This window comes from Chondromyces apiculatus DSM 436, from assembly GCF_000601485.1.
Classification (GTDB): Bacteria; Myxococcota_A; Polyangia; order Polyangiales; family Polyangiaceae; genus Chondromyces; species Chondromyces apiculatus.
The window spans coordinates 57,381-114,315 of sequence record NZ_ASRX01000033.1 but is presented as its reverse complement, the minus strand read 5'-3'; the positions used below and the strand labels follow the sequence as shown (position 1 = coordinate 114,315).

The following is a 56,935-nucleotide window of genomic DNA, read 5'->3' as shown; positions in this document are numbered from 1 at the left end:
CCGCGGCAGGCCGTGGGGAGGCTGCGCGTGGTGGGGTGTCCGCGGCAGGCCGTGGGAAGGCTGCGCGTGGTGGCGCCGCTTGTTCGCCCACCATGCCGCGCTTTCGCAGGGGGCGCATTGGGAGCTCCGGTCAATGTGTTGTGAGATCCGGCCATGCCTTCGGGTGGCTGCCGGTCGGGGCGCGCGGTGCTGGGACGCTGACAGGGTGGCTCTACCGTCGACGCGGGAGAGGCGTGGGGCGCCTCTCGGGCCGTTCGGTGGCCGAGGCGCTGCGCCTGCGGGGGCTACTTCTTCTTGAGCGTGATGCAGGGTTTGCCGCCCTGCTGGCTGCCGTCTTCGTTGAACTGGGCACAGACCTTGGAGCCCGACGGGAAGCTGTCATCGACCTTCCAGTTGAAGTAGGCGCGACCGGGCACGCACTTCTTCAGGCTCTTCGACTCCTTCCACAGCACCTTCCCCTCGGGGCTGGTGATGGTCACCTTGCCGCTGAAATGGCAGATCATCCCAGGGTCGAACTTGTGGCGCACGACCATCGCGCTGAAGACCTTGGTGGTCCCCGGTGACCCATCCACGAAGATGCACACCTGACCCAGGGGGGCGAGGGTACACCCAGAGACCGTGTGCTTGTCGGGAGGCGTGGGCCCTCCGCCACGATCGGCGCCCTGAGCTGGGGCGGGGGCCGCGGGGTCAACCGTGGCAGCTTCCACCGTGTTCACGGCACCCTGGGCCGGGACAGTCAGGCAGAGCGCGGCGACAGACGCGACGGCGACGACGCTGGGAACCCATACACGAGGTTGAAAACTCCGGAAGATCATGGCGGCCTCCTTCCTCCATGGCCTCAGTCGCACCGTGCAGTTGCATTCCCCGTGCCCATTGCGATCCCACGGTGGCGAGCGCGGGGTTCGCTCATTTCGTGAAAGCATCGATGGAGAGGGGGGGACGCGCCGGGGGATTGACGGGATGGCGCCGTGCATTCCTCGCACGTCCACGCCGCGGTGTTCGCGGGAGGTGGACAAGGTGGTCTGCCGCGGGGTGGTTCAGCTCAAGGTTCAAGGCAGCAAGTTGCACGAGGTGTGCAACGCATCCAGGCCGGGACGCGTTCCTGAGTGCAGCGGACGACTCGGGGCGTCAGTTCCACGCCCGCGCGACGAAGCCTTTGACGGGCTGGTTCTCGCGGGTACCAGCGAGGAGCAACCTGCCGTCGGCGGTGACCGCAGGACAACCACGGCGCGCGAGCCTCCGACGTCGGTCTCGCCAGCCACGACGATCCGGCCATCTGGTTGAATAGCCAGCGCGACGCCCTGCTGGCTGCCTTCTCTCTCCAGGATGACGTGGCCGGCCGTGCCGAACGATGGATCCATTTCACCCGTGCTCGTGAGCTTCAGCAACACGAGGTCTCGATCACTGAAAGCCTCCACCCAACCCGTGATGAAGATGGAGCCCGCTGGGTCGATCGCGAGGGCCTCGCCACTGGAGTTCGAAGGTCCGAGGGGTGGCAAGATCCAGCCGGCTCCAGCGCCGAACCCGCTCTCCAGATGACCAGCGTCGGCATTGATCTGCGCGGCGAAAAGCTGATCCTCTCGCGTGCCCGTGACGACGACGTGCTGGGTCTGCGTGAGCTCCGCGGCCAGCACTTGCTCCTCACCCCCGAGGTCGACCAGAATCTTCCCTTCATCGCCAGCGACGTCTCTGGGGGTTCCATCATCCTTCATACGATAGATGGCGATATCGTCGGGAGTGCTCAAGGCATGAGAACTCCTGCATCCTGAGCAACCGTCCACACGCTGATCCCCCCAGCACCAAAGGACGCATCGAGGGAGCCTGGTACGCCGGTCACCAGGGCAGGAGCGGAATCGGTCCGTACCAGCGTGCCCGACGAAGCGATGAGGTCGAGTGTGAACGTGGTACCAGCGACCAGCGTACCCAGAGCCCCCACTTGCGAGCTGACCTGCGTCGCTACCCGCCGGAATGGTGATGGGCGCCGTCACGAAACCGGGCGGCGCGCCGTGCACGGTCACCTCGACGGCTTCGTTGATTCTATTGCACGGCAGCCTTGATCGCTTGCGGGACCTGCATAACGGCTCGGCCGCTCGGCTTCTGAAATGGAAAGAAGTGCGGTTCAGAGCTGGGTGCGGTCGTCGGTGCGGGGGTCGGGGGCGAGGGTACCGCTGTGGAGGGTGACGGTGATGGCGCGGAGGCGCCAGGCGATGGTGGCGTCGTAGAGGGGTCGGGAGCCGCGCGGGGGGTGTGGTTTGTGTGGCTGCCGGGAGGCGGGGAGCCGTAGGGTGGAGGGGTTGGCGAGGGCAGGCTCGGAGAGGCATCGTGGACGTCGACGGGGATGGCCGGCTCGATGCGCTGAGCCACGGGGCCTTCGAGGGGACCGAGTCTCCCTGCCACAGCGAGATCTCGCACAGGGTGCATGGGCCGCTGCTGCTGGTGCACGGGCTCCCGGGTGGGAGGTTCTCCTGGGACGATGCGGCGACGCACGCGGCGGCGAAGGTCGAATGCCCGGAGCGGCCCACGCGGATCATCGAGGACGACAGGTTGGCGGGCTCCGTCGACGCGCCCGACCGGAGGGTCGCGTGCGCGCGCCTGTGGGGGATGAGCACGGCGGAGATCAAGCAGCAGATTGCGCGTGATGGCCCGCTCGTCGTTCACAAGGAATGTGAGCCGGGGTGGTGTCCGTGCACCAATGGCCACTGCAGTGACGGGGGGTATCTCGCGACGTTTGCGAGCGCCGAGCCGCCGCTGATCCTGAGATAGCGCGCGGGAGTGGCGTCAGCGCAGCGACAAGGAGCGTCAGCGCAGCGACAAGGAGCGTCAGCGCAGCGACAAGGAGCGTCAGCGCAGCGACAAGGGGCGGCGGCGCGGGGGGAGGAAGTCGGGCATGTGGAGGTGGGGGCCGGCGGTGACGGTGAGGTCGTGGGCGTGGAAGCGCTCGCCGTCGAGGATGTAGGGGAGGCCGTGGGGGGCGCGGAGGCGGGCGGTGGTGACCAGGGTGTCGATGGTCCCCTGCCCTCCCAGCGGGAGGCCGCGGAGGACGCGGGTGACGCGGGGAGCGAGCTGCCGTGAGGGCAAGGGGGTGGCGACGAGGTGGGGGCGGTCGTGGTCCTCGGCCGCGCGGTGGGTGACGCGGAGGGAGAGGCCGAGGTCGGGGACGACGGAGACGACGATGAGCGACCAGGCGCCGGGGGCGAGGGTGCGGCCGTCGATGTCGAGGGTGCAGGGGAGCGGGTCGAGGACGCCACGGGCGTAGGGGTCGTCGAGGAAGGAGCCGGCGAAGATGCGGGTGGCGATCTTGAGGGCGGCGAGGTGACCGGGGTCGCCAGAGGCGTAGTAGTGGTCGAAGAAGCGGGCGACGAGGCCAGTGCCGAAGATGAAGCCGATGCGGGTCTCGACGGCAGTGGGGGTGAGGGCGCGGAGGTGAAGGGTGGGGCGCTGGATGAGCGCGGGCGGAGGGAGCGAGGGGTGGTAGCGGGCGAGGAGGCGGGCAAGGAGGCGCGCAGGGTCGCCAGAGATGCCCCAGTTGCGGGCGACGGTGGAGACGGTGCCGCCAGGGAGGAGGGCGATGGGGGGGAGCGCGGGGGAGAAGGGCGCGGGAGGCGCTGAGGGCGCTGAGGGCGCTGGGGGCCCTGGGGGCGCTGAGGACGCGGCGGCAGAGGCGTGAGGAGAAGGGCTCGCCTGCGAGGCAGAGGGCGGCGTGGCCGCAGGCGCTGAGGGCGCAGGGTGGGCGGTGGCGAGGGCGGTGGCGAGGGCGGTGATGCCGGCCATGTGGCTGCCGTCGCCGCCAGAGATGACGACGAGGTCGGTGCCGCGGGTGACGATGGTGCGGGCGACGTGGTGGAGGTCGGCGAGGGTCGTGGTGGTGTGGAGGGTGGCGCGGGAGGCGCAGACGGCGGCGATGCGGGCGAGGAGGGAGGGCCTCGCGCGGTAGGCGCGGGCGTTCCGGTTGACGATCACGTCGATGCGCATGAAGGGTGGGCGCATCTTGCCGGAGAAACGGCGGCCGGGAAGAGAATCAGGGGGCGGCGGAGGGGGGCTCGGGGTCGAGGAGGCGCTGGAGGTCGGGGGGGATGGGCATGGGCTTGAACATGCTGACGCTGGCGCCGCCGGTGTTGCCGGTGGGGTAGGTGCCGAGCCAGGAGGCGGGGGCGGCCAGGGCGAGGCGGATGAGCTGGCCGAAGATCTCGGTCGGGGAGCGGCGGCGGATGCCCCAGGCGAGCATGAGCCAGTGGGCCTGGACGTGGGGCCAGGCGCCCCGCTGGCCGAGGATGTGGGCGCGTTCGAGGTGGGGCCAGGCGGCGTCGAGGTCGCCGGCGGCCATGGCGGCGCGGGCGTGCGCGAGGGCCTGGTCGACATGCTGCTGGAGGGCGGCGTCCACGGGGGGACTGTAGCGCAGGCGAGGGGCGGGAGGGGCTGGCTGGCGAGGAGAGGAATGCGGGGCGGACAGGGTGATGCGGGAGGGGCGCGTAACGGTGGGTAGCAGGTGGGGGGCGGAGCAGGGTAGCCTGGGGGCGGTCGATGGTGAGGCGACGGCGGGCAAGCGTGAGAGGGCGGAAGGTCCGGCTGGTGGTCCGGATGCTGTCTGCGCTGGTGCTCGCGGTGTTCGTCGGGCAGTCGACGCTGGCGTTCGCGTTTCCGTGCCTGGGCGGGGGCTGCGGGGAGCCCTGCAGGGAGGAGCCTTGCGGGGATGAGGGCGACGCGCACGGGGATGAGGGCGACGCGCACGGGGATGAGGGCGACGCGCACGGGGACGAGGCGGGTGCACGCGGGGGGGATGACGGGCACGAGCACGGGGACGAGGGGCACGAGCGCTGTCCGTGTCCCATCGACTGCGGGGCGTCGTGTGCGGGGAGTGCGTTGCGCGCGGTGGCGCCGGCTGCGCTCGGGATGGTGATCGCGAGCCCTCTCGCGGGGGCGATGGTGTGGTGGTGCGAGGATCAGGGGCCGCCGGTCCTGGATCCGGGTGAGATCCTGCACGTGCCACGCGCGGTGGGGTGATCGCTCGGCGCGCCGTGCTCTGCGGTGAGCGCTGCGGGTCGCTGTGCGGTGCGGGTCGGGTCGGGCGCGCGCGAGGTCGCGTGGGCCAGGGTCCGGGTGCGCGTGCAGGGGCTGGCAGGGATCCGCAGGGGTGCTGAAGGCGGGATGCTGACGGGTACCGTGGTGCTCGTGGGCTGAGCGCAAGAGGCAGAGGCGCGGTCGAGGGGCTCGTGCGCGATGCAGGCGTGGGCCGGGGATCGCATGCGCGAGGGGTGCGCGGTCAAGGCGCGCGGCTCGGGTGCGTGCGCGCGGCTCGGGTGCGTGCGCGCGGCTCGGGTGCTTGGTGTTCGAGATCGTCTGGAAAGGAGCTGGAAAATGATGCGTTGGTTCAAGGTGTCGGTGGTTGCGGTGGTCGTGTTCGGTGCGGTGGGGTGCTCGAAGGCGCCCGGTGGGGAGGGGCAGAAGGAGGCGGCGACCGAGACGCGGTCCGGGGTGGCAAAGGAGGGGGCGGGAGAGGGGTCAGGGCACGCGGGGAAGGACGTGAAGCCCGGGTCGCACGAGGACTGGTGCGGGGAGCACGGGGTGCCGGAGTCGCAGTGCAGTCGGTGCAATCCGGAGCTGATTCCGGCGTTCAAGGCGACCGGGGACTGGTGCGAGGAGCACGCGCTGCCGGAGTCGCAATGCCTGAAGTGCAATCCGACGTTGAAGATCGTGCGGCCGCCGAAGGGGGCCTGAGGGCCTGAGGGCCTGAGATCCGGGGAGACCGGGAGGCGACGGGTGGAGCCGAGGCGGGCGCGGGCAGGGATGCGGATGGAAGCAATGCGGACGCGGGCAGGGATGCAGGTGGGAGCAATGCGGACGCGAGCAGGGGTGCGGCGCATGGGCGGGGGGCGCGCGCGGTGGTGCATGGCGTGGGCGCTCGCGGTGCTGGTGGTGGGGATGGCCTGCGGGTGCGCTCGGAGAGGTGGTGAGGAGCGGCAGGTTGCGGACAGGGAGGCGGTGGGGAGGGTCGGGGGAGAGGCAGCCGGAGAAGGCGCGCGGGAAGGTGAAGGGAAGGCTCGCGAGGGAGGCGAGACAGCAGGAGAGAAGGGGGCGGCAGAGGGGATGTGCAAGGAGCACGGGGTGCTGGAGGTGCTGTGCACGAAGTGCCATCCGAAGCTCGCGGCGGTGTTCCAGGCGAAGGGGGACTGGTGCGGAGAGCACGGGTTGCCGGAGTCGATCTGTCCGATCTGCCATCCGGAGCGAGGGGGGAAGCCGGCGGTGGAGGTGGGGGCGGATGGGGCGCCGGCGGATGGGTTGAAGGTGCGGCTGAAGAAGAAAGGGACGGCGGCGCAGGCAGGGATCGAGACGGTGAAGGCGGTGGTGCGGGAGGGCGCCGGGGGGGTGGTGACGACCGCGCGGGTGCTCTACGACGGGACGCGGCTCGCGCAGGTGAATGCGCGGTCGGCAGGGGTGGTGCGGGGGCTGAAGGCGGAGGTGGGGACGCGGGTGAAGAAGGGGGAGACGCTGGCGGTGATCGACAGCGCGGAGGTGGGGGCGGACCGGGCGAGGCTCGGGGCGCTGCGGTCGCGGGTGGAGGTGGCGGAGCAGCATTACCAGCGGGAGAAGGCGCTGCTGGAGGAAGGGGTGGGGTCGCAGAAGAGCGTGCTGGCAGCGCGGCAGGAGGTGGACGCGGCGCGGGGGGAGCACGCGGCGATCGCGGCAGCACTGTCGGTGCTGGGAGGGAGCGGAGGCGGGGCCGGGGGGTACACGCTGACGAGTCCAATCGCGGGGGTGGTGACGGAGAGGAATGCGACGATCGGGCGGATGGTGAACACGGAGCAGGTGCTCTTCGAGGTGGTGGATACGTCGTGGATGTGGGCGGAGCTGGAGGTGCCGGAGGGGGAGCTCTCGGTGGTGGCCGCAGGGCAAGGGGTGACGCTGACACTGGATGGGCTGCCAGGGCGGACGCTGAAGGGGGAGATCACGTACATCGCGCCGGCGGTGGATCCGCACACGCGGACGGCGCGGGTGCGGGTGCCGCTGGCGAATGAGGACGGGGCGCTGCGGGCGAACCTGTACGGGCAAGGGAGGATCGCGGCGGGGGTGCGGGAGGCGGTGATGGTGCCGGAGGCGGCGATCCAGCGGGCGAAGGGGGTGCTCGTGGCGTTCGTGAAGGTGTCGGAGGAGGAGTTCGAGACGCGGCGGGTGGAGATCGGGGTGCGGGAGGGAGGGCTGACGGAGGTGACGCGGGGGCTCCGGGCAGGGGAAGCGGTGGTGACGCAGGGGAGCTTTCTGCTGAAGACCGAGACCCTGAAGGAGAGCATCGGGGCGGGGTGCTGCGAGGTCGACTGATGTTGAACAGGATCATCGAGGTCTCGCTGCGGCACCGGCTGGTGGTGGTGCTGGTGTCGCTCGGGGTGGTGGTGGCGGGGGTGATTGCATTCCGGCGGATGCCGCTCGATGCATTCCCGGACACGACGCCGGTGCAGGTGCAGGTGAATACGGTGGCGCCAGCGCTGTCGCCGGTGGAGATCGAGCGGCAGATCACGGCGCCGCTGGAGCAAGGCATCGGGGGGCTGCCGGGGCTGACGGAGGTGCGGTCGCTGTCGCGGTTCGGGCTCTCGCAGGTGACGCTGCTGTTCGAGGACGGGACGGACGTGTACCTGGCGCGGCAGGTGGTGGCGGAGCGGCTGGGGACGGTGGCATTGCCCGGAGGAATCGGGCGGCCGGAGCTCGGGCCGGTGGCGACGGGGCTGGGGGAGGTCTTCCACTACACGGTGGAGGCAGAGGGGCGGGAGGAAGGCGGGGGCAGCGGAGCGCATGGGGGGAAGAGCCTCGCGGAGCTGCGGACGGTGCAGGACTGGATCATCAAGCCGCAGCTCCGGTCGGTGCGGGGCGTGGCGGAGGTGAATGCGTGGGGCGGGGATGAGCGGCAGGTCCAGGTGGTGGTGGACCCGGTGGCCCTGCATGCGCGGGAGCTGACGCTGGCAGCGCTGATCGAAGCGCTGGAGCGAAACAACGCGAACGTGGGCGGGGGGACGCTGGAGCAAGGCGGGGAGGCGAGCCTGATCCAGGGGGTGGGGATGGTGACGCGGGCGGCGGAGATCGAGGAGATCGTGGTGCGCGCGTTCGAGGGGGTGCCGGTGCGGGTGCGGGACGTGGCGCGGGTGCGGGAGGGGCGGGAGATCCGGCGGGCAGGGGTGACGGCGGATGGGCGGGGGGAGATCGTGCTGGGGCTCGGCTTCATGATGATGGGGGAGAACAGCCACGAGGTGACGGCGCGGCTGCGGGGGAGACTGGAGGAGATCAAGAAGACGCTGCCGGAAGGGGTGGTGGTGCGGGCGGCGTATGACCGGACGGAGCTGGTGGAACGGGTGCTCAAGACCGTGCGCACGAACCTGCTGGAGGGGGCGGCGCTGGTGGTGGCGGTGCTGTTCGTGTTCCTGGGGAACCTGCGGGCGGGGCTCATCGTGGCGACGGCGATCCCGCTGTCGATGCTGTTCGCGTTCGATCTGATGGTGCGGGCGGGGATCACCGGGAGCCTGATGAGCCTCGGGGCGATCGACTTCGGGCTGGTGGTGGATAGCTCGGTGATCATGGTCGAGAACGCGGAGCGGAGGCTCGCGGAAGACGGGGGGCGGCGGAGCGCGGTGGAGGTGGTGCGGGAGGCGGCGATCGAGGTGCGCAAACCGACGATGTTCGGGGAGCTGATCATCATGGTCGTGTACCTGCCGGTGCTGTTCCTGGAGGGGATCGAGGGGAAGATGTTCCGGCCGATGGCGCTGACGGTGATCTTCGCGCTGGCAGGGTCGATGGTGCTGTCGGTGACGCTGATGCCGGTGCTGGCGAGCCTGGTGCTGGGGCGCCGGAAAGCGGGGAGGAAGGCGACGGAGGGAGAGGGAGCGGGAGGGGATGCAGAGGGGGACAACCGGCTGGTGCGGTGGCTGAAGCGGGGCTACCGGCCGGTGCTGGGGATGGCGCTGCGGTGGCGGTGGGGGGTGCTGGGCGGGGCAGTGGTGCTGCTGGGAGGGGCGGGGGTGCTGGCGACGCGGCTGGGGTCGGAGTTCGTGCCGCGGCTGCAGGAGGGGGCGATCGTGATCAACACGGTGCGGCTCGCGGGGGTGTCGGTGGAGGAGTCGGTGCGGTACGGGACGCAGGTGGAGCGGGTGCTGCTCGCGGCGTTCCCCGACGAGATCGCGCGGGTGTGGACGAGGACGGGGACGCCGGAGGTGGCGACGGATCCGATGGGGATCGAGGTGTCGGACGTGTTCGTCACGCTGAAGCCGCAGGAGGAATGGCAGCGCGCGGAGACGCAGGAGGCGCTGGTGGAGGCGATGCAGGAGGCGCTGTCGGCCTTGCCAGGGATGCGGATGGCGTTCCTGCAGCCCATCGAGATGCGGGTGAACGAGATGGTGGCGGGGATCCGGGGCGACGTGGGGGTGAAGCTGTTCGGGGACGATCTGGAGGTGCTGAAGGAGAAGGCGCGGGAGATCGGGCGGGTGCTGGAAGGGGTGGAGGGGGCGGCCGACGTGGCGGTGGAGCAGGTGACGGGGCAGCCGGTGCTGCAGATCGAGGTGGACCGGGCGGCGATCGGGCGGCACGGGATCGCGGCGCGCGACGTGCTCGACGTGGTGGAGGCGCTGGGGACGCGGGAGGTGGGGGTGCTGCAGGAGGGGGAGCGGCGCTTTCCGATCACGGTGCGGATCGAGGATCGCTACCGGAAGGACGCGGAGAGCGTGGGGCGGATCCTGGTGACGGCGCCGGGCGGAGACCGGATCCCGCTGGCGCGGCTGGCGAAGATCACCCAGGTGGAGGGGCCGACGACGATCCAGCGGGAGTGGGGGAAGCGGCGAATCGTGGTGCAAGCAAACGTGAGGGGGCGGGACGTGGGGGGGTTCGTGCAGGAGGCGATGGGGGCCATCGCGCGGGTGGAGCTGCCGGTGGGCTACTACGTGCGGTACGGGGGGCAGTTCGAGCACCTGGAGGCGGCACAGGCGCGGCTTGCGGTGGTGGTGCCAGTGGCGCTGGGGCTGATCTTCGCGCTGCTGTACTTCACATACGGGCGGGTGCTGGACGCGCTGCGGGTGTTCTCGGGGGTGCCATTCGCGGCCGTGGGCGGGGTGGTGGCGCTGTGGGCGCGGGGGATCCCCTTCAGCGTGGCGGCCGGGGTGGGGTTCGTGGCGCTCTCAGGGGTGAGCGTGCTGGGGGACATGGTGCTGGTGTCGACGATCCGGCAGCTCCTGGCTCGGGGGGCGCCCATGCGAGAGGCGATCGAGGAGGCGGCGACGCAGCGGCTGCGGCCAGTGCTGATGACGGCGCTGGTGGCCGGGGTGGGGTTCCTGCCGATGGCGATGAACACCGGGATCGGGGCGGAGGTGCAGCGGCCGCTGGCGACGGTGGTGATCGGGGGGGTGGTGTCGTCGACGCTGCTGACGCTGCTGGTGCTGCCGGTGCTCTACGAGGTGACGCGACGGAGGGAAGAGAGGGCGGGCGCAGAGGGCGGCGCGGGACGCAGGCGTCAGCCGGGCTCGTAGCGGTCGGAGCCGCTGGGGGGGAGCCGCAGGAGCCAGATGTTGCGGAACTGGACGGGGTCGCCGTGGTCCTGGAGGCGGAGGGGGCCCGGGGTGAAGACGTGGGGGTCGAGGGCGCCCGCGGTGGGGGTGCGGAGGACGGCGTTGTTGTGAATGACGACGCCGTTGTGGAGGAGCGTCAGGCGGGCGGGTTCGAAGAGGTCGCCAGGGTGGGGGCGAGCGGCGCGGAAGACGATGTCGTACGATTGCCAGGTGAGCGGGGGGAGCGTGGCATTGGTAAGGGGGGCGATCTGGTCGTAGACGGCGCCGCAATCGCCGGTGCCTGGAATGGCGATGCCATGGGAGTCGAGGATCTGGATCTCGTAGCGGCCCTGGATGTAGACGCCGCTGTTGGCCCTGGCCTGTCCTCGGGCGTGAGGGAGGTGAGGGCAGCGGAACTCGAGGTGGATGAGGGCGTCGTCGGCGTGGACGCGGGAGAGGAGGTCGCCCGCGCCGCTGACGACCTCGAAGGCACCGTCGTGGACCTTCCAGCGGGCAGGGGTGCCGTCGAGGGAGGTGAAGGCGCGGAGGTCGTGGCCGTCGAAGAGGATCTCGGCGGCTGGGGGCGCGGTGCGGTCAACAGGGGAGGTCATGGAGGCGGGAGAGATCGCACGGGGGCGCGGCGAGGGCGAGCTGGCTGCAAGGGCGGGCGCGGGGGTGAGAAAGGCTCGCGCGGTCAGCGGCGGGCGCGGATGCAGAGGAAGACAGGGGAGAGGGAGAGTTCGGCGTGGAGGCGCGGGTCGACGGCCTTCATCTCGGGCAAGGGGAGCGGTTCGAGGGTCCGGTCGAGGATCCAGCCGGCGTCGGCGAGGGCGTTGAGGATCTCGGCGAGGGGGCGACGGTAGGATTCGATGAAGGGGCGGGGCTCGCCGAAGCCGCTCCAGTGGAGGCCGAAGCGGCGGCGCTCGTGGTAGGGGGCGTCGCCGCGGATGGCGTCGTGGAGCCAGTCGCCCATGGGGTGGGCCATGGAGAAGGTGAGGGTTCCGCCAGGGCGGGTGACGCGGTGGAGTTCGCGGAAGGCAGGCGTGAGGTGCTCGACGTAGTCGAGGGCGAGGGCGCAGATGGTCTTGTCAAAGCGGGCGTCGTCGAGCCAGTCGAAAGGGGCGGAGAGGTCGCCGAGGGTGAAGTCGGCCGGGAGGCCCTGGCAGCGCTCGCGGGCGAGGGAGACCATCTCGGGCGTGACATCGAAGCCGTGCACGGTGGCGCCGCGGCGGGCGATGATCTCGCTGGTGATGCCAGGGCCGCAGGCGGCGTCGAGGACGTGGAGGCCCTGGACATCGCCGAGGAGGGACAGGGTGGCCGGACGCTCGTAGAGGCCGTTGTGAGGCTTGGTGGGGGCGATGGCGGCGTAGCGCGCGGCGAAGGCGGCGTAAGAGCGGCGGGCGATGGGTTCAGCGGGGTCTCTGTCGTCGGTCATGAGGTTCCTTGTGCCGGTGGAGACCCTCAACGGGCGCTGAGGGACCCGCCTTGCACGCCGCCTGTGCCCCCTGCCCCGCCTGCATTCCCCTGCCCTCCCCCACCTGCCTGGCCCCCGCCTCCCGTACCGCCTGCGCCTCCCTGGCCTGCGCCTCCCCCACCGCCAGCGCCACCCTGACCCGCGCCCGCACCTCCCGTGCCCCCAGCGCCACCCTGACCCGCGCCCGCACCTCCCGTGCCCCCAGCGCCACCCTGACCCGCGCCCACGCCTCCCGTACCACCCTGCCCGGCACCGCCTGTGCCTCCCTGACCCGCGCCTGTGCCGCCAGAGCCGCCAGAGCCGCCATTGCCGGTGCCACCTGCGCCACCATTGCCGATGCCTCCGGCGCCGCCATTGCTGACAGCACCAGCGCCGCCGTCACTCCCCCCGCTCCCCGGCGCGCCGCCATTGCCAGCACCACCGCTGCCAGGCGCGGCCGACGAGGTGCTGCCTCCCGAGCCTGTCGCGTCAGGCTTGCGAGGAACCAGCCCTCCATCGAGGCAGCCAGCGAGGACCAGGAGCAGCGCTCCCAGAGCAGGCGTGAAGAGCTGCGCGTGAAGCATGGTCCACAGACATAGTGAGCAGCCGCCAGGCCGTCAAACGTTTGACCTGCACCGACCGTGCAGGCGACACCGAGCGGGGCAGGGAAATTTTACCGGCTGCCGGGGGCGGGTTCTCCGCTGGGCTGAACGGGAGCGCCAGCGCGAGGCGACCGTGGGTAGGGATCAGAACTGGCCGCGCACGGTGAAGCTGCCAGGACCCACGAGCAGGGTGGCCTGGGGAGGGGCAGGCTCGGGAGGGGTCGCAGGGTCGATGACGGGGACCTTCCTGGCGCCGATCACGATGAGGGGGATGCCTCCGCCGATGGCGACCAGGCCACCGATGATGAGGGCCGCGGCCCCACCATCATCCCCCCCCGTATCTCCGCAGGAGCAGTAGCCGCTGGAAGGGCACGCGCAATCCACACTCTGGTACGAGAAGAGCATGAGCGACCCCAGTGTGGTGGCGAGGGCACCCCCGGAGACGAGCACGATGCCACCGACCATCATGCCGATGCTGCGGCGTTTCATGGTGATGGGAGGTCCCTGGGAGCCGTCGGTGTCGTAAGCCTCGTAGCCGGGGGGCGGATAGCCATAGCCCGGGGGAGGGTAACCATAGCCAGGAGGGGGCTGGCCGTAGCCCGGCGGTGGGTAGCCATAACCGGGAAGCGGCTGGCCATAACCGGGAAGCGGCTGGCCATAACCGGGAGGCGGCTGGCCCGGGGCTGGAGGAAGGGGGGCCATGGCGGCAGGCGGGGCAGCCGTGGCGCCGGCAGCGTGAGGGGCTCCCGCGGAGGGGGCACGGTCGGCGGGGAGCTGGTCGGGGGCTCCGGCAGGGGCTGGCGCAGACGCGGGTGCGGGAGGGGGTAGCGGGGGCAAGGGCTGCGCGGACCGGGGCTGCGCGGGCTGGGCGGAGAGGTCGCCCGTGAAGGCGAGGGAGGACGCCAAGAGGGAGGCGCCGAGAAGCGCCAGCGGAAGGATGCGTGCCACGGGACAAGGAGACGCGGCACGGGTTCGGCCGTCAAGCTGCTGGGCGGTTCGGGCGCGGCAGGAAGCGTGCGGGGCGCGAGGTGCGGGGCGCGAGGTGCGGGGCGCGAGGTGCGGGGCGCGAGGTACGGGGTGCGGGGTGCGGGGCGGCGGGCATGCCGCGGAGGAGAGGCGTGGAGCGCGTGCAGCGACGGCGATGGCGCGCGCAGCGACGGTGGGCTCAGCGGAGGGCGCGTTCGAGCGTGGTGTCGTCCAGCTCGTCTTCGGCGGCCTGTTCGAGGGCGATGCGGAGGTCATCGTCGGCCGAAGATTCGGCGGCGATGCGGATGCGCGTCCGGGCCTCGGGGTGGGAGGCGCTGCGGAGGGCGAGCGCGGCTCCGATGCGGCGGTCCGGAGGGGCTACGGGGTCTTCGAGGGCGGCAAGGAGATCGTCGGGGGTGAGGGGGGGGGCGCGGTAGCCGGGCTCCACGTGGAGCAGGGCGCCGAGGGCGGTGCGCCACTCGGAGAGGGGGCGGCCGTGGCGTTCGAGGGCGGGCGCGGCACGGGTGGGATCGCGCTGCTCGAGAGCCTGGGCCTCGCGGATGCGGCTGTGGAGGTTCTCCAGGATGTGGGGGAGCGCGCGGAGGCGAACAGGGCGCCCCTGTCGACGGAGGAGCAGGAGCTCGGTCTCGGAGCCGGAGAAGGAGACGACGATGTCGGTGAGCTGGGCGTAAGCGATCCACTGGCTGCGGAAGGGGCGCCGGATGCGCAGGCCATCTCGCCCGACGGTGACCTCGACGGGGCGCGCGGCGTGGCGCACGAAGGCCGCGGTGAGGAGGCCCGCGAGGATCCAGCCAGCGTCGACGGCGGGGTGGTCGACGTCGAAGAGAGACATGAAGATGGTCGACCAGAGGATCATGGACATGGGCAGGGCGGCGAAGCCGGCGGCGATCTGCTGGTTGGGGCTGCCGAGGAGGATGGAGACGCGGCGGTGGCGCGCGTTGAGGGAGAGCAGGGAGAGGAGGCGCTCGCCGTCGCGCTCGTGGGGGAAGTCGAGCTCGAGATCCTCGCCGGTGGTGAGGCGCAGCTCGACGCGGGCTCCGTGAACGGGGGAGATCATGCCCTCGGTGATGCGGGCGCGGGGGATGACGCGCTCGCGGCGGCCGCGCACGAGGCGGAGGGCGTCGGGGGTGGCGATGAGGCGCGCAGGGCTCGGGGCGAAGCCGGACGACGAGACGAGCCCCGCGCCCACGACGGCGAGGCCGATGGCGATCTGGATGCTCGTGCCGAAGAGGTCGAGGGTGCTCCCGCCCTCGGTGAGGAGCGCGGGGGTGCCGAGGAGAGGGTGGAGGAGGGTGGAGACGCAGGCGAGGCCGAGGGGGAGGAAGAAGGCGAGGAGGGCGGCGATACCGAACCCGTGGCCGACGCGGGGGAAGCGGCGGGCGACGCGGGGGCACTGGACGTCGAGGGGCGGGGCGGTCTCGGGGTCGGCGGGCATGCGGCTCCAGGAGAGTGTGCGCCGCGGAAAGGGGTGAGGCGAGGGCGAGGCGCGTCAGCGGGTGAGGCGGTCGAGGGTCGGGAGGTCGAGCTCGGCTTCGGCAGCCTCTTCCAGGGCGGCGCGCAGGGTGTCGTCGGCAGACGCTTCGGCGGCGATGCGGATGCGCGCGCGGGCCTCGGGGTGCTCGGCGATGCGCAGCGCGATGGCCGCCCCGATGCGGCGCTCCCGGGGGGCCTGGGCGTCGGCGAGCGTGGCGAGGACGTCCTCGGAGGTGAGGCCACTCTGCCGGTAAGCGCCCCTGGCGAGGAGCTTGCGGAGGTCGGCGCGGAAGGCATCGAGGCCGCGGCCACCGCGCTCCAGAAGCTCGGTGGACCGGGCCTCGGCACTTCCGGTGGCGCCAGCATCCCTGGCAGCCCGGATGCGCTTGGCCAGGCCCTCGGCCACGGCTTCGGGCAGGCGAAGCTCGATGACCGGGGAATCGCTGTCACGGGGGTAGAAGGTGAGCGCGTCGAAGGCCGCGCTGGCCTCCTGCAGCTCGGCGAAGGGAATCCAGGTGTTCTTGAAGCGGTGCTCGACGAGCACGCCGTCACTCCCGATGACGACGCGGGTGGGGCGCACCAGGCGGCGGAGGGCCCAGACGGTGGCCATGGCCAGGATCACGGTGATGGGAAGGCCGAGGTTCCTCAGGTCGAGGAGCGGGGCGGCCGTGCTCCCCATGGCGAACATCGTCTGGGAGACGATGGTGGTGACCACGCTCCAGAGCATCGCGGCAGCAGGAAAACCGAGACAGCCAGCGGCGAGCTCGCGGTGGGCGCTGCCGACGGAGACCGCGACCCGGCGGCGCTCGGGACCAGCGCCGAGGGAGTCGAGGACGTGCGCGGCATCTTCCTCCTGCTGGAGGGCGATCGAGAGGGTGCGGCCTGCGGTGAGGTTGAGGTCGAGCCGGGGGATGGCGTCAGGGACGACGATCCCACCCTGGATGACGCGGCGGGGAATGAGCCGGGTACGGCCATGTGCCGTGAGGTGAAGCCCCTGTTCGTCGGCGCGGAGGGTGGTCGTTGCGCGCAGGGAGACCTGGATGAAGGAGGCAAGGAAGGCGACGGGCGCGAGGAGGAGGGCGATGACGATGCCCCAGCCCAGCCCATCCAGGGAGAGCCTCTCCAGCAGCCCCAGGGTGGTCGTGCCGAACGAGGAACGGGCGAGGGAGAACACGACGTAAGCCCCGGAGGGCAGCAGGAGGGCGAGGGTGGTGAGCAGGGCGAGCAAGTGCGCGAGGCCCGGGTAGCGGTGGACCAAGCGTTCGGTGGTGAGCTGCACCTCGGGGCGCGTGGAAGGAGAGGGCACAGGTCAGCGGGTGAGGCGGGCGAGGGTGGGGAGGTCGAGGTCGGCTTCGGCTGCCTCTTCCAAAGCGACACGCAGGGTGTCGTCGGCGGTGGTGTCGGCGGCGACGCGGATGTGCTCGCGGGCGTCGGGGTGATCGGCGATGCGCAGGGCGAGGGCGGCGCCGATGCGGCGGGCCGACGGAGAAGAGGCGTCGTCGAGGATGAAGAGGGCGTCCTCGGGGGTGAGCGAGGCGGCGGCGCGGTAAGTCCCGGGGGCGAGGAGGCGGCGGAGGTCGTCGCGCCAGGCGGTGACGTCGCGGTCGCCGCGTTCGAGCGCCTCGGTGCCGCGGGGAGTGTCGGACGGGACCGCGCGCATGGCCTGGACCTCGGAGATGCGACGGGCGAGGGCGTCGACGAGGTCGGCAGACATGGGCAGGTCGAGGGTGCGGGTGGCGGGCTTGCGAGGTTCGGTGCCGTCCTGTGGGCCGTGTGATGCGCTTTGCTCGGCGCTTTCCCGCGCGCCAGGCACCGCGGCGCCCCCGGTGTAGAAAAGGCGCAGGCGGTCGTCGCAGCGCTGCACGCGGGTGAGGTGCGCGTGGGGGATCCAGCGGCGGGTGAAGGGGCGCTCGGCGAGGATGCCGTCGCTGCCGACGGTGACGCGGGTGGGGCGGGCAGCGCGGTGGAGGAGCAAGGTCGCGAGGAGCGTGCCGAGCACGAGGCCCGCAGGGACCCAGGAGCCGCCATGGCCGGCGGAGGCGAGCGTCATGACGAGGAGCGAGCACCCCAGAAACGAGAGCGGTAGGCCGATGCACCCGGCGGCGAGCTGCCGGTTGGGGGTGCCGAGGGTGACGGCGACGCGGCGGAGGCTCGGCCCGAAGCCGAGGGCGGCGAGGAGGCGGACGCCATCGTCCTCGCGCTGCAGGTTCACGTGGACGAAGCGCTCGCCGCGGAGGCGCAGCTCGACGCGGGGGCGATGGCCGGGGACGAGGATGGCAGTCTGGATCTCGGCGCGGGGGATGTGGCGCCGACCGCCGTCGAGGACGCGGAGGCCGTCAGGACCCACGGCGATGCGCGCAGGGCGCTGGCTACCCCTGAGAATGCTGGTCGCGGAGACGCTGAGCACGACGAGGACGAAGGCGGCGAGTATCCCCGGCGCGATGAGCCTGAGGCATGCCTCGCTGAGATGGTGGAAGGGGTCGTCGTCGAAGAAGCGGGCGAGCTGGAAGCAGAAGCTCAGCAGCATGGGGAGCGTGGCGCTGAGCAGGGAGAGGATGCCGAGGGCGCGGCCGAGGCCCTGGTGGCGCTGGCCGATGCGTTCGGCCGTGAGCTGCACCCCAGGTCTCGCGGAAGGCTGCATCCGTCGCGAGTGTCAGGGCGCGCCGCGCAGGGGACAAGGCCTGTGGGAGGGGCCACGTGCGCAGCGGGCGCTCTTGCGCTGAAGAAACAGGTGGCGCAGGGTGCGCGGCCAGCATGAAGGGACGAGTGCTCATCGTGGCGGGGTCCGACCCGGGGGGCGGCGCGGGCATCCAGGCAGACCTCAAGGCGGTGACGGCCCTCGACGCCTACGGGGCGACCGTGATCACCGCGCTGACGGCGCAGAACACGCGCGGCGTCTTCGGGGTGCACGCGCCCCCGGTGGCGTTCGTGGCGCAGCAGATGGAGCTGGTGCTCGAAGACATCGGGGCCGACGCGATCAAGACCGGCATGCTCCACGCGGCCGACGTGATCGAGGTGGTGAGCCGGACCCTGGACCGGATGGCGCCGGGCGTGCCGCTGGTCGTGGACCCGGTGATGGTCGCGAAGGGCGGCGCGCGGCTCCTGCAGCCCGAGGCCGAGGGGGCGATGCGCACCCTGCTCCTGCCGCGGGCGACCATCCTGACGCCGAACCTGCCCGAGGCCGAGGCGCTGCTCGGCGAGCGCATCGAGGGCGTCGACGGGATGCGGAGGGCGGCCAGGGCGCTCCAGGCGATGGGGCCTGCGGCCGTGCTGCTGAAGGGCGGACACGCCGAGGGGCCGGTGGTGACCGACGTCCTGCGCACCGCGGAGAGCGAGACCATCTTCGAGGACCCGCGCATCGAGACGCGGGCGACCCATGGCACCGGGTGCACGCTGGCGTCGGCCATCGCGGCGGGCCTGGCGCAGGGGCTGGCCGTGGGGGCAGCCGTGGCGCGGGGGCGGCGCTACCTGCGGGAGGCGATCCTCACGGCCCCGGGGCTGGGCCACGGGCACGGCCCCCTGAACCACGCGCACACCGTGAGGCGCTTCGACTGAAGGCGACCTCGCGGCACCGGTGACGACCGGCTGAGTGGCTCGGCCAGGAGCTGAACGCAGGGTGAAGGGGATGACCCCCGGGGTGGGTGGTCAGGGAGTCAGGGTTGAGGCCTGGGTGATCCAGGTGCCGTCGAGGCTCTGGGTGGAGCGTTCGCGGCAGGCCGCATCCGCAGGCTCATCCTGCACGGTGATCGCGCCGGACCCCTGGCCCAGGTGGAGGGTGCCCTGCCACACCAGCTCCGGGCCGCCCTGCGCGTCCGTGACGTCACGCAGCACGCGCAGCACGACGGGCCCCGCCGGGACTGCGGGCACCTTGATCGCCACGTCATAGGCGCAGGTCCCCTCGCAGCGGCCCGAGGTCTCGGGCGCGTCGACCTCGGTGAGCTCGATGAGGCTGTCGACCCGTTCGACCCGGGCGCCGCGGCGGCCGCAGCAGCCGAGGAGCACGCGGGCGTCGGCGAGGACGAGCGTCTCCGTGCTGGCGTCGTGCTGCCAGCGGAGGATCTCGGCGGCGCAGTAATCGCCCTCGCTGTCGGAGGCGAGGCGCTGCGCGGGATTGGCGAAGCCACCGCGCTCGCTCAGGATCTCTTCGGGGATGGAACCGGATGCGTCGCAGCCCAGGCCGCCGAGGAGGCTCCCCACGGCCACGATCACGCCGCGCATGTTGGTGGACCAGGTCATGACTTCTCTCCGCGCCGCCGCGCCTGCAGGGCCGTCGTCCTGCGGGCCGGCGTCACCGATGGGACGCGAGCCGCTCCGGGACGATGCAACCCACCTGCCAGAGTGAGGCCGAATCTAGTGAGGTGTTCCCGGGCGGGCCAAAGAAGCGGCAGTGAGTGCCGGTCGCACCAAGGTAAGGCGGTCCCGGGTTCTGGAAAGGGGGGCCCTTCCCCGGAGAACGGCGCCCGCGCGCGCGTCATTCCAGCGGCAGCGCGCCGTTCTGGAGCGGAGTCAGCGCGCCGTTCTGGAGCAGCCGGGACGGCGCAGGGCTCAAAAGGCCGGTGGCGTCCGGGAGCGCGGTACTAGGATGCGCCGCCGATGGGTCACGAGATCTTTCTTGCTTCGGTTTCAGCGATCCGCGAGCGGCTGCCGCTCCTCGTGGGGCTCCTCGCCATGGTGGCGGGCGCCTTCGCAGCAGAGAAGGCGCTCACGAGGCGCCTCGACGAGACACGGCGCCGCTGGGTCTACCGGGCGGCCTGCCTGGGTGCAGTGGTCCTGGGACTCTGGTTCGGCTGGAAGCTGGTGTTCCTGTGCGATGACGCCTTCATTTCGTTCCGGTACGCGCAGAACCTCGCCGAGGGCCACGGGCTGGTGTGGAACCGGGGCGAGTGGGTGGAGGGCTACACCAACTTCCTGTGGACCGCGGCCCTCGGCGGCGCAGGCTGGCTGGGCCTGGACATCCCCACGGTGGCGCTCTTCGGGTGCCTGATCTCCTTCGCCCTGGCGCTGGTGACCGTGGCGGCCACCGTGCGTCGCCTCGCCCCCGAGCCCCCTGCCCTGCCGTTCGCGGCGCTCACGCTCGCGGCAGCGCAGCCGTTCTACACGTTCGCCAGCTCGGGCCTGGAGACCATGCCCGCCGCGACGCTGGTCATCGCCGCGGTCTGGCTGAGCACGCGCCGTCGTGGCCCTCTGCTCGCGGGCCTCTCCCTGACCGCGGCCACCTTGATGCGCCCCGATCATGCCCTCTTCTACGGGTGCTTCGGGGTGACGCTGGTGATCGAGGACCTGATCCACGGGAGCGGGCGGCCACTGTGGCGCCGCCTCGACCTGCGGCGGTACATGACCTACGCCGCGCCGTTCCTGCTGATCTACGTCCCCTACTTCCTGATCCGCTGGCGGGTGTACGGCGACATGTTCCCGAACACCTACTACGCCAAGCTGGGAAGCTCGGCGTACTGGAAGCAGGGGTTCCTCTATGCGGGCCACTTCCTGGGCGCCTCGGGGGCGTGGGCGTGGCTGCCCGCGGCGGCCCTCGCCCTGCTCGGGAAGCCGAGGAACCGCGAGGAGACGCGCGCTCGGGTGTTCGCCCTGCTCGTGGTGCCGGTGTTCGCGCGGTACGTGATCAAGGTCGGCGGCGACTTCATGGAGTACCGCTTCTTCGTCCCGCTCCTGCCCGTGCTGGCCGTGGCGGTGGAGGTGTCGCTGCGGTGGCACCTGGCGCTGGCGACGCGCGCGTGGTGGAAGCGGCTCACCGTGGGGGCGATGGTCGCGGGCGTGGCGGCGGCGCTCCTGCCGGTGCGCCTCATCCCGGGGAACACCGTCCGCTGGGGCATCGCCATGGAGCCCAGCTACTACCGCGTGAAGGGCGTCTTCCCCATCGTGCTCGCCAGCGGGTTCTTCGGCTCCGGCAAGCGTTACCGCAAGTTCTTCGCCGACCAGGGCGCCGACGTGCCCGTGGCGGCGAACGGCATCGGCATCCTCGGCTACTACTCGCGGCTTCCCATCATCGACGTCTTCGGGCTGACCAATCGCAACATCGCCCACAAGGAGGTCACGAAGCGCGGGCGCGCGGGCCACGAGAAGGCGGCCACCCCCGAGGAGCTGATCGCGGAGGGCGCCATCCTCGACGTGAAGCACCGCGCCGACCCCTCCTTCGAGAGCGCCGCGGTGGTGCGCTTCGGGTCCGACAAGCTCTACTTCACCCGGCTCGACCCGGTGTGGCACGAGCGGCTGTCGAAGCTCCCCGGCGTGCGGGTGCCGCAGCCCGAGCGGGACGTCGAGCAGTACGTGAAGGGCATGTCACGCGAGCGCGCCCTCGCGGCGGCGAGGTTCTACGGCAAGTTCCTGGAAGGGAACCCGGTGCGCGAGAAGGTGCTGGCGCGGCTCGCGCTCCGGCTGGGCGCCGTGGCGGACTTCGAGGAAGAGACCTTGCCGGCGAACGCGACCCGCACCGGAGAGGCGCTGCGCGTGGTGCAGGGGGCGCGGCCACCGGGGGCCTCGGGCCGAGGGTGGCTGAGCTCCATGCCTGCGCCGACGGCCGTCCCGGAGAAGCGTCCCCCTGCGGTCGAAGAGCGCGCAGACGTGGACCGGGGCGACGACGACAACCAGGGCACGGACGACGGCAAGGACACGGACGTCGACAGGAACACGGACGTCGACAGGAACGCGGACGCCAAGGGCGCGAACGCCGACAAGGGCGCGAACGCCGACAAGGGCGCGAACGCCGACAAGGGCGCGAACGCCGACAAGGGCGGCCAAGGCGCGGACGACGGCAAGGGCGCAGAGGCCGGGAGCGGGACTGGCACGCTGGAGCTGGCGCTCGGGACGCTGAAGGCGGCGGAGCTGCGCTTCCTGCTGGGCGGCACGACGTCTGACAGGATCACCGTGAAGCTCCTCGTGAACGGCGAGGTGGCGCACCAGGTGAAGCCGTCCAGCACCGAGCGGCTCGACCCCGTCTCGCTGGATCTGAGCCACGAGCAGGGGAAGGAGGCGGTGCTGCGGATCGAGGACGCCGACCCCACCCCGGGCGCTGGCGTGCTCGTGGATGCCATCTACTTCCCGCCCCCGGAGTGGGACGTGCGCGACCGGATCCGGGACCTGGATCCTGCCCGCACCCCCGCCACGGGCGAGCTGCTGCACGAGGCAGAGGCCACCTTGCCGCTCGGCGACCCGGACCGCGAGGCCCTGGAGGCGCTGATCGCGACGCGCTGGAGCCTCGACACGCTCCCCGAGGGCTCGACCGTGACCGGGAAGGCGTTCGGCCCGGGCACGGTGAAGGGCAAGCTCCCGACCCAGATGCCGATCGTCGGCATGGAGGGCACCGGGTTCGTGAACAGCTTCCACGGCAAGGACGCCTTCACCGGGAGAATCGTCCTGCCCGAGATCGAGATCCCCTCCTTCCCCATCTCGGTGCTCGTGGGCGGCGGCAGTGATTGCCTGAAGACCTTCGTGGGCCTGGAGGTCGACGGGAAGATCGTCTCGCGCGCCTGCGGCAAGAGCGACGAGGAGCTGCGCCCCGCGTCCCTGAAGACGGAGAAGATGGCCGGCAGGCGCGGCCGGATCGTCATCGTCGACGACACGGACGAGCCCTGGGGCCACATCATCGCCGATGACGTGGTGATCCCGCGCAATCCCGCGGCGCCCTGATCTCCGGCGCTCGCCGGGAGAAGCCAGGGCGGCGCCGGGTCAGTGCTTCATCGGGATCAGTTCTTCACTTCGACGCCCTTGCCGGGCGGCAGCGGGTCCCACCGGAGCGAGTCTCCGGTGAGGTTCGAGATGCGCTTCGGCCGCAGCCCGTCCACGCGCATCACGTAGAGGCCGGGGCCCTCGCCGGACTTGCGGGTCGAGAAGAACGCCACGAGGCGCCCATCGGGGCTGCACGCCGGGTAACCGTTGCTTCCCTGGCTCTGCGTCAGCCGGGCCAGCCCGCCGCCCGTCTCGCCGGAGGCCACGAGGTCCGTCTGCTTGCCCACGCCCACCGCGAAGATGGCCTTGATCCCGTCGGGGTGGTTGCAGAACGTCGGCGCGGACGCGAAGAGGCCATCGGGGGAGATGGGCTTGCCGTCCACGAAGATGCGCTGGCTGTACTTGCCCTCGCCCGCGAACGCGAGCTTGCCGCTCGGCGTGAACGCCGGGTGGAGCGCCATGCCAATGGGGGACGCCGGCTTGAGGCTGCCGAAGTCGGGCCCCGTGAACACCTGGATGGTCGAGCCCACGCCGATGGATGCAGCCACCTGCGCGCGGTCTTTGGAGAACGCCAGCCCGTACACGGACCCCTTCACGGACAGCGGCATCGGCCCCTGCCCGGACGCGGTGTACACCCGGTACTCCTCGCCGCGTCCGCTTCCCGCGTAGAACAGCGCGTCGCCCTTGCCGAACGCGGGCGCGATGGCCACCCGGTCGGGCGGCGACATCGCCTTCGCGTCGTGGCCGTCGGCGTCGATGGTGAACACCCGGCGCAGCGAGCCCGAGCCGGAGGCGAAGGTCATGTGGCTGGCGAAGCCGCCGTTCTGGCCGGTGAGCGCGCCGATGACCAGGTCGGCGAGGCGGTGCGACTCGGACCGCAGGTCGGCGAGGGGGACCTGGAAGCGGCGGTCGAAGACGGCCTTGTCGCCGTAGCGCACCAGGTACGCCTGGGCCCGCAGCTCGGCCTTGTCGGCGGAGAGCTTCTTGCCGGTGAGCTTCACGACGGCCTCGACGCCCTTCTGCGACCAGGCCTTCACGTCGACCGGTGAGTCGGAGAGGTACAGGCCGTCGGGGGCCTTGTCGTCGTCCAGCACCTCGAACTCGCCGCAGAGGTCGAGGTCGCGCCGGACCACGGAGCGCAGGGTGACGTCCTCCATGTCGCTCGCCAGCGAGGGCAGGATGCCGACCTTGGGCAGGGGGCGGGTCGCGCCCGCGACGACGGTGATGTGGCCGAGCAGCTCGTCGGGGTTCGGGGGCTTGTCACCGCCGGCAGACGCCGGCGGCGTTCCCTGCGGCGTTCCCTGCGCGAAGGACGACGGCGCGGCGGCGGCGAGGACGGCGCACGCGGAGGCCACGAGGGCGGTGCACCAGCGGACTAGTCGCATGATTTCTCCGTGCAGACGAACGTGACGCCGATCGATTTGCTCCCGAGGTCCGGGTAGTTCTCGGGCGGCGACGGGAGGGACTGGCCCCGGGCGCCTTCCAGGGTGGCGCGCGCCGCGGCGTCGAACGCGGCGTTGCCGCTGGGGTTCAACGTGTAGCTCTGCATCGTGCCTCCGGAGAGCACGATCACGGCGCTCGGCTTGTACTTGGTCAGCTCCTCGGGAGGCAGGCCCGAGCCGCCCACGCGGAAGCGGCTGGAGAACCAGGAGCGCACCCGGGCGAGGTACAGGTCCACCGCGCGCGCCTTGAGGGGGTCGGTCTCGGTCCCCTCGGCGACGCCGTCGGAGTGCCCCTCGGTGTCGACGTTGGCCACCTCCACGTCGATCGCGGCGTCGAGGATGACCTCGACCTCCTTGGCGACCTCCGCATCCGGCTCGGGGATCTCGGTGCCGGCGTCGGCGACCTTGATCTCGGGCGCGGGGATGTCCTTCTCTTCCTTGCTGGCCTTGGGTGTCACGAACGCTTGCTGTTCGACGCGCGGCTTGGGGGTTTGCTTCACCCAGCGGTCGGGCAGCTTGTAATTCACCTTCTTGCCGCCGAGCTTCAGCGCCGGGGCGTCCAGGTCCAGCACCGGGATCACCCGCACCGGCTTCTCGGATCCCTTGTCGAGCTCCGGGATCTCGGCGGGGCGGTTGAGGTCGGCCATGGAGATGGCGACCGCGGCCCCCACCTGGATGGCCAGCCCCACGAACAGCGCCACCGCCAGGTCCAGGGGGCGGATGTCGCTGCGCGGGCGCGGAGCAGCACCGACAGGGCCGGCGCCAGCAGGACCGGCACCAGCAGGACCGGCACCAGCAGGACCGGCACCGTGGCTCCCCTGCGGCGCCCGGGGGTTCGCGTCGCTTCCCGCGTGGCTCATGGGCTCAGGGCTTGGCCGGAGCCGGCGCGGCCCCGGCGCTGTCGGCGCCCTCGATCTCGGGCTCGACGAGGAGGTTCAGGCCCTCGACGCCTGCCGACCGCGCGGCGGCGACGACCCGGGCCACGGCCCCGTAGCGGGCGTTCTTGTCGGCGCGGATGTACAGCTCCTTCTCCTTCTGCACCCGGCCGTTCTGAGCGAGCACGTCTTCCACGTTCGCTGTGACGTCGTCCTCCCCGAAAAGGATCTTTTCTTCCTTGGTCACGGTGACGACGAGCTTCGTGTCCTTGGTGGGCGCCTCCTTGGCCTCCACGTTCGGCAGCTCGACGCGCAGGCCCGCCGTGATGAGGGGCGCCGTCACCATGAAGACGACGAGCAGCACCAGCATCACGTCCACGAGGGGCGTGACGTTGATGTCGGTGAACCCGCCGCCGCGCCGCCTTCTTCCGCCGACCGAGACGCCCATGGTGACCTCAGCGCCCCTGCCCGGCAGATCCCCCAGGAGGGGGCGGGGGGCGGTTGGTGCTGACCTGGCGCAGCGGGATGGGGGCCGTCTCGCGCAGGTCGCGCTCGGCGTTGACGCTCGGGAAGGCAGGTGCCCCCGCAGCCGCCCCTGCGACCGCGCCCGCGACCGCCGCCGGCTGCGCCGAGGTCTCGGCGGCCACCGCCACCCAGCCGTCGGCCGCAGCCTCCACGCCGGAGAGCAGGTCGTCCACGCGCTTGTTGAGGGCGTTGTACGCGACGAGCGCCGGGATGGCGGCGAACAGGCCGATGGCCGTGGCGATGAGGGCCTCGCCGATGGCTGGCGCCACGACGGGGAGCGCGGCGCTCTTCTGCTGACCGATGCGGAGGAAGGCGTCCATGATCCCGTACACCGTGCCGAAGAGGCCGATGAACGGCGACGCCGTGGCGATGGACGCGAGGGCCGGCATCAGGAAGCTGGCCCGCTGCGACTCGGTGACGATGGCGCGCTTCGCCACCGACTCCAGGAGCTTCACGCTCCCGCCGCGGCGGCTCAGCTCCAGGACCACGCGCCCGCCGGGAGCGTCGGGGTTCCGCTGCGCCAGGGAGAACAGCGCGTCCGCGGTGTGGGCGTGCGCCGCGTCCTTCTCGAAGCGGGCCTGGGCCATGGAGAGGCGGCTGATCTGGATGAGCTTCAGGACCGTGATCACCCAGACCAGCACCGCCGCGGCGATGAGCATCCACACGACCACGAACACCGGGCCGGAGGAGTGGAGGACCAGGGAGACCGGGTCGAGCTTGATCGGGACGGCCTGAGCGGCTTCGGGGGCGTTCTGCAGGGCCATGAATTCCTGGGGGGGTTCGACCAGCGGGAGCCGTGGGATCCGCGTGCCGGGATCCCGTTTCGTATCACAGGCGCGCGGCGCTCCTCGCGGAGAACGAGGGGTGCTCGCGCGCGACCTGGCAGCGCGACCTGCGCGGGCCTGTGCGACCCGCGCGGGCTGCGCGAACCGCCTACTCGGCCAGGAAGACCTCGACCTTGCGATCCCGGGCCCAGCCCTCGTCGTCGACGCCGGTGGCCTCGAACTCCCCCTTCGAGGTCGTCGCAATTCGCGACGCTTCCATCCCCTTCTTGCCCAGGTACTCCCCCACGCTCCCGGCGCGCTTGTGCCCGAGGGCGAGGTTGTACTCGGTCTCGCCGCGCGGGTCGGCGTGCCCGACGAGGCGCATGTTCTTGCCCTTGAGAGGCCCGCTCACGAAGCAGCGCGCCAGCGCATCGAGCGCGGTCGCCGCGGGCCCCTCGATGGACGTGGAGTCGAAGGCGAACCGCGCCTGGGGGATGTCGCCGCAAGCCTTGAGGATCTTGTCCTCGATCTGGACCGAGCCGCTGGACGGCGTGGCCGTGTCCACCTGCTTCGGAGGCACGGCCGCCGTGGGCACCGCGTTCGCGGTGGGGACACCCGTGTCACCGCCCGTCTTGGCGGGCGGCTGCGGGTCGGAGCCACATCCGACCGCGGTAGCAGCGAGGAGGGTCACGGAGAGGATCAGCGCAGGCTGCGTTCTCATGCGGAGGCGGTACCACGCGAAGCGCGCATGTGCACAAATTTGGGCTACCAAAAGAACCACGGACGGTCGTTTCCGGGGCGCGCCGTTTCAGCAGAAGCGTACGGGCGGAAGGACTCTCCTGACGGTGCGCACTGCAGTTCCAACCCGACGGGCGCCACGACATGGAGAGCCGCGTCACACGAGCTTCACAAGGGGACGCAGGACGCGCGCCTGTCGCTCAGGGCGCCGGGAACGCCGCCGCGCACGAGTACTCGAGCATCACCGGAAGCTTCAAGTCGGGGTACCTGGCGAGCATCTCCTCCTCGGCGTCGCTCGCCGTGCTGCTCTCGGCGACGACCTCATCGAAGTCGCGGATGTAAGCCGCGGTCGTGTCGAGCAGCGCGGGCGCGTCGTCGTTGCCGGGCGCCTTGTGGCCAGCCACGACGGCCGTGGGCGCGAGCGCCTTGATCGTCTCCAGGTTGCGCAACCAGCCCTGCCGGTGCGCCGCGTCCGCGTCCGCGAGCCACACGTGGGTGCCGGCGTAGACCATATCCCCGGCGATCACGGCGCCGGTCGAGGGGAGGTGAAGGACCGTCGCGTGCTCGATCTCGCCGGGCTCCAGGGCCACGAGGTCGATGCGCTGGCCGTCGAGCTCCAGGTGGTCGCCGTCGAAGGGCTCGGCCACGCGCGGCGCGGAGGTGAGGTCGTCGCCGTAAACGGGCTTCCACTGCGCCAGCTTCTGCGGCCCGAGCGCCTTCATCTGGTCGACCACCTCCGGTGACGCGAGGACCTCGGCCTCGGGGAAGCGCTCCTGGATGACCTCGACGCCGAAGTAGTGGTCGGGGTGCGCGTGGGTGATGAACACCGTCCGCAGGTCCTTGCCGGTGGCCTCGATCATGTCCGCGAGCTTGCCCGCGTCGCTGAGGGTGAACTGGGCGTCGACCAGCACGGCGTCGGTCTCGCCGAGGATCAGGGTCGAGGAAGCGTAGAACCCGCCCTCGGAGCCGGAGAAGGTCTGGAGCGAGAGCGGCGTCGTGTCCCCGTCCTCGGGGGACCCGCCCTCGCTGTCGGAGGACCCGCAGGCGGTGGTCAGGGAGGCGAGGAGGGCGAGGCTGCACGCGATGAACGAAGGGCGCATGGATCACATCCTTGAGGCGTGAAAGGTCGGAGTTTCGCGTTGGAGGAGCGCGCGGAGGAGCGCGCGGTAGGGGCCGCGCTCCGGCGTCGTTCCTGGTGCCCCTGAAGGTGCACCCGCGGCGCGTTCCGAACAATCGGCCGTCCTCGAACACACTGTGTAGCATCGGTGCACAATGCGCAGCGCCGAGGTCGATCTCAACCGGATGGCGGTGTTCGTCGCGGTCGCCGAGGCTGGCTCGTTCACCGAGGCGGGGCGCACCCTGGGCCTCACCAAATCGATGGTCAGCCAGCACGTGCGGCGCCTCGAAGAGGACCTCGGGGTGACGCTGATGCAGCGCACGACGCGCCGCCTGAGCCTCACCCAGGCCGGGGAGGTCTACCTGCAGTCGGCCACGAGCATCCTCGCCCAGGCGCGCGAGGTGCACGCCCGGATCCAGCAGCTCCGGCGCGCTCCCTCAGGGCTCCTGCGGATCACGGCGAGCTTCGATCTCACCCTCGATCTCCTGACCCCCTTGATCCACAAGTTCACCCAGCAGAACCCGCGCGTCGACATCGACCTCATCGCCGACGACGGGGTGCTCGACCTCGTCGAGCGGCAGCTCGACGTCGCCATCCGCATCGGCTGGCTCGCCGATTCGAGCATGGTCGCCTCGATGCTGGGCGAATTTGAGCAGGTCGTCTGCGCCGCGCCGGCGTACCTGGGTGGCGCGCCCCCGCTGGCGGTGCCCGAGGATCTCTCGCGGGCAGCGTGGGTCACCCTGACGGCGCTGCGGAGCCCGAACCGCTGGACGTTCCTCGACGCGCATGGGGTCGAGCAGACGGTGCAGACCCGCGGCCGCGTCGCGACCAACAGCCCCTCGGCGGTGCGCGCGTTCCTGCTCGCGGGCGCCGGGGTCGGTGCGATCGCCGAGCACCTGGTGCGCGAGGATCTACGGGCCGGGCGTCTCGTGCGCCTCTTCCCGGAGCACGCCCTCCCGAGCGGCGGCATCTACGCCGTCATGCCCTCGCGGCGGCAGGTGCCGCTCAAGGTCTCGGCGTTCGTGAGCTTCCTCAAGACCGAGCTGCGGGCCCAGGCGCCACCCCGAACCGCAACCCGTCGATGAGCAAGGCGATGACGGCCCTCGCCCCTTCTTCCCACCCGGGCTGCCCGTGTGCCGCGCAGACCCCGCCCAGCGCCATCAGCACCGTCTTCGGCGCCACGTCTGCCCGGATCCTGCCCAGAGCCGCGGCCGCGTTCATCAGCAACCCGAGCGCCTCCAGCAGCTTCTGGCTGCCATGGGCGAAGGCGGGGGAGGCGGAGCCCATCACGGCGGTCAGGGCGGCGGCGAGGCCGAGGTTCATCGCGATGTGGTCCACGAGCCGGCGCAGGAAGGCCTCCAGCGCCTCGTCCGCGGGGAGGGCGTCGAGCAGCTCGGCCGCGGAACCGCAGAGCCGATCGATCTCCTGCCGGTAGACGGCCTCGATCATCGCCTCACGGGTCTCGAAATGCCGGTACAGCGTCCCCACGCCCACGCCCGCGCGCCGGGCGATCTCCTCGATCCGCACATCGAGCTCGCCCGCCACGAAGGCGTCGCGTGCCGTGGCGAGCAGGGCGTCGCGGTTGCGCCGGGCATCGGCGCGCAGGGGCTTGCTGGGGGGAGGGTCGCTGAGACGCACGGCAGGACGTTCCTTGACAAACGGAACATGGTTCCGCTTAATCATCCGGAACCGGGTTCCGTTTGTAGCGCTCCAGCTCACGCGGTGGAGTCGCCGACCCGGGAAGGGTAACACCATGAAGGCCGTCACCATTCGTGACTTCGGGGGACCGGAGAACCTGGTCCTGCAAAACGTGCCGGCGCTGACGCCAGCGGCCGGCCAGGTACTCATCACCATCGAAGCGGCGGGCGTCGGGCTGGCCGACATCCTGATGCGCACCGGCGCGTACCGGGGCGCCTACACCGCGCCGGCCGAGGGCGGCTTCGTCCCGGGCCTGGAGGTCGCGGGCACCGTGGCCGGCCTGGGCACTGGTGTCGATCCGGCGTGGCGCGGTCGCCGTGTGTTCGCCCCGGTGCAGACGGGTGGCTACGCGGAGCAGGCCGTCTTCGCCGCCGACGCCCTGATCCCGCTGCCCGACGCCATCAGCGCCGTCGATGCGGTGGCGCTGGGCGTGAACGCGCTGGTCGCGAAGATCGCCCTGGAGCGCGCGCGGCTCGTGCCCGGCGAGCGGGTCCTCGTCCGGGGCGCAGCCGGCGGCATCGGGACCATGGCGACGCAGCTCGCCGCCCACGCAGGAGCGATCGTGGCCGCGACGACCTCCACGGCCGACCGCGGCCAGCGCCTCAGGGAGCTGGGTGCCGTGGAGATCCTCGACCGCGCCGCGACCGGTGCCGAGGCGTTCGACGTCATCCTCGACAACGTGCTCGGCCCCGACCTGGCGACGTTCCTGGGGAAGCTGAAGGAGAACGGGCGCATGGTGCTGTGTGGCGCGGCGGGCGGCTTCCCCCCTCCCGATTTCGGGATGGCGCTGCTGGCGGGGTTCCAGCGCTCGTTGACGCTCTCGACCTTGAGCCTCAACTCGGTGGACGCGCCACGCCTCGCGGCCGCCCTCCAGGAGGTCTTCGCGCTGGTGGCCGCTGGTCACCTGAAGCCGGTCATCGAGGCGACCCTGCCGCTCGCGGAGGCGGCCGCGGCGCACGCGCGGCTGGAGTCGGGCCAGGTCTTCGGCAAGCTGGTGCTCGTGCCCGTCTAGCGTGAGACCTGGTCGGCGGCAGCGTCGACGCTGCCCCTCGCTGAGGGGGTCACTGAACAAGCTTGGATCTCGCGATGCCAACCCTTGGCGTCGACGATGCCAACGGTTGACGTCCGCGATGCCAACCCTTGGCGTGGTGGACTCCATTTCGAAGGGTCTCCACTGAACAGACTTGGATCTCGTGAGGCCAACCCTTGGCGTCGACGATGCCAACGGTTGACGTCCGCGTTGCCAACGGTTGACGTGCTCCAGGCCAACCCTTGGCGTGCTCGATGCCAACGGTTGACGTGCTCCAGGCCAACCCTTGGCGTGCTCGATGCCAGCACTCGGGGTCCACCACCCCAGCCGTTGGCGTCCGGGATGCCAATCCCCGGCATCCGTCCCGGGACCTGCCGGGGTTCCCTCGCCGAGCGCCTGGGTTCCTGCACCCCATACCTCGGGTCCGCCCCTTCGAGCCTCCGCCACCCCTCCACGTCTTCCACATCCAAGGGGCCGCCGGACGCCTGACACGGCTGCCAGGGTCGCTTGCCCCGGCCCGCCGGGCAGAAGACATGCGGATCGCTCATTTATCGAGGGTTTGTGGGAAGCCGCGGCAAGCCGCGCAGGATGGCACAAGGGTTGCCATCCCCAGGACTCGCTGGGCTTCCTTCTCTTTTGCTTGGCCTGGCTTCTTGGCTTCGATCCTTGAGCTTCCTTGACCTGTCCCTGACGGCTTCCTTCTGCACGGCTTCCTTCTGCACGGCTTCCTTCTGCACGGCTTCCTTCTGCACGGCTTTCTTCTGAACGGCTTCCTTCTGCACGGTTTTCTCGGCGTGGGTCGCCCATACTGCGCTGACATCCTTCGCTTCAACCGCAGGAGATCTTCCCCCCATGGATCCTTCCGTGAAAGCGCAGCGCGCGCTGCTCCATCCGCTCTGGTTGCTCTCGCTCACGCTGCTGGTGGTCAACGATCACCTGCTCAAGGGCTCGGGCCTCCTGCCCGGGTGGATGACCGGCAAGCTCAGTGACTTCGCCGGCCTGATCGTCGCACCAGCCCTGCTCGCGGCGCTGCTCCGCCTCTCCTCGAAGGGCGCCCTGATCGGCGCGCACCTCGCGACGGGCGCGGTCTTCGCGGCGATCAACCTCTCGCCGGCCTTCGCGAGGGCGGTGGAGGGGCTCATGGCGCTCACGCCGTTCCCCTGGGTCATCGTCGTGGACGCGGAGGACCTCATCGCGCTGCCGGCGCTGTTCGCCGCGTGGCAGGTGCTGGTGCCGGCGATGCGGGCGGAGGTCGACGAGCGGCCCATCCTGCACCGGGTGGCCGCGGTGGCCGGAGGCATGGCCTGCATGGCGACCAGCATGCCCGACCCCTGTGACGAGGATCCCTCGCAGTGCATCCCGACGGACGGGCCAGCCGCGACCGAGATCGCGTCGCTCGTGCTCGGCAACGACACCGAGGAGCAGCGGGTCGTCCGGGTGCGGCCGCTCAAGGAGTCGGTGGAGGTGGATTGCTTGACGATGCTCGCCGATCCCACCCGCACGCTCTCGCGGGAGATGTTCGGGCCGGCGGAGACCTGGCTGCTGGAGCCCGGGAGGGCCCTGCCGCTGCAGAACAGCACCTGCGATGCCTACCTGGTGGACGCGGACGGGCTGCCCATGCAGCTCCTCGCGTGGTCGGCCGGTCAGTTCCCGGCGGCGATGCTCTCGACCGAGACGCGGGCGCCCGACGAGGGCCGGATGATCTTCATGCGCATGGACGAAGCGCTGGGGCGCCTGGAGCTCGCCGAGCATGTGGCGGTGCACGACGCGCCTCCGGTGGAGCAGCCCGCGCCAGGACCCGGGTGCGCGCCGCTGCCGGATACGGTGGGCGTGGCGTGGTCGGCGCCGCCGGTGGGCGGGGCAGAGATCACGGCGATCGACTCCTCTCCGGACGGGTGCCACCGCTTCACGCTGCTCAGCGAGGGGGGAGAGGCGCCGTTCTACCTGTGCGTGCCCGAGGGGGCCCAGCCGTTCCAGGTGGGGGATGCGCTGAAGGTTGAGACGCTCGATTCCTCGTTCACCGCGCCGGAGACCAAGGACGAGGCGTCGTTCGCCGAGGGGGTCTTCCTGTCGAACGACACGGTGGGGGTGATGGTGGTGCGCGGGAACATGGTGGCGCGGCAGGCGTTCGCGTTCCTCCCGACGCCCGCGGAGGAGCCCTCCATCTCCGCGGACGAGGTGCCTTCCTGCACCGGGTCGCACGATGCCTGCGGCAACCTGGTGATCCCGCTGGAGGTGTCGCTCCTCGGCGGGTCCGCGGAAGGGGCGACGTTCCTCCGGGCCGGGCAGAGCGCGGAACTCGCAGACGGCTACGGCACGCTCCACGTGGTGCGCGCCGAGGAGCTGCCCATCCGCGACACCGAGTGCGCGCCCTCCCGTGTGACGAGGCGCCACTTCGAGTCGGTGCTCGTCATCCCCCTGACCCCCGCCACGCCCTGAGGAGAGTCGAGATGCGAACCATGATCCAGAAGATGACGTTCGTGCTGGGGCTCGCGGCGCTGCCGCTCACCGGATGCTCGAGCTCCGAGGCGGACCTGGCGGGAGCAGAGTACGCGGGCCCGAACACGCCCGGGAGCACCGGGGTCTCCCAGGGAGGCGCCCAGGACTTCGGGCTGTTCCGGCAGATCCTGGAGGACGGCGGGATCCCGGGGCCGAGCACCCTCGACGACCTCGGGTTCTTCGCGGAGCACAAGCTCGACTACCCGACGCCCTCGTGCGGCGGCGACGTGTGTATGCACGGGCTGCTCGGGGTGATGGGGAACATGATCAGCGGGTCGACCTGCACGCTGATCCAGATCGGGCTGAACAGCCCGATCGACGTGGCGACGCTGGAGCGGCCGCCCCTGCACGTGGTGCTGGCGGTGGACGTGAGCGGCTCCATGGCGGGCGCCCCGATGACGTACCTGAAGGCCGGGCTCACGGAGATGGTCCCGGTGCTGCGGCCGACCGACAAGGTCTCGCTGGTGACGTACTCCAGCCAGGCCAAGGTCGTGCTCGATTACGTGAACGCGAGCGAGGCGGAGCTGCTCCTCGCGGAGTTCGACGCCCTCACCCCCGCGGGCAACACCAACCTGTACGACGGGCTGTTCACGGCGCTCAGCGTGGCGGAGACGCACCGGGATCCGGCCTACCAGAACCGGGTGCTGTTCATGTCCGACGGGGTGGCCACGACGGGGATCGAGGACCCCGGGAGGCTGCGGTCGCTGGCCGAGGCGTACGCGCGGCTCGGGGTGGGGATCACCTCGATCGGCGTGGGCACGGAGTTCGACGTCGACGTGATGCGCGACCTGAGCGAGGTGGGCGCCGGGAACTTCTACTTCCTGGAAGATCCGCGGGCCGTCGAGGAGGTGTTCGCCGACGAGGTGCAGACCTTCCTCGTGCCGGTGGCGCTCGACGCGCAGCTCGATGTGACCGTGGGCGGCGGATACACCATCCGCGGCGTCTACGGGACGAACGGCTGGCAGGCCACGGAGGGCGGCGGGGAGATCTCGATCCCGAGCCTGTTCCTCGCGGGGCGCGAGAGTTCGGACGAGCCGATCTCCGAGGGGCGGCGGGGCGGCGGCGGGGCGATCCTGCTGGAGCTGGTGCCGCGCGCGAACCAGTCGGGCGTGACGGACCCGCACGCAGTGGGGTCGCTGTCGCTCGCGTACACGAACCCGCTGACGGGGACGCTGGTGACGCAGGAGGCGGAGATCACGGCACCGAACACGCCGGACGCGCCGCCCTCGGAGGGGTACTTCTCCGACAAGACCGTGGAGAAGGGGTTCGTGATGCTGAACCTGTACGCGGGCTTCAAGCTCGCGGCAGAGCTGGCCTACGACAGCGATCCTCGGACTGCGCGGCGGACGCTGGAGGCGCTGCGGCCGAACGTGGCGGCGTGGCTCGAGACCACGCCCGATCCGGACGTGGAGGACGACCTGCGCTACGTGGACATGTTCATCCAGAACCTGATCCAGGTGGAGTCCACGACGGTGCCCTACGAGCCCGCCGAGCCGCCGGACCCCTGGCCGGCAGACTGACACCTTCGCGGTGGACCGCGGACTTCCATGCCGCTGACGCGGCGGGCAGAGGTCGAACGTGACCGGAAGCTCGCCGCGAGGGCAAGCGCGCGCTAGGTAGCGTGGGTGAATGCTCCCGCTGCCGACGATCTGTTCTTCTCGCTGACTCCCCAGAAAGTGCTGGAGGCCGTGGAGGTCGCGGGGGTGCCCTGCAACCCGGTCTGCTACCCCCTGAACTCATTCGAGAACCGGGTGTACGAGGTGGAGCGGGAGGACCGCACGCGGGTGGTGGCGAAGTTCTACCGACCGGGCCGGTGGACGGAGGCGCAGCTCCTGGAGGAGCACCAGTTCCTGCAGGAGCTGGCGGAGGAGGAGCTGCCCGTGTGCGCGCCGCGGGCCTTCCCGGAAGGGGGGACGCTGCGCCAGATCGAGGGGATCTACTACTGCCTCTTCGACAGGATGGGGGGTCGCGCGCCCGACGAGCTGGATGACGGGCTGCTGGAGCGGCTGGGGATGCTCGTGGCGCGGATGCACAACGTGGGTGCGGCGCGGCCCGGGGTGCACCGGGTGCGCGTGGACGCGAACACCTTCGTGCGGCAGGAGCTTGCGTGGATGGAGGGGCGGGGGGTGCTGCCGCCGGGGATCGCGGGGCGGTATGCCGGCGCGGCGCGGCGGATCGCGGATCTCGCGGACGCGCGGATGCGGGACGTGGAGGTGCACCGGCTGCACGGGGACCTGCACCTCGGGAACCTGCTCCTGCGCGACGGGGTGCTGCGGGTGCTGGACTTCGACGACATGGCGGTGGGCCCGGCGATGCAGGACCTGTGGCTGATCGCGCCAGGCAGGGACGCGGAGGCGATGCAGCAGCGGGCGGTGCTCGTGGAGGGCTACGAGAAGATGCGCAGCTTCTCGTGGGGAGAGCTGCGCCTCGTGGAGCCGCTGCGCGGGATGCGGATGGTACGGTACGCGGCGTGGCTCGCGCGGCGGTGGCACGACCCGATCTTTCCGCGGACATGGCCGCACTTCGGGACGCCGTCCTACTGGAACGACGAGACGCGGGCGCTGGAGGAGATCCTCGAGGTGAGCACCGAGAATTGATCCGGCGGGGATCGCGGCGCGGTTGCTGGGCCTTCTGGAAGTCGTTTAGGCTCCAAGAGAGCGTGGGGTAGTTCGACCTGGTTCCGGGGGTTGGGGGGCTCCCGGGTCGAACGTCCCCGGGAGGTCCACCATGGTGCGCGCGCTGAAGAGGATGGTTCCGTTCCTGGCCTTATCCTTCGCGGCAGGGGGGCTGACGGTCAGCCTCGCGATGGGATCGGGCAGCTCTGGCGGAGGAGGCTCCGCGTACGACCCCTACCCGGGCCCCTCGCCCTGGGGACCCGACGACGAGCAGGGGGCGTCGAACCTGCAGACGGCAGAGCGGGTGCTCGACGCGAAGAAGCTCATCAAGAAGGGCAAGGTGTACGCGCTCGGGCACGAGTACTCGCCAGAGACGCCTGCGTTCCCCGGCAACGCCGGGATCAGCATGGAGGCGAAGCCGGTGCAGCAGCTCGGGCGGCAGCGGCTGTTCACGGAGCTTGTGCACGGGGAGATCCCGCAGACGGGGACGCAGTTCGATGCGCTGGGTCACGCGGGGATCCTCCCTCCAGGCGGGAGCGCTCCGGACGACGTGCTGTTCTACAACCGCTTCACGGGGGCGGAGACGATCACGCCGGAGGGGCTGGCGCGGCTCGGCGTGGAGAACGTGAAGCCGATCGTGACGCGGGGGGTGCTGCTCGACGTGAAGCGGTACGCGAACCACGGGCAGTCGTTCGCGGCGGGCCAGGAGATCACGCTCCCGATGGTGCTGCAGACGCTGCAGGCGCAGGCGATGAGCGAGCACGACATCGGCCCCGGTGACGTGGTGCTGATCGTGACGGGCTGGGAAGAGCGGTTCTCGCTCGGGACCGACGGCTATTACCTGACGCCCGAGCTGGGGATGGCAGAGCCCGGGATCGGGCTACAGGTGGCGCGGTGGCTCGCGGCGAAGGGGGTGGCGTGCGTGGGCGCCGACAACTGGGGGCTGGAGGTGTACCCGCCTCCAGGTCCGCCGCCCGCGCCAGGGCTGGAGCTGCCGGTGCACCACCACCTGCTGGTGAAGAGCGGGGTGTACATGCACGAGTCGATGCGGCTCTCCGAGCTGGCCGCTGACCTCGCCGCAGCACACCAGGCGTGGTGGTGGAATGGTTTGCGGTCGTACGAATTCTTCTACACGTACGCGCCCGTACCGCTGCGCGGCGCCTCTGGATCACCGGGCATTCCGCTCGCTATACGTTGAGGATCATGCCCGAGGGTGATCACGACCGTGCCTCGCTGGAGGCCGAGAACGCAGCTCTGCACCGTCAGGTCGCGGAGCTGAAGAAGGCGGTGCGCCATGGGGAGCGGGTCCTGCAGGCGGTGATCGATCAGGTGCCGGGGCTCGTTTACGGGCGGACCGCTGGCGCGTGGGAGATGCTGTTCATCAACCAGACCGGCGCCGCGTACCTGGGGCTGTCGCCAGGCGAGGTGGTGGGTCGGCCGGAGGGGGACTTCTTTCCGGCCGAGGTCGTCGCGCAGTGGCACGTGACCGATGCGCACGTGATGGAGACGGGCGCGGTGCACGACGTGGACGAGTCGGCGCCCCACGAGGACGGGATGCACGTCCACCGCTCCATCAAGTTCCCCATCCGCGACGAGGAGGGACGGGTGTGCGCAGTGGGCGGGATCTCGATGGACGTGACGGCGCAGCGGAGGGCGGAAGAGCGGGTGCTGGAGGCGCACCGCGCGGCCATCCGGGAGCTGGGTACGCCGATCATCCCGCTCAGCGAGGGCGCGCTGGTGGTTCCGGTGGTGGGGGCGGTGGACCCGGTGCGGGCGCGGCAGCTCCTCGAGCGGATCCTGGAGGGGGTGGCCGGGCGGCGCGCGGGCCTGGTGATCCTGGACGTGACCGCGGCGGGGGTGCTCGACGCGGAGGTGGCGAGCGCGATCCTGAAGGCGGCGCAGGCGGTGCGGCTCCTCGGGGCGCAGGTGGTGCTGACCGGGATCAGCCCGGCGATGGCGCGCTCGCTGGTGACGGAAGGGGTGGACCTGGGTGGGATCCTGACCCTCGGCTCGCTGCAGGATGGAGTGAAGTACGCGCTGCGGCAGCGCTGAGGGCCGCACACCGGGTATAGTCGGCCCGGGACCGACACCGATGACGACCTCGTTTGCTGCCTTGATCTACCGCCCCGACCTGGTCTCCGAGCGCGCGCTGTCGCAAGGCTTCGCGGTGGCGCTCGGGGGCTTCGACGTGCCCGCGCCGCGGTTGCTCACCGCGCCCCTCCCGGGGCTGCCGGGGTGGAGCGTGGCCTTCTACGGGAGCGGGAGGAAGGTGCCCCGAGGCGCGGAGGAGGAGGAGTTCGAGCACGCCTGCGAGCTGTTCGAGGAGGAGCTCTCGCCGGCGCTGGGGGTGGTCGACGCAGCCGGGGAGGAGGGGCATCCAGAGGCGGTGATCTACGCGCTGACGTACACGGAGGCGGCGCTGCACGACGATGCGTGGCGCTTCGATGCGCGGGGGGTGGAGCGGCGGTTCGTGCACGAGGGGGACGAGGGGGTGGAGGTGGGGTTCGAGACGCCAGAGGCAGGGGAGGCGCGGGCGCTGGACGTCGACCTGCGGGCCGGAGCGAGCGACGAGGAAGAGGCGCGGGCGCTGGAGGCTGCGGCGCGGGAGCACCGGGGGTCGACGTTCGTGTCGAGGGAGCTCGGGGTGGCGGTGCTCCCGGCGCTGGTGGGGGCGCTGTTCGCGGCGGACCAGCGGGTCACGGTGCGGCTCGTGGAGGCGAACGCGGCGGCGATCACGGCGGAGGTGCGGCGGCTGAACGGGGCGCTGCGGCGGGTCGAGGGGCGAGGCGCGCAGGCCGTGCGGGAGGTGGCCGGGGTGGCGGCGCCGGAGGCGTACCAGGCGTTCGCGCGGACGTACGACTGGGCGGATCCGACGGACCCGCGGGACCTCTACCGGGAGCTGTCCATTGGGGCGGTGGAGGGGGCGCTCAGGTTCCTGCGGGGCGACGATTTCGCGGGGGTCGAGGCGGAGGACGCGGTGCGCAAGGCGGCGGAGAAGGGGTGGTATCCGATCGCGCAGCTCACGGGGTCGGCGCTCACGGGGGCGACGGCGCAGGGGGTGATCGCGCTGGCGTCGGACGGGGATCGGCTGGCGCTGGTGAAGCGCGACGGGGCGATCGTGGAGGCCGGGCCGAGGTTCGGGGAGCTGCTCCGGTATCTGGCCCTCGGCTGGTCGAAGCGCTCCGAGGCAGAGGAAGACATGATCGGCGCGCTGATGCTGCGGGCGCGGCTGCGGGCCGACGGGGGTTGAGGAGGCGCTTGCGGCCCTCTCAGGACGGCGTGCTAGCCTGCGCCGCATGGCGAATCCCACTGCAATCCTCGAGACCTCGCTCGGCAACATCACCGTCGAGCTGTACGTCGACAAGATGCCGATCACGGCCGGCAACTTCGTCGAGCTGGCGAAGAGCGGGTTCTACGATGGGCTCCATTTTCACCGCGTGATCAACCAGTTCATGCTCCAGTTCGGGTGCCCCCACAGCCGCGACCCCAAGTCGGATCGCGCCGGAACGGGCGACAGCCCGAAGGGAACCATCCAGGACGAGCACCCGGCGCAGCACAGGCTGTCGAACGAGCCGGGGACGCTGTCGATGGCCAACACGGGGCGGCCTAACAGCGGGAGCTGTCAGTTCTTCATCAACACGGTGAACAACGCGTACCTCGACTGGTTCTCGCCTGGGCCGTCGAAGCACCCGGTGTTCGGCAAGGTGATCTCGGGGATGGATGTGGTCCACAAGATCGAGCAGACCCCGACCGACCGGAACGACAGGCCTGCCACGCCCGTGAAGATGATCAAGGTCACCGTCCAGGAGGGGTGAACCCTTCTCTGCGGTGAGCGGTGCGCGGCGGGGGCACGGGCCCCCGCCATGTCCGTCAGGGAGCGCAGAAGTTGCCGGCGCAGAACTGGCCCGGGCCGCACTCGGCGACGGTCGTGCACGCCTTCATGCACGACCCGGCGCCGCTCTCGAAGCCCCAGTAGTTGATGCAGACAGCGCCCGTGGGGCAGTCGTTCATCTGGAGGTTGCAGAACTCCGAGCAGTAGCCGTTCCCGTACGGGAAGCAGATCGGGTCTTCGTTCGTGGCCTGGCAGTCGCTCGGCGCGGTGCACGGGCCACCGATGGCCCCGGCGCCCGGGGTGCAGACGGGCAGCTTCCTGCAGTCGTCCGGGTCCTCGCAGTCGGTGAGGCCGTTGCCGCTGTTGTCGAAGAGGTCCTGACAATCGGTCTCGGGCGGGCGGACGGTGTTGCAGGTGAGGCCGCAGGTCACGACGTCGGAGGGGTCGCACTGCTCGTTGCCCTCGCGCACCTCGTCGCCGCACACCGTGATGAGGTTGCAGTCGCTCGTGCAGTCAGGCCCGCCGTCACACTCCTCGATGCCACCCTTCCGGCCGTCTCCGCAGACGTTCTTGGAGACGAGGAGGGTGTAGTTGAAGGACTGCTCGGGGAAGTAGCCAAAGACCCGGACGAAGTAGTTGCCGGGTTCGAGGTCGCGCACCACCGGGTAGTTCGAGGCTTCGATGAGCGAGCAGTCGGAGTAGGTGCCGTTCTCGTATGCCTGGTCGTTCTCGGTGAGGTACTCGCCGCAGCCGCTGCCGCGGGAGAGGACGATGACGGTGTCGGCGCCGCAGGTGCCCGGACCGCCGGCGCCAAAGGTCTCGATGCGCAGGTCCGCGCGCTCGTTGAGGAGGAAGGCGAAGTAGTCGGACTCGCCAGCGGGGTTGATCGCGCCGCTCACCAGGGCGTCGGGGAAGAAGAGGCCATTCGACTGGCCGCAGATGTCGTTCGGTTCCTGCTCGGCGTTCGGAAGGAGGAGGCAGGTGCTGCTGCAGCCGTCGCCGTTCTGGGTGTTGCCGTCGTCACACTGCTCGTTGCCCTCGATCAGGCCATCGCCGCAGGTGGTGGGGAACTGGCAGAACGCGGTGCAGTTGGAGCCGCCGTCGCACTGCTCGCTGCCCTCGACCACGCCGTTGCCGCAGAGGGCGTCGTAGCTGACCTCGAGGGTGTAGGGGATGTCGGTCATGGTGCTGGTGTTGCCCCGCACGCGCACGTAATAGATCCCCTGGGGGACGGCCTTGAGCCGGGGATACTGGATGCTGTCGAGCTGATCGCACGAGGAGAACTGGGTCGTGTTGCAGTTCGAGCCGCTCCAGGACAGGTAGGAGCTGCAGGGCTCCACGTTGTGGACGCGGATCCTGAGGTCGGCGCGGGCAGGGACGTTGATGGCGTAGTAGTCGTTCTCCGACACCGAGGAGGTGCCGTGCACCACGGAGGGGACGCCTAGCGGGCCCCCAGGCTCGAGGCAGTTGTTGTTCGGCTCGACCTCGCTGGAGCCTTCGAGGCGGCAATCCGCCGCGCAGCCGTCGCCGCCCGTGGTGCCGCCGTCGTCGCACTGCTCGTTGCTGGAGACGAAGCCGTCGCCGCACTGTGCGCAGGCGGCGAAGCTTCGGCACTTGTCGTCATCGCAGTCGGAGACGCCGTTGTTGTCGTCGTCGAGGCCGTTGTCGCAGATCTCCAGGCCAGGCCAGCACATGCTGCGCACGCCGAAGGCGTTGCAGGTGTAGCCGGGGCGGCACTCGGCGGAGTCCGTGCAGCTCTGGAGGCACACGCCATGGCCGTTGCCGAGGCCCGTGTCGAAGCACGAGCCGCCCGCAGGGCAGTCGTCGTTCGTGATGTCGCAGAACTCCGAGCAGTAGCCGTCGGTCCAGCCCTCGAAGCGCGCCTCTGCGATGCAGAAGGGGTCGTTCGCGCTGGCCTGGCACTCGTGAGACGTCTGGCAGGAGCCGCCGAGGGGGGTCTCACCCGGGATGCACATGCCCAGGCCCTGGCAGTCGCTGGCGTCGTCGCAGTCGAGGAAGCCATCGTGATCGTTGTCCTGCGCGTCGTCGCAGACGACCTCGCCGCTGCCGTCGCAGGGGGCGACGCCGGCGCACGCGGCGTCGGCGCAGTCGGCGGTGCCGTTGCCGTCGTCGTCGACGCCATTGTTGCAGTCCTCGTTGGGGATGCAGGCGCTGGTGTCGAAGGTGCAGTCGGCGTTGCAGGCGAGATCGCCGCGCTGGAACTGGAGACCTTCGCAGGTCTGGCCGCCGAGGTCGCCGCCCTCGCACTCGACGCCGGCCACGAGGAAGCCGTCGTTGCAGATGGGCGCGCAGGTGCTCGGCGAGCCGGAGCAGGCGTAGCCTTGCTCGACGGCGCACGCCGCGTCGCAGCCGTCGCCAGGCACGCTGTTGCCGTCGTCGCAGGCTTCACCCGCCGTGACCGCGCCGTCGGCGCAGACGTCGCCGAGGCGCAGCTCGGGGGCACACCCGAGCGAGGTACCCGCCGCGAGCGCGAGAGCCAGAAGGAGGCCCGCAGGTCGCTTCATCAGAATGCTCCTCGGTAGGTGGCGCCGACCGCGCCAGGTGCTGCCCATGGGACGAAACCGGTGGTGTCGACGCTGCGCCGCCTGCCGGTGGTGAAGCCGACGACGGCGACGCCAGCGCCCGCGAGGCCCAGAGCGCCGAGGCCGATGGCGAGGCCGAGGCTGCGGTTCCAGCGGGCGTGGAGGGCGTCGACGTCATCGGCGGTGAAGGCCTCGGGGTTGCACGCGCCCTTCGGGCAGCCCTCGTCGACGTCGCCGCGCGCGCCGACGTGGTCGATGGTGAAGTAGACGCCCGCGCCGAGAGCGACGACGCCGACGCCTCCGGCGATCCAGGCCCAGAGGGGCACTGGGCCGTCGCTCACGTCGGCAGGGGAGGTGGAGGAAGACGCGCCGATGGACACGCCACCCGGCAGAGGCGCGAGGGTGAGCTCCACGGGGATGGTCGCGCCTTCGGCCGCGGTGATCTCCTTGCGGGCCGGCTCGAACCCCTGGGCCTCTGCCTCGACGGCGTGGGTGCCAGGGTTGACCTTGCGGGGGAACGAGAGCGACGCCTGGGGGACGACCTCGCCGTCCACGCGGACCTCGATGGCGGCGGCCTCGGAGGGTCCCTTCACGCGGATCTCGAGGCCGGGGATGCGCTTCTCCAGCTCCTCGGCGAGCGTCGCCGCGGCGGGGCGCGCCTCGGTGAAGGCCTCGGGCTCCTTCGGCTTGACGGGCATGCGGGCCACGTCGAGGGCCATGGCACGCGCTTCGACGAGCCTGCCGAGCCGCGCGAGGGCCCTGGCGAGGTCGAGGCCCGTGGTGGGGACGCCCATGATGTCGTGCGCGGCCTGGAAGGCCTTGCGGGCGCCTTCGAGATCTCCGGCGTCGAATTTCCTGCGCCCCTCGATGACGAGCCCGCGGGCGGTCTCGCGGTCGGCGGCGGAAGGCTCCGCGGCGTCCGCGGTGGCGGGGAGGAGCTGCGCTGCAGCGCAAAGGAGCAAGGGAAGACAGGGGCGAAGAAGTCGTCTGATCATCAAGCTACTCGGCAGGCCGGAAGGGGGCGTCAGAAGCCGATGGTATCCTTGATGGGGGTCGGCCTCGGGGTGGACTTGCTGGTGCCGCCCACGCCTGGAGCAGGCCGTCCCGAGGGGGCCTGCGCGGCCCCCGTCCCTTGCGCGAGAGGCGCCTGGGTGACGGTGGCGCTGGTCGTGGGGGTGGCGCTCGGCGTGGCCGTCGGAGGAGCTTCGGGCTCGGACGACGCCACGACGGCCGGGAGCGAGGGCGCGGGAGGCGCGCCGAGACCTGGAGCCACGGTCGTCACGGCGGGTGTGGACCCTTCGCCTGCGGCAGGGGCGCCGCCGCGGAAGAGCAGGACGGCGCCGACGGCACCGACCACCGAGGCGATCGCGGCGGCGACGATCATCGCGGCCATGTGCCGACCGCCAGAGCCCGCGCGGGTCACGGCGCTCATGGCGACGCTGCCCTGCGCGACGCTGGGGTAGGTGCCGGTGGCGATGGGCGTGCCGCTGTTCGAGAGGGCGCCCGGCGGAGGGGTGATGCCCACGGGCATGCCGGGGGCCGAGCTGCCCACCGTGCCGTTCGGTGCGCCGGGGGCCGAGCTGCCCAGGCCGGGGCCATAAGACGCCTGAGGGCCGACGACCGCGGCAGGGAGGGCGGTGCTGGTCCAGGCGGTCCACGGAGCGCCGTTCACGGCGCGCTCAAGGGTCTCGGCGAGTTCGCGCGCGGACTGGAACCTGTGGGCCGGGTCCTTCTGGAGGGCGCGCTGGAACCAGGCGTCGACGGAGGCGGGGAGGCCTTGCAGCACGGTGCTCGGGGGCGGGTAGTAACCGGTGTGCACCGCCACGGAGAGGGCGCCCAGGGTGTCGCCCGAGAAGGGGATGCGCCCGGTCATGACGTGGTAGGCGACCACGGCGAGCGACCAGAGATCGGCGCGGTGGTCGGCGTGCTTGGCGCTGAAGAGCTGCTCGGGGCTCATGTAGAGGGGCGTGCCGACCATGCTGCCCGTCGTGGTCATGCCGGTGTCCTCCTGCATGCCCTGCTTGGCGACGCCGAAGTCGATGACCTTGACGATGAGGTCTCCGTCCACCGTGGTGAGGAAGATGTTGTCGGGCTTGATGTCGCGGTGGACGATGCCGAGCTGGTGGGCCCTGGTGAGGGCCTTGGCGACCTGGGTGATCACGGTCGCGGTGTCGCGCGGGCTGAGGGGGCCGAACTGCTTGACGCGCTTGCCGAGCAGCTCGCCTTCGAGCAGCTCCATGGCGATGTACGGGATGCCCTCGGCGGTGACGCCGTGATCGAAGACCTGCGCGACGTGGGGGCTCTTGATCTGCGCGGCGGCCATCGCCTCGCGCCGGAAGCGCTGGACCAGTGACTCGTCGGTGAGGAGCTGTTGAGCGATGAACTTCACGGCGACCTGGGTGCCGAGCCCGAGGTGATCCGCGATCCACACGCTCCCCATCCCCCCTTTGCCCAGGGGCTGGACGAGCCTCAGGGTGGCGGTGATGTGCTGCCCAGGTTGCATGAGCCCTCTCGTCAATGCCGGCGTGAGCTTCGTCCCTGGGTCCCGCGCGAACCCGAGCGCCACGCCCTACCGCCGACCATGAGGCAGCGTACCCGTGCCGACCGGTCACGCCAAGCGCGCTCGGTGCTGTGGTCGAAGGAGGTGAATGGCCGGATTTGCTGGAAGAGGCGGCGGTAGAAGTACGCCGATGATGTACGCGAGGCGTGTCGGATGGTGGCGGGGAAGACGGTCGCACTCGTCCGCGATGCGCACGATGCGCACGTCTGGCGCGCGTCTTGGCGTACGTGACGCACGTGACGCGCTCATCGGTGAGGTGCCTCCGAGGGGCGCGACCGCTTCGCCGCTGGGCTCAGATCACGGGTTGGCAGCGCCGGGCGTGAGCGTCGACGAGACCTGCCACTCGGCGTTGGCGTTGTCAGCGTCCTGTCCGTTGGGCGTGCGGCCGAGGGTGAGGCCGATGGTGTTGCTGTCCGCCACCGAGGACGAGAGGACGGTCCCCTCGACGAGGCTCACGGTGCCCACACCCGGGATGATGGCGGCGGTGATGCCGCCCTCGTAGGAGAGCTTGTCGAGGACCGCGCTGCCGCGGACGAGCGCCACGCCCTCCTTGTCGTTCTGGATGCGGTTCGACTGCGCCCCCGACCAGGCGATCTTCTTCGCCCCTGCCGGCGTGGTGACGGCGGTGGAGCCGACGACGAGGTACTGACCCGGGGTGAGCGTTCCAGCCGAGGCGAGGTCGACGGTCATGTACGCGGTGTTGTCCCCGCCGTTGATGAACACCAGCGAGTGGCCGGTGAGATCGACCGTGGCGCCGGTGGGGTTGTAGACCTCGACGTACTCGGCGCCGTCGGTGCCGATGTTGTCGTAGTCGATCTCGTTGATGACGAGGTGCTGGTAACCGGCAGGCGCCGTGAACGAGCCCTGCAGCGAGACGCCGGCATAGGCCGTGAAGGCCTGCAGCATCACGTAGTACGTGCCGGGCTGGATGCCGGTGATGGTGCACGTCTCGCTGTTGCCAGGCAAATACGGGCGGCATTCGTAAGTGGAGATGGTCGGGAGCGATGCAGACCTGACATAGAGGTCGGCGTCGCCCGTGCCGCCGCTGATGGTGAAGGTGAGGCTGCTCGCGGTCGCCGGGACATTCAGGCTGAAGTAGGCGACGCTCCCCTCCTTGCCCCCGAGGCCCGTGACCGCGACGTTGTTGGTGAGGGGGGCAGGGTTGGGCGTGCCGACGCCGACAGCTTCCCAGGCGAGGAGCACCTGGTCGCGCTCGGGGAGCGCGAGGGTCCAGGTGGAGGCGGCCTGGGTCGCTGCCTTGAGGTCCAGGAACGTCGCGGTCGAGGTCAGGTACTGGGTGTTGGCGCGGTGGAAGGTCTTGGCGGCCTTCTCGATGCCGATGCCGGTGACGCTCACCGAGGTCTGCCCGCGGGGATGGGTGCCGCCTTGCGCGAGCAGGTAGAACGCCAGGTTGGAGATGCCCGAGCTGTGGTGGACAGCCATCGCCGCGTGGTAGTCGGCATAATGGTCGGCGGACGCGCCGTCGAGCGCCGGGTCGTTCATGTAGCGCATGGCGTCGCCCGAGATCGCCGGCGTCCAGACGTCCTCGCCGACCTTCCAGGTGTCGGCGCTGACGACCTTGCCGTCGAGGTTCCATTCGCAGAGGCTCGCCATGATGTCGCTCAGGGATTCGTTGATGCCCCCGGATTCACCGGTGTACGCGAGGTTCGACGTGGACTGGGTCACGGCGTGCGTGAATTCGTGGGCGGTCAGGTCCAGCGCCGAGGCGAGGTTCGCGATGGTCGTCCCGTTGCCGCCGCCGAAGACGAGCTGAGAGCCATTCCAGAAGGCATTCACGTTGTTAACGCCGTAGCGCACGGTGCTGGTGATGGGAGCGCCGAGACCATCGTAAGAGTCGCGCGCGAGCAGGGTGGAGTAGCAATCGTGGACCACGCCGAGCCAGTCGTAGTTGGCGTTGACGACGCCATCGCCGACCACGCTCTGCCCCTCGCTGCGCGCCAGGGTGCCAGGGAGGGTGGTGCCGCCGCCAGCGCTGTACACGTTCCGGGTCAGGGCCGCGTGGATGTGCGGCAAGCGTTGCACGATCGTCCCGTCGAGCGCGTCCACCAGCACGGTGTCGTGAAGAGGCAGGCCATCCTCCTGCATGCCCATCACGTCGACCGCATACACCAGGTCGAGCCGGTCGGTGTTCACCTCGCTCACGCGGTAGGCGAGTTCGACGTCGTCCTTCACCGCCACGTCCATGGCCTCCGTCGCGTCGCGGGCAATCCGCCGTGCGTCGGCCTCGTCGATCTCGGGCACCCGGGCGGCGTTCAGATCCGCGCGGGCATTGCCGTTCGCGGCATGGATCACCCCGTCTCGTGCATGGAGCAGAAGCTCTGCACCGATGACCCGCAGCCCGTTCTTCACCTGCGAGAAGCGGAAGTGGTGGACGCCATCTTCGTCGGTGCTCGATTTCTGGAGGACCAGCTCCTCTGCATTCGCGCGGAACACGGGCGCGAGGGCGTCGAGGGCAGCGCGGAAATCGGTATCAGCCGCCCTGGTAGCGACCTCGATCTTGCCGAGGTCACCCATGACGAAGCGCGGCACTGCAGCGGCGTCGAGGTGGAGGACGCGCGCCTCGGGAAGGGCCGCGAGATGCGCCAGGATGTCCGCGCCTCGCTCATCAGGGGTGCTCGCCACGTCCCCTTCCATGTCGCTATCGTCGCCAGGCCCCTGGCATGCGGCAGCGGCAATGACCAGCGACGTCAGACACAGACCCCGAAGCAGCTTCTTTCGAATCATGGACTCTCCTTGTGACGAACCGAGAAATGAGCGTTCACCTTCGGAGAAGAGGCAGCTTGCCGCTCCGAGGAGCACGGGTCCGATAGTCTCGCCCCGAATGCATGTGCGCAGCACACCGGCTCTGCGCGGTCATTCAGCGCGATGAAGCCGATACCATTGCCGGGAACTGGCAAAGGCGTCAACACGTGGAATCGCGTGGTGGGACAATGTTCTTCCCATCCTCATGGCACTCGCGCGGCATGACGGATGGTTCGCGGGTTCGCGCAGCGATCATCCGGGCGCCTGGGCCATCGCGCCGCAGAAGTGTCCGCAGGGAGGGGGAAATACCTCAACGAAGACGGCAATTTCCCGGGAGAGAGGTCCCCCTGTCGACGCACTCCGGCCATGGTAGATCTCCCTCTCCACTCCGGAGGAGATCTCTCATGCGAGCAGCTCATGCTTTCCTTGCGCTCCTGCCAGGCCTCATCCTGGCCTGTGGCGGCGGCGGGAACGACACCACGGGCGCCGGCGCCGGCCAGGGTGAAGGCGGTGCTGGAGGCAGCGGTGCTAGCAACGGCATCCCGTGTGATGTCGACGCCGTGCTCGAGAAGAGCTGCCGCTCGTGTCACGGCAGCGAGCCGAAGTTCGGCGCGCCGTTCTCGCTGGTGACCCACGACGACCTGCACGCGCCTGGGTTCAGCGACTCCGGGAAGCCGATGTACGAGATGATCGGGGCGCGCATCCACGACGAGGACAAGCCCATGCCGCCGCCGCCCAATGCCCGGGTGGTCGGAGACGATGCCGCCACGCTCGACGCCTGGATCGCTGCCGGTGCTCCTGCGAGCGGCGAGAACTGCGGAGGGGACGGCGGCGGCGGTGCCGGGGGGAGCGGGGCTGGGCAGCCCATCGGGTGCACGCCCGACGTCGAGCTCACCCCGACTGCACCGTACGAGATGCCGCAGCAGGTGGAAGACGCTTACATGTGTTACGGCGTCACCGTGGAGCTCGATGGCAAGCGTCACATCACGACGCTCTCGCCCCTCATCGACAACAGCACCATCGTGCACCACATGCTGCTGTTCGCAGCCGACTCATCGTTCCCCTCGGAGCCCCAGCCGTGCGGCAATGCATCCATGGGGCAGCTCATGGGCGTGTGGGCTCCTGGAGGGCAAGACCTCGTGCTCCCCGCGGAGGCAGGCTTCCCGATCGAGGGTACGGCCCACTTCGTGTTGCAGGTTCACTACAGCAACCTGATGGGTCTCTCCGGAGAGCGAGACAGCTCGGGTTACCGCCTCTGCACCACCTCGGACCTCAGGGACAACGACGCCGACATCATGGCGTTCGGCACCACCCAGATCAGCATCCCGGCCAATGGAACGCAGGATGTCACCTGCGACCTGACCATTCCTTCGTACATCCCGGAGATGACCATCGTGTCTGGCATGCCGCACATGCACAAGCTGGGTACGCAGATCTCGACGACGCTCTACCCGGGCGGGGATGGTGCTGCCGTGAACCTCGGCGCTGCGAATCCATGGAACTTCGAGAGCCAGGCCTGGACGGAGCTGAGCACCGTCCTCAAGCCGGGAGATGTCGTGAGCACGCGGTGCGCCTGGAACAACCCGACGCCATCCACCGTGAGCTTCGGTGAGGATACGAGCGACGAGATGTGCTTCGGGTTCGTGATGTATTACCCGAAGATCGAGTTCCAGCAGTGGCACTGGGGTCTGCCGGCGCTCGGGTCGTCCTGCACCGACACGCCTTGAGCAGCGTCGCCGTGTCGTGAAGCACCGGCCGGCTCGAATCAGGGTCGAGCGGCCGGTGTCGCGGTGTGCGTCAGCCAGACCCGCTGGCGGCGGAAGGCTCCCGGTACTTGAACACCGCCTGCACGTAGTCGCGGTTCATCTTGGCGATGTTCTCCAGGCTGATCTGCTTGGGGCACACCGCCTCGCACTCACCGACGTTGGTGCAGTGGCCGAACATCTCGGCGCGCATCTGCATCACCATCGCCAGCGTGCGGCGTTCCTGCTCAGGCTCGCCCTGCGGCAGCAGGTTCAGGTGGGTCACCTTCGCGGAGGTGAACAGTGACGCCGAGGCGTTCGGGCAGGAAGCCACGCAAGCCCCGCAGCCGATGCACGCAGCCGCATCCATGGCCCGATCGGACTTGTCCTTGGGGACCGGGATGGCATTGCCGTCCGGCGCGCTCCCGGAGGGCGTCGAGATGTATCCGCCCGCCGCGATGATCCGGTCGAAGGCGCTCCGGTCCACCATCAGGTCCTTGAGGATCGGGAACGCTGCGGCCCTCCACGGCTCGAGCCACAGCTCGTCGCCGTCCTTGTAGTGGCGCATGTGGAGCTGGCACACCGTCGTGCCCTTGAGGGGGCCGTGTGCCTGGCCGTTGATCATGAACCCGCACATGCCACAGATGCCTTCGCGGCAGTCGTGGTCGAAGGAGACAGGGTCGTCGCCCTTTTCGATCAACCTCTGGTTCAGGACGTCGAGCATCTCGAGGAAGGACATGTGCTCGCTGACGTCGGGCACGTCGTACGACGAGAAGGATCCCTCGGCGCTCTTCCCCTTCTGCCGCCACACATGGAGCTTCAGACGCATTACTTGTAACTCCGCTGGCTGGGTTTGACCTCTTTGAACTCGAGGGGTTCCTTGTGGAGCTCGGGCTTCTGGCCTTCTCCCCCCCAGCCCCACGCAGCGACATAGGTGAACCGCTCGTCGTCACGCTGCGCTTCACCCTCCGGCGTCTGGTACTCCTCGCGGAAGTGACCGCCGCAGGACTCCTCGCGCACGAGCGCGTCGCGGCACATCAGCTCCCCGAGTTCGAAGAAGTCGGCGACGCGGCCAGCCTTCTCCAGTTCGAGGTTCAGGTCTCCGGTGCCGCCCACGCGGACCTCTTTCCAGAAGCGCTCGCGGAGGGCGGGGATGGTCTCCAGGGCCTCGGTGAGACCCTTTGCATTGCGGGCCATGCCGCAGTGCTCCCACATGATCTTGCCGAGCTCGCGGTGGAAGGAGTCGACGGTGCGCGTGCCGTTCACTGCGAGAAGCCGCTCCAGCCGCTCCTTCACGCCACGCTCCGCGTCCTTCACGGCTGCATGCTTCTGGTCGACCTTCTCAAGCTTCGTCGACGCGAGGTAGTCACCGATGGTGTAGGGGATGATGAAGTACCCGTCCGCCAGCCCCTGCATCAGCGCGCTCGCGCCCAGCCGGTTCGCGCCGTGGTCGGAGAAGTTCGCCTCGCCGAGGACGAACATCCCCGGGATCGTGCTCATCAGGTTGTAGTCCACCCAGAGCCCACCCATCGTGTAGTGGATGGCCGGGTAGATGCGCATCGGCACCTGGTACGGGTCCTCGCCGGTGATGCGCTCGTACATGTCGAACAGGTTGCCGTAGCGCTCTGCGATGGTCCGCTTGCCGAGGCGCTGGATGGCGTCGCCGAAGTCGAGGTAGACGCCGAGCCCCGTCGGCCCCACGCCACGGCCCTCGTCGCACACCATCTTGGCGTTGCGGGAGGCGACATCGCGCGGCACCAGGTTGCCGAAGCTCGGGTAGCGGCGCTCCAGGTAATAGTCGCGGTCGCTCTCGGGGATCTCTGCCGGCGTGCGCTTGTCTCCCTTGTTCAAGGGGACCCAGATGCGCCCGTCGTTGCGGAGCGACTCGCTCATCAGGGTGAGCTTCGACTGGTAGTCGCCCGACACCGGGATGCAGGTCGGGTGGATCTGCGTGTAACAGGGGTTCGCGAACAGGGCGCCCTTCTTGTGGGCGCGCCAGATCGCCGTGGCGTTCGAGCCCTTGGCGTTCGTGGACAGGAAGAAGACGTTGCCGTAGCCGCCCGAACCCAGCACCACCGCGTCGGCGAGGTGGACCTCGGTCTTGCCGTCGACGAGGCTCCTCGTGACGATGCCGCGCGCCTTCCCGTCGATGACGACGACATCCAGCATCTCCGTCCGCGGGTAGAGCTTCACCTTGCCGAGCGCCACCTGACGCATGAGCGCCTGGTAGGCTCCGAGGAGGAGCTGCTGGCCCGTCTGCCCACGCGCATAGAAGGTGCGCGACACCTGGGCACCGCCGAAGGAGCGGTTCGCCAGCACGCCGCCGTACTCGCGCGCGAAAGGCACGCCCTGGGCGACACACTGGTCGATGATGTTCACGCTGATCTGGGCGAGGCGATGCACGTTGGCCTCGCGGGCGCGGTAATCGCCGCCCTTCACCGTGTCGTAGAAGAGGCGGTAGATGCTGTCGCCGTCGTTCTGGTAGTTCTTGGCCGCGTTGATCCCACCCTGCGCTGCGATGCTGTGCGCGCGCCGGGGTGAGTCCTGGATGCAGAACGTTTTGACGTTGTAGCCCAGCTCCGCGAGCGTCGCGGAGGCGGCGCCGCCAGCGAGGCCGGTGCCGACGACGATGATGTTGTATTTCCGCTTGTTCGCCGGGTTGACGAGCTTGAGGCGGAAGCGATGGTTGTCCCACTTCTTGTCGATGGGACCTTCGGGGATTCTAGCGTCGAGCTGCATCTCTGGTGTGCCTCCGGGGCGACCTCAGCGGACCACGCCGAAGAGGACAGCAAGCGGGACGACGGCGAAACCGACGGTGAGCAGGAAGGCGAAGACCACCGCAAACTTCCTGAGCGCCGGGGTGTAACGCGGGTGGCTGATGCCCAGCGACTGAAACATGCTCCAGGCGCCGTGGTAGAGGTGGGCTCCGAGCAGCACCACCGAGATCACGTAGAACAGCGCCACGACCGGCATCTGGAAGCCGGCGACCATGTTGTCGTAGGGCTTCAGGTCCTGGAACTGCGGGTGCGCAGTGCCCGTGGTGAGGTGCAAGAGGTGGAACACGATGAACGCCGCGAGCACCATGCCGCTCCACAGCATCGTGCGGGCCGGCAGGTTCGAGTGGCGATGTCCCTTCTTGCGGTAGCCATCGGGTCGGGCCGCATAGCTGAGGCGCGTGAGCGCGATGGCGGTGTAGATGTGGACGATCACGGCGGTCAGCAGCACTGCACGCGCGCCCCAGAGCACGGGTGCCGAGCTGTGGAGCTTGGCGGCGTAGTCGTTGATCTGCTCGCGACCTGCGAAGAGCTGCAGGTTGCCCGCCATGTGAATGACCACGTAGCCGAACAGGACCACGCCGCTGAGCGCCATGGCGATCTTCTTGCCGATGACTTCACGGTAGAAGAGCGCGAGGCGCTGGGCGTTGGAGGATGCAGCGATGGTACTCATCGACCCCTGACCTCTAGTGGAGCGCGGCGTAGGTTTCCAGCCCCTTCGCAAGCTGACAGCCATGCAGATTTTGCGCGGCTTTCCGACGGGCTCGACGGGTGTGTTTTGGCCGCCGGAGGAGGGGCTTTTCGGCCGCGTTTTGGCCGCTTTCGGTCCCGGAGCGTCAGAAGGCCGGGTGCATCTCGAGCAGGTCGGCGATCTCGGACAGCTCAGGGTCCGTCCCTTCCGGGTTGGCGGCTACCACCGTGTCGTGAGCCGCCTGGAGCACCTCGTGGCTCCCGTCCTTCAGCGCCTCGGCGTAGGCGATGATCGCGTTCCCCTTGAGGAGCTGAGCCTTGTTCCCCTCGAGCAGCTCGGCCACGGTCGTCTCCACCGTCGCCTCTCGCTCCTCGTAGGTGAGCGGCGTCTGCCATCGCGCGGTCACCCGCACGGGGTCCTGCAGATCGATCAGCTCGGCGTCGCACGCCCGCACGACCTGGTTGAAGATCATCGCGTCACCCGGCGCGAGGTGCTGCGGCTCGATCTCCTCGGCGTCCTCCGAGTACTCCTCGCCGTAAAACTTCTCGATCCTGAAGTACCACGGGAGCGTCAGCTCCACCTGCACCCCGCGTGCGGCGACCTCCATGGTCTCGTCGAAGCGATCGTGGAGCACCGTCCAGGCCTCTTCGACGCTGTCGAGGTACACGTAGGCGCCGCGCCCCTTGTCGGTCACCGCGTCCATGAGCATGTCGTCGTATCCGTCAGCCGGACCGGTTCCTACGCCGACCAGATAGATCCCTTCCTGGTCGGCATCTGCAGAGTGCTTCGCGATGAGCTCCGCCGAGGTCACGCCGACGTTCGCGCCACCATCGCTGATCAAGATCAGGCGGTTGATCCGTTCGGCGCCGTAGTGCTGCTGCGCGAGGTCGTACCCGTAGGCGAGCCCGTTCTCCAGATCCGTGCCCCCATCCGCGCTCAGGCCTGCGACGGCAGCTTCAAGCTGCGGATCATCGGGGCCGTTCACCATGTGCCCGCTCAGGACCGTCGCGTTCGTCGTGTTCCAGGTGACGAGGTTGACAATGTCGCCCTCCGCGAGGCTCGCGCCCAGAGCCCGCACCGCGGCCTGCTGCCGCTCCATGGGCTCCCCTTGCATGGAGCCCGAGGTGTCGAGCACGAACGTCAACGTCATCGGTCGTCGCATCAGGGCTGCGTCGGGGGCACGCACCCCGATCTGCAGGTCGTAGAAGCCCGCCTCCGCCCCCGCCTGCATCTGGGGCACGATCCGCAGCTCCCCTTCAGGGGCAGCGTCGTAGGCGATGCCGTAGTAGTTGAGGAACTCGTAGGTCCGTATGGAGTAGGGATGAGGCTCTGCCCCCTGCCTGAGCATCTCGCGGACGTGCGCGGGAGAGCCCATGGAGTTGGAGTCGTCGGCCGAGAGGTAGAGGACCTTGGGGCCGGACTCGTCGAGCCCGACACAGGTGAAGGTCTCCTCAGTTTCTTCATCCGGGCTCTGCGGTGGAGCCTGAGCGCTGTTCTCTCCGCCTTCCCATGCCGGCGCGGATTCGTCGAAATCCATCGGGGGATCTCCGCCATCGCCCCCGGCGTCACCGCACCCGATCAACCCTGCGCCAGCAGCGATCACCATCACGAGCCACGCGCTGCGCCCCAGCGAGAAACGTCGCATCATCCACCTCCGAAAAGCCGAGCCGAACAGCCTCGAACGGGGGTGCAGAGCAACGGTTGTGCCCGGAGGAAGACTGGCCTGGAGGACCTGTTCCTTGGTCCTTCAACGGCCCTCTGAAGCGTCGTTTCCTGGATCAGCAGGGGCGCCGGGCTCGTCCCGGAGGGGTCGCCTGCCGAAGGCGGACGCCCCGCATCCCTGACACTGGCGTCCTGCTTCGGGGAGGTGGCTCAGTCTGCGTGGCGCAACTCAGGGCGCCGGCGCACGTGGCGCAGCTCAGTTGATCTGCAGGTTTGGCGCGGACGTGCCGGTCTGGCCTGCCCCCGCGGCTCCCCCCGAGCTGTTGGAGCCGCCGTTCCCACCGAATCCAGGAACCCCGGCGACGCAGGTGTTGGAGCCAAAGGTGAAGGTCACCCCGCCTCCACGCGCGAGGCAGGCGCTCGGACCGCCACCCCCACCTGCCCCCGGACCACCTGCGCCACCGTTGCCGCCGTTGCCGCCATTGCCGCCCGAACCAGCGTCGTCTGCGCCGCTCCCACCAGGTCCGCCGCCGCCGCCCACCTGCCCCGCGGCGCCGTTGCCGCCATTGCCACCGCGACCGCCGGCACTGGTGGTGATGGAGTTGTCGGTCACGATCACGCGGCCGGAGGCCACGAAGACGCCGAAGCTCCCACCGCCTCCCTGACCTCCGGTGCCGTTCGCCCCGCCAAGACCACCGCAGCCTCCGCTGCCACCACCGCCGCCCCGGTCGGCGTTGCACTGATTGAAGCAGGTGCCGAACTGGTAGAAGCACTCCGAGCCGCCACCGCCACCGCCACCGCCGCCGCCGCCCCTGCCGTTGATCCCGGGCATGCCGTTTCCGCCGCTCGACGGCAGGTAGAAGCCGTTGAGAATCGCTCCGAGCACCGCGCCACCAGCGCCAGGCGCCCCCTGCTGGCCAGAGGCGCCCGTGCTTCCCGACTGCCCCCCAGGGCTCGTCGTGTAGCACCTCTGCGACGAGGCCCCGCTGCTCCCCCCGGGCGTGCTGCCGCTGCCGGGGGAGCCGTTCAGGCCCCCGTTGTTGTTGAGACCTCCGGTGCCCCCTGCCCCACCGAACTCCGTGCACATGGTCTGGGGACCGCCAGCGCCCATCGTGCTGCACCCGTTACAAGCGGCCTGTCCCCCGTTCCCCGAGGAGGCAGTGGAAACCGCGTGGGGGACCGCATTCACGCCGTTCACGCCGTCCTGACCGCCTTGCACGGTCATCTGGTTGTAACGCACGTAGAGATCCCCCAGACCACCGCCGAGCCGCACGCCGTAGGTGCTGTCTCCCGGGGTCGTCGACCGGAGGGCCTCGATGGTGAAGCCTTCGAGGTGCGTCTCCATGTCGATCTGGGGAGCGTCGAACACGATGCCAGTCGCGCGCACCGTGGTGATCACGTTCTCCTTGCGCCGGAACTTGAAGTCGGGGTCGTTGTGGTCGAAGCCGCCGTAGATGCTGATCCCCGAGACCACGGTGATCGTCCCCGTGTAGGTCTCGCCGGAGAGGCACACCGCCGGGACCCCCGCCATCTGCGCGGTCTGGATCGCGGCAGCCACGGTCTGCATCGGGCTCTGGCGCGTCCCGGCGTTGGTGTCGCTCCCCTGGCTCGCCGAGACGTAGACGCACTGCTCGGTGACGCCGTCGCCGCCGTCGCAGTTGTCGTCGCCGTAGTCATCGTCGATGGGGTCTGCCGACGTCGACGTCTGCTCGCACGCATACTCGCATCCGCATGTGCCGGTGAGCGGGTTGCCGTCGATGTCCCAGAACCCGTCCGGGCAACCCAGGGCGCAGGGGTCGCTGCCACCCTCGCCTCCCTGACCCCCCGTGCCCCCGCCCCCTTCGCCGCCCATGCCCCCCGCGCCGCCCTCCCCGCCGACGCCGGTCGTGGTCGTGCTCGTGGAGGTCGTGCTCGTCGTGCTCGTCGTGGTGCTGCCCCCGCCGGAGCCGCTGCCCCCACCCGAGCCTGAACCCGAACCCGTCGGCGTGGTGATGGAGTCGCTCTCGGCGCAGCCATAGGAGGCCAGCAGGGAGAACGAGAGAAGGGAGGAGCCGAGGAGGAGCCGGGCGCGCATCGCCGGATGATGCCGTTGTCCGGCGCGGCTGCAAAGCCTCTAGCAGCGCAGTGGCGCGAATTGGGCAGGGCCCTGGACACCTGTGCGGCGATGACGATGACACGCGGCATCATAAAACGGCCGGCAAGATGCCCCCGAATCTCTGCTCGCTCCCCCCGAGATCCGCTGTGTGCGGTACTCTCGCCGCAAGTCTGCCATGCGTTCCCTCCCCTTCCGCCTCCTTCTCGTGGCCCCGCTGGGGTTGCTCACCGCCGCGCTCCACGGCGCCTGCTCGCCCGACTC

General features: G+C 70.3%; 46 protein-coding genes (1 of these 46 running past the window's edge). 18 read left to right on the top strand and 28 right to left on the bottom strand.

What is annotated here, in order from left to right; all coding sequences use genetic code 11:
* Positions 1-284: 284 nt before the first annotated feature.
* On the bottom strand, positions 285-815 hold the full coding sequence (locus CAP_RS21765) for a hypothetical protein (RefSeq protein WP_156041019.1): 531 nt from the start codon (positions 813-815) through the stop codon (positions 285-287).
* A gap of 234 nt (positions 816-1,049) precedes the next feature.
* Complete coding sequence (locus CAP_RS52465) at positions 1,050-1,745, bottom strand: delta-60 repeat domain-containing protein (protein ID WP_197041297.1); 696 nt, start codon at positions 1,743-1,745, stop codon at positions 1,050-1,052.
* A 577-nt stretch (positions 1,746-2,322) separates the two neighbouring features.
* Between CAP_RS52465 and CAP_RS52460 the strand changes: the two genes are divergently transcribed.
* Positions 2,323-2,763, top strand: coding sequence for a hypothetical protein (locus CAP_RS52460; protein ID WP_044244129.1), 441 nt, complete (start codon positions 2,323-2,325; stop codon positions 2,761-2,763).
* A gap of 78 nt (positions 2,764-2,841) precedes the next feature.
* Here CAP_RS52460 and CAP_RS21750 read toward each other — a convergent pair whose 3' ends face one another.
* The gene (locus CAP_RS21750) at positions 2,842-3,972 is read right to left on the bottom strand and encodes a diacylglycerol kinase family protein (protein ID WP_044244128.1); all 1,131 of its coding nucleotides are present in this window, start codon (positions 3,970-3,972) and stop codon (positions 2,842-2,844) included.
* A 46-nt stretch (positions 3,973-4,018) separates the two neighbouring features.
* On the bottom strand, positions 4,019-4,381 hold the full coding sequence (locus CAP_RS21745) for a DUF3703 domain-containing protein (RefSeq protein WP_044244127.1): 363 nt from the start codon (positions 4,379-4,381) through the stop codon (positions 4,019-4,021).
* Positions 4,382-4,578: 197 nt separating this feature from the next.
* Between CAP_RS21745 and CAP_RS21740 the strand changes: the two genes are divergently transcribed.
* From CAP_RS21740 to CAP_RS21725, 4 genes are all read left to right on the top strand, one after another.
* Positions 4,579-5,001, top strand: a complete 423-nt coding sequence (locus CAP_RS21740) for a hypothetical protein (RefSeq protein ID WP_044244125.1) — start codon at positions 4,579-4,581, stop codon at positions 4,999-5,001.
* Positions 5,002-5,355: 354 nt separating this feature from the next.
* The gene (locus tag CAP_RS21735) at positions 5,356-5,715 is read left to right on the top strand and encodes a hypothetical protein (RefSeq protein WP_197041296.1); all 360 of its coding nucleotides are present in this window, start codon (positions 5,356-5,358) and stop codon (positions 5,713-5,715) included.
* Between the two features lie 117 nt (positions 5,716-5,832).
* Complete coding sequence (locus CAP_RS21730) at positions 5,833-7,314, top strand: efflux RND transporter periplasmic adaptor subunit (protein ID WP_231511607.1); 1,482 nt, start codon at positions 5,833-5,835, stop codon at positions 7,312-7,314.
* Entirely contained in the window at positions 7,314-10,496 is a 3,183-nt protein-coding gene (locus CAP_RS21725; RefSeq protein WP_044244123.1) for an efflux RND transporter permease subunit, read from the top strand. The genes CAP_RS21730 and CAP_RS21725 overlap by 1 nt, the downstream gene beginning before the upstream one ends.
* Here CAP_RS21725 and CAP_RS21720 read toward each other — a convergent pair.
* From CAP_RS21720 to CAP_RS21690, 7 genes are all read right to left on the bottom strand, one after another.
* Positions 10,481-11,125, bottom strand: a complete 645-nt coding sequence (locus tag CAP_RS21720) for a 3-keto-disaccharide hydrolase (RefSeq protein WP_052375630.1) — start codon at positions 11,123-11,125, stop codon at positions 10,481-10,483. The genes CAP_RS21725 and CAP_RS21720 overlap by 16 nt on opposite strands.
* An 83-nt stretch (positions 11,126-11,208) precedes the next feature.
* Entirely contained in the window at positions 11,209-11,949 is a 741-nt protein-coding gene (locus CAP_RS21715; RefSeq protein ID WP_044244119.1) for a class I SAM-dependent methyltransferase, read from the bottom strand.
* Between the two features lie 26 nt (positions 11,950-11,975).
* The gene (locus CAP_RS52455) at positions 11,976-12,551 is read right to left on the bottom strand and encodes a hypothetical protein (RefSeq protein WP_197041295.1); all 576 of its coding nucleotides are present in this window, start codon (positions 12,549-12,551) and stop codon (positions 11,976-11,978) included.
* A gap of 162 nt (positions 12,552-12,713) precedes the next feature.
* Entirely contained in the window at positions 12,714-13,517 is an 804-nt protein-coding gene (locus CAP_RS52450; RefSeq protein ID WP_197041294.1) for a hypothetical protein, read from the bottom strand.
* Between the two features lie 217 nt (positions 13,518-13,734).
* Positions 13,735-14,991, bottom strand: a complete 1,257-nt coding sequence (locus CAP_RS21700) for a hypothetical protein (protein ID WP_044244116.1) — start codon at positions 14,989-14,991, stop codon at positions 13,735-13,737.
* Positions 14,992-15,045: 54 nt separating this feature from the next.
* Positions 15,046-16,335 (bottom strand): hypothetical protein, encoded by a 1,290-nt coding sequence (locus tag CAP_RS21695; protein ID WP_044244115.1) that lies wholly within the window; start codon positions 16,333-16,335, stop codon positions 15,046-15,048.
* Between the two features lie 3 nt (positions 16,336-16,338).
* On the bottom strand, positions 16,339-17,670 hold the full coding sequence (locus tag CAP_RS21690) for an MATE family efflux transporter (protein ID WP_044244114.1): 1,332 nt from the start codon (positions 17,668-17,670) through the stop codon (positions 16,339-16,341).
* Between the two features lie 113 nt (positions 17,671-17,783).
* On the opposite strand from CAP_RS21690, the gene thiD reads away from it, so the two are divergent.
* Positions 17,784-18,584: a bifunctional hydroxymethylpyrimidine kinase/phosphomethylpyrimidine kinase gene (gene thiD, locus CAP_RS21685; protein ID WP_044244113.1), complete on the top strand. Its 801-nt coding sequence runs from the start codon at positions 17,784-17,786 to the stop codon at positions 18,582-18,584.
* Between the two features lie 90 nt (positions 18,585-18,674).
* Here thiD and CAP_RS21680 read toward each other — a convergent pair whose 3' ends face one another.
* Positions 18,675-19,265, bottom strand: coding sequence for a hypothetical protein (locus CAP_RS21680; RefSeq protein WP_044244111.1), 591 nt, complete (start codon positions 19,263-19,265; stop codon positions 18,675-18,677).
* Between the two features lie 357 nt (positions 19,266-19,622).
* Here CAP_RS21680 and CAP_RS21675 point away from each other — a divergent pair, with 357 nt between their 5' ends.
* A complete protein-coding gene (locus tag CAP_RS21675; RefSeq protein WP_044244109.1) occupies positions 19,623-22,670 on the top strand; it encodes an ArnT family glycosyltransferase in 3,048 nt (1,015 codons plus the stop codon).
* A 56-nt stretch (positions 22,671-22,726) separates the two neighbouring features.
* On the opposite strand, the gene CAP_RS21670 is transcribed toward CAP_RS21675, so the two are convergent.
* From CAP_RS21670 to CAP_RS21645, 6 genes are all read right to left on the bottom strand, one after another.
* The gene (locus tag CAP_RS21670) at positions 22,727-24,094 is read right to left on the bottom strand and encodes a TolB-like translocation protein (RefSeq protein ID WP_044244108.1); all 1,368 of its coding nucleotides are present in this window, start codon (positions 24,092-24,094) and stop codon (positions 22,727-22,729) included.
* The gene (locus CAP_RS21665) at positions 24,085-25,011 is read right to left on the bottom strand and encodes a TonB C-terminal domain-containing protein (RefSeq protein WP_156041016.1); all 927 of its coding nucleotides are present in this window, start codon (positions 25,009-25,011) and stop codon (positions 24,085-24,087) included. Before CAP_RS21665 ends, CAP_RS21670 begins: the two co-directional genes overlap by 10 nt.
* Before the next feature lie 4 nt (positions 25,012-25,015).
* Entirely contained in the window at positions 25,016-25,474 is a 459-nt protein-coding gene (locus CAP_RS21660) for a biopolymer transporter ExbD (RefSeq protein WP_044244106.1), read from the bottom strand.
* 7 nt (positions 25,475-25,481) lie between these two features.
* Entirely contained in the window at positions 25,482-26,315 is an 834-nt protein-coding gene (locus tag CAP_RS21655; RefSeq protein WP_044244105.1) for a MotA/TolQ/ExbB proton channel family protein, read from the bottom strand.
* A gap of 169 nt (positions 26,316-26,484) precedes the next feature.
* Positions 26,485-27,036 carry an OmpA family protein gene (locus CAP_RS21650; RefSeq protein ID WP_231511606.1) on the bottom strand — a complete coding sequence of 184 codons (552 nt, stop codon included), beginning with the start codon at positions 27,034-27,036 and terminating at the stop codon, positions 26,485-26,487.
* A gap of 217 nt (positions 27,037-27,253) precedes the next feature.
* Positions 27,254-28,153, bottom strand: coding sequence for an MBL fold metallo-hydrolase (locus CAP_RS21645; protein WP_044244103.1), 900 nt, complete (start codon positions 28,151-28,153; stop codon positions 27,254-27,256).
* 172 nt (positions 28,154-28,325) lie between these two features.
* On the opposite strand from CAP_RS21645, the gene CAP_RS21640 reads away from it, so the two are divergent.
* The gene (locus tag CAP_RS21640; RefSeq protein WP_044244102.1) at positions 28,326-29,255 is read left to right on the top strand and encodes a LysR family transcriptional regulator; all 930 of its coding nucleotides are present in this window, start codon (positions 28,326-28,328) and stop codon (positions 29,253-29,255) included.
* Here the strand turns inward: CAP_RS21640 and CAP_RS21635 are convergent.
* A complete protein-coding gene (locus CAP_RS21635; RefSeq protein WP_044244100.1) occupies positions 29,203-29,808 on the bottom strand; it encodes a TetR/AcrR family transcriptional regulator in 606 nt (201 codons plus the stop codon). The two genes, CAP_RS21640 and CAP_RS21635, sit on opposite strands and share 53 nt — an antisense overlap.
* Positions 29,809-29,923: 115 nt before the next feature.
* On the opposite strand from CAP_RS21635, the gene CAP_RS21630 reads away from it, so the two are divergent.
* The 8 genes from CAP_RS21630 to CAP_RS21595 all read left to right on the top strand — a co-directional run bounded on the left by CAP_RS21630 (position 29,924) and on the right by CAP_RS21595 (position 39,827).
* Positions 29,924-30,880 (top strand): quinone oxidoreductase family protein, encoded by a 957-nt coding sequence (locus tag CAP_RS21630; protein ID WP_044244098.1) that lies wholly within the window; start codon positions 29,924-29,926, stop codon positions 30,878-30,880.
* 870 nt (positions 30,881-31,750) lie between these two features.
* Positions 31,751-33,337, top strand: coding sequence for a hypothetical protein (locus CAP_RS45215; protein ID WP_052375628.1), 1,587 nt, complete (start codon positions 31,751-31,753; stop codon positions 33,335-33,337).
* Between the two features lie 11 nt (positions 33,338-33,348).
* Positions 33,349-34,917 carry a vWA domain-containing protein gene (locus CAP_RS21620; RefSeq protein ID WP_044244096.1) on the top strand — a complete coding sequence of 523 codons (1,569 nt, stop codon included), beginning with the start codon at positions 33,349-33,351 and terminating at the stop codon, positions 34,915-34,917.
* A gap of 105 nt (positions 34,918-35,022) precedes the next feature.
* Positions 35,023-35,994: a serine/threonine protein kinase gene (locus CAP_RS21615; RefSeq protein WP_052375627.1), complete on the top strand. Its 972-nt coding sequence runs from the start codon at positions 35,023-35,025 to the stop codon at positions 35,992-35,994.
* 130 nt (positions 35,995-36,124) lie between these two features.
* Complete coding sequence (locus tag CAP_RS21610) at positions 36,125-37,210, top strand: cyclase family protein (protein ID WP_231511605.1); 1,086 nt, start codon at positions 36,125-36,127, stop codon at positions 37,208-37,210.
* Positions 37,211-37,215: 5 nt separating this feature from the next.
* Entirely contained in the window at positions 37,216-38,064 is an 849-nt protein-coding gene (locus CAP_RS21605; protein WP_052375626.1) for a PAS domain-containing protein, read from the top strand.
* Between the two features lie 40 nt (positions 38,065-38,104).
* Entirely contained in the window at positions 38,105-39,262 is a 1,158-nt protein-coding gene (locus CAP_RS21600; RefSeq protein WP_044244095.1) for a hypothetical protein, read from the top strand.
* 46 nt (positions 39,263-39,308) lie between these two features.
* Complete coding sequence (locus CAP_RS21595) at positions 39,309-39,827, top strand: peptidylprolyl isomerase (RefSeq protein WP_044244094.1); 519 nt, start codon at positions 39,309-39,311, stop codon at positions 39,825-39,827.
* A 55-nt stretch (positions 39,828-39,882) separates the two neighbouring features.
* On the opposite strand, the gene CAP_RS21590 is transcribed toward CAP_RS21595, so the two are convergent.
* From CAP_RS21590 to CAP_RS21575, 4 genes are all read right to left on the bottom strand, one after another.
* Positions 39,883-42,369, bottom strand: a complete 2,487-nt coding sequence (locus CAP_RS21590; RefSeq protein ID WP_044244093.1) for a DUF4215 domain-containing protein — start codon at positions 42,367-42,369, stop codon at positions 39,883-39,885.
* A complete protein-coding gene (locus CAP_RS21585; RefSeq protein ID WP_044244092.1) occupies positions 42,369-43,382 on the bottom strand; it encodes a hypothetical protein in 1,014 nt (337 codons plus the stop codon). Before CAP_RS21585 ends, CAP_RS21590 begins: the two co-directional genes overlap by 1 nt.
* 29 nt (positions 43,383-43,411) lie before the next feature.
* Positions 43,412-44,890, bottom strand: coding sequence for a serine/threonine-protein kinase (locus CAP_RS21580; RefSeq protein ID WP_044244090.1), 1,479 nt, complete (start codon positions 44,888-44,890; stop codon positions 43,412-43,414).
* A 354-nt stretch (positions 44,891-45,244) separates the two neighbouring features.
* On the bottom strand, positions 45,245-47,692 hold the full coding sequence (locus CAP_RS21575; RefSeq protein WP_081865125.1) for a M4 family metallopeptidase: 2,448 nt from the start codon (positions 47,690-47,692) through the stop codon (positions 45,245-45,247).
* A 422-nt stretch (positions 47,693-48,114) separates the two neighbouring features.
* Between CAP_RS21575 and CAP_RS21570 the strand changes: the two genes are divergently transcribed.
* On the top strand, positions 48,115-49,437 hold the full coding sequence (locus CAP_RS21570) for a monooxygenase (protein ID WP_044244088.1): 1,323 nt from the start codon (positions 48,115-48,117) through the stop codon (positions 49,435-49,437).
* A gap of 70 nt (positions 49,438-49,507) precedes the next feature.
* On the opposite strand, the gene CAP_RS21565 is transcribed toward CAP_RS21570, so the two are convergent.
* The 5 genes from CAP_RS21565 to CAP_RS50730 form a co-directional block, all read right to left on the bottom strand.
* Complete coding sequence (locus CAP_RS21565; RefSeq protein ID WP_044244086.1) at positions 49,508-50,281, bottom strand: succinate dehydrogenase/fumarate reductase iron-sulfur subunit; 774 nt, start codon at positions 50,279-50,281, stop codon at positions 49,508-49,510.
* On the bottom strand, positions 50,281-52,191 hold the full coding sequence (locus CAP_RS21560) for a fumarate reductase/succinate dehydrogenase flavoprotein subunit (protein ID WP_044244084.1): 1,911 nt from the start codon (positions 52,189-52,191) through the stop codon (positions 50,281-50,283). Before CAP_RS21560 ends, CAP_RS21565 begins: the two co-directional genes overlap by 1 nt.
* A 24-nt stretch (positions 52,192-52,215) precedes the next feature.
* Positions 52,216-52,899, bottom strand: coding sequence for a succinate dehydrogenase cytochrome b subunit (locus CAP_RS21555; RefSeq protein WP_044244082.1), 684 nt, complete (start codon positions 52,897-52,899; stop codon positions 52,216-52,218).
* 163 nt (positions 52,900-53,062) lie between these two features.
* A complete protein-coding gene (locus CAP_RS21550) occupies positions 53,063-54,562 on the bottom strand; it encodes a vWA domain-containing protein (RefSeq protein ID WP_231511604.1) in 1,500 nt (499 codons plus the stop codon).
* A 273-nt stretch (positions 54,563-54,835) separates the two neighbouring features.
* Entirely contained in the window at positions 54,836-56,653 is a 1,818-nt protein-coding gene (locus CAP_RS50730; protein ID WP_052375622.1) for a hypothetical protein, read from the bottom strand.
* A gap of 196 nt (positions 56,654-56,849) precedes the next feature.
* On the opposite strand from CAP_RS50730, the gene CAP_RS21535 reads away from it, so the two are divergent.
* Positions 56,850-56,935: the 5' end (the start) of a vWA domain-containing protein gene (locus tag CAP_RS21535; protein WP_044244076.1), read on the top strand. It continues 1,015 nt past the right edge of the window; only the first 86 of its 1,101 coding nucleotides appear in the window; the start codon lies at positions 56,850-56,852; its stop codon lies off the right edge, out of view.

Excerpts from the sequence above, each read along its gene's own strand:
- CAP_RS21580 (WP_044244090.1), bottom strand. The coding sequence starts at position 44,890 with ATGCAACCTGGGCAGCACATCACCGCCACCCTGAGGCTCGTCCAGCCC.
- CAP_RS21700 (WP_044244116.1), bottom strand. The coding sequence starts at position 14,991 with ATGCCCGCCGACCCCGAGACCGCCCCGCCCCTCGACGTCCAGTGCCCC.
- CAP_RS21720 (WP_052375630.1), bottom strand. The coding sequence starts at position 11,125 with ATGACCTCCCCTGTTGACCGCACCGCGCCCCCAGCCGCCGAGATCCTC.
- CAP_RS21740 (WP_044244125.1), top strand. The coding sequence starts at position 4,579 with ATGCTGTCTGCGCTGGTGCTCGCGGTGTTCGTCGGGCAGTCGACGCTG.
- CAP_RS21565 (WP_044244086.1), bottom strand. The coding sequence starts at position 50,281 with ATGCGTCTGAAGCTCCATGTGTGGCGGCAGAAGGGGAAGAGCGCCGAG.
- CAP_RS21600 (WP_044244095.1), top strand. The coding sequence starts at position 38,105 with ATGACGACCTCGTTTGCTGCCTTGATCTACCGCCCCGACCTGGTCTCC.
- thiD (WP_044244113.1), top strand. The coding sequence starts at position 17,784 with ATGAAGGGACGAGTGCTCATCGTGGCGGGGTCCGACCCGGGGGGCGGC.
- CAP_RS21555 (WP_044244082.1), bottom strand. The coding sequence starts at position 52,899 with ATGAGTACCATCGCTGCATCCTCCAACGCCCAGCGCCTCGCGCTCTTC.
- CAP_RS21660 (WP_044244106.1), bottom strand. The coding sequence starts at position 25,474 with ATGGGCGTCTCGGTCGGCGGAAGAAGGCGGCGCGGCGGCGGGTTCACC.
- CAP_RS21595 (WP_044244094.1), top strand. The coding sequence starts at position 39,309 with ATGGCGAATCCCACTGCAATCCTCGAGACCTCGCTCGGCAACATCACC.
- CAP_RS21730 (WP_231511607.1), top strand. The coding sequence starts at position 5,833 with ATGCGGACGCGAGCAGGGGTGCGGCGCATGGGCGGGGGGCGCGCGCGG.
- CAP_RS21650 (WP_231511606.1), bottom strand. The coding sequence starts at position 27,036 with ATGAGAACGCAGCCTGCGCTGATCCTCTCCGTGACCCTCCTCGCTGCT.
- CAP_RS21725 (WP_044244123.1), top strand. The coding sequence starts at position 7,314 with ATGTTGAACAGGATCATCGAGGTCTCGCTGCGGCACCGGCTGGTGGTG.
- CAP_RS52455 (WP_197041295.1), bottom strand. The coding sequence starts at position 12,551 with ATGCTTCACGCGCAGCTCTTCACGCCTGCTCTGGGAGCGCTGCTCCTG.
- CAP_RS21590 (WP_044244093.1), bottom strand. The coding sequence starts at position 42,369 with ATGAAGCGACCTGCGGGCCTCCTTCTGGCTCTCGCGCTCGCGGCGGGT.
- CAP_RS21570 (WP_044244088.1), top strand. The coding sequence starts at position 48,115 with ATGCGAGCAGCTCATGCTTTCCTTGCGCTCCTGCCAGGCCTCATCCTG.
- CAP_RS21750 (WP_044244128.1), bottom strand. The coding sequence starts at position 3,972 with ATGCGCATCGACGTGATCGTCAACCGGAACGCCCGCGCCTACCGCGCG.
- CAP_RS21640 (WP_044244102.1), top strand. The coding sequence starts at position 28,326 with ATGCGCAGCGCCGAGGTCGATCTCAACCGGATGGCGGTGTTCGTCGCG.
- CAP_RS21665 (WP_156041016.1), bottom strand. The coding sequence starts at position 25,011 with ATGAGCCACGCGGGAAGCGACGCGAACCCCCGGGCGCCGCAGGGGAGC.
- CAP_RS50730 (WP_052375622.1), bottom strand. The coding sequence starts at position 56,653 with ATGCGCGCCCGGCTCCTCCTCGGCTCCTCCCTTCTCTCGTTCTCCCTG.
- CAP_RS21585 (WP_044244092.1), bottom strand. The coding sequence starts at position 43,382 with ATGATCAGACGACTTCTTCGCCCCTGTCTTCCCTTGCTCCTTTGCGCT.
- CAP_RS21575 (WP_081865125.1), bottom strand. The coding sequence starts at position 47,692 with ATGATTCGAAAGAAGCTGCTTCGGGGTCTGTGTCTGACGTCGCTGGTC.
- CAP_RS21715 (WP_044244119.1), bottom strand. The coding sequence starts at position 11,949 with ATGACCGACGACAGAGACCCCGCTGAACCCATCGCCCGCCGCTCTTAC.
- CAP_RS21655 (WP_044244105.1), bottom strand. The coding sequence starts at position 26,315 with ATGGCCCTGCAGAACGCCCCCGAAGCCGCTCAGGCCGTCCCGATCAAG.
- CAP_RS21735 (WP_197041296.1), top strand. The coding sequence starts at position 5,356 with ATGATGCGTTGGTTCAAGGTGTCGGTGGTTGCGGTGGTCGTGTTCGGT.
- CAP_RS21620 (WP_044244096.1), top strand. The coding sequence starts at position 33,349 with ATGCGAACCATGATCCAGAAGATGACGTTCGTGCTGGGGCTCGCGGCG.
- CAP_RS21690 (WP_044244114.1), bottom strand. The coding sequence starts at position 17,670 with ATGCAGCCTTCCGCGAGACCTGGGGTGCAGCTCACGGCCGAACGCATC.
- CAP_RS21560 (WP_044244084.1), bottom strand. The coding sequence starts at position 52,191 with ATGCAGCTCGACGCTAGAATCCCCGAAGGTCCCATCGACAAGAAGTGG.
- CAP_RS21680 (WP_044244111.1), bottom strand. The coding sequence starts at position 19,265 with ATGACCTGGTCCACCAACATGCGCGGCGTGATCGTGGCCGTGGGGAGC.
- CAP_RS21765 (WP_156041019.1), bottom strand. The coding sequence starts at position 815 with ATGATCTTCCGGAGTTTTCAACCTCGTGTATGGGTTCCCAGCGTCGTC.
- CAP_RS21670 (WP_044244108.1), bottom strand. The coding sequence starts at position 24,094 with ATGCGACTAGTCCGCTGGTGCACCGCCCTCGTGGCCTCCGCGTGCGCC.
- CAP_RS21605 (WP_052375626.1), top strand. The coding sequence starts at position 37,216 with ATGCCCGAGGGTGATCACGACCGTGCCTCGCTGGAGGCCGAGAACGCA.
- CAP_RS21630 (WP_044244098.1), top strand. The coding sequence starts at position 29,924 with ATGAAGGCCGTCACCATTCGTGACTTCGGGGGACCGGAGAACCTGGTC.
- CAP_RS21675 (WP_044244109.1), top strand. The coding sequence starts at position 19,623 with ATGGGTCACGAGATCTTTCTTGCTTCGGTTTCAGCGATCCGCGAGCGG.
- CAP_RS21645 (WP_044244103.1), bottom strand. The coding sequence starts at position 28,153 with ATGCGCCCTTCGTTCATCGCGTGCAGCCTCGCCCTCCTCGCCTCCCTG.
- CAP_RS21550 (WP_231511604.1), bottom strand. The coding sequence starts at position 54,562 with ATGCGACGTTTCTCGCTGGGGCGCAGCGCGTGGCTCGTGATGGTGATC.
- CAP_RS45215 (WP_052375628.1), top strand. The coding sequence starts at position 31,751 with ATGGATCCTTCCGTGAAAGCGCAGCGCGCGCTGCTCCATCCGCTCTGG.
- CAP_RS21610 (WP_231511605.1), top strand. The coding sequence starts at position 36,125 with ATGGTGCGCGCGCTGAAGAGGATGGTTCCGTTCCTGGCCTTATCCTTC.